Here is a 57,671-nt window from a genome sequence, read left to right as displayed (position 1 = left end):
ATTATTATCTTCCGAAGGAGGCGAATCTGAAAACGATTGGCGTGCAATCGGGTAAATCGTCTGAAATCCAAATTACTGAGGAGGGATTTATAATGATGCGATTGTTCAAAAGCAAACAGACGTATTTCATTCTTCTGATCGCGGCGCTCGTGGCGGCATTGTTCCCCGCTCCCAACGCTAACGCGGCTTATTCGCTCGTATGGAGCGACGAATTCGACGGGCCTGCGATCAACGCCAACAATTGGACATTCGAAATCGGCACCGGTAGCGGAGGATGGGGCAACAACGAACTGCAATATTATACGAGCCGTTCGGATAACGCCCGGATCGAAAACGGCAATCTTCTGATCGAGGCGAAACGGGAATCCTACGGGGGGATGAATTATACTTCGGCCCGCTTGAAAACCCAAGGAAAAAAGAGCTTCAAATACGGAAGAATCGAAGCGAAAATCAAGCTGCCGAAGGGACAGGGGATCTGGCCGGCGTTCTGGATGCTCGGCGCGGACATCGGAACAGTAGGCTGGCCCAGAAGCGGCGAGATCGACATTATGGAGCATGTCAATAACGAGAACAACACGTACGGGTATATCCATTGGGATGCCAACGGTCACGCCTCGTATGGCGGACCCAGTCATTCGTTCGACGTGACCCAATACCACGTCTATTCCATCGAATGGACGCCAAGCGCGATCAAATGGTTCGTCGACGGCGTCCAGTTCTGGGAAGCCAATATCGAGAACAATATCAATTCGACGGAAGAGTTCCACAAGGAGCATTTTTTGCTGCTCAACATGGCGGTGGGTGGCAATTGGCCAGGCTCTCCGAACGCCTCGACCCCGTTCCCGGCCAAAATGTACATCGATTACGTTAGGGTTTACCAAGATGTCGCGAATCCGCCTGGAGACATCGTATCCGGCGGCACTTACAAATTGATCAATCTGAACAGCGGCAAATCCTTGGACGTCTCGGGCTCTGGAACGGCGCCCGGCACGAACGTGCAAATCTGGACCGACAACGGCACCGACGCGCAAAAATGGACAATCTACCGCAATGCGAACGGCACTTACAAATTGATTAACATGAATAGCGCCATCGCGCTAGACGTGGCGGGATCGGGCACGGCCAACGGGACGAACGTACAGGTATGGACCGACTTGGGCAATGCCGCGCAGACATGGAATATCACCCGGAACGCGGACGACACTTACAAGCTTATCAACCCGAACAGCGGCAAAGTGCTGGACGTCGCCTCTTCGGGCACGGCCAACGGGACAAATGTGCAAATCTGGATGGACAACGGCACCGGCGCCCAGAAGTGGAACCTGATCCGATTACAATAAGAAGCGACGGGAAGAGCTGAAGAAGACGCGGCAATCGCGGCTTCTTCAGCTTTTAAGATCCGATGATGACCGCCGTTCTTCCGATGCTTAACGTTACCCATCTGTCCACGTAACTTTGCAGTTCTTCAGACCACACCCCCGTCGTCGGCGCGGTAACAGGACATGAAAGTCCTGCTGTGTCTTCATGATCCTCATTCGTGCATTCCTCCTTAAAATGAAAAGGGCCCCTCAAAAAGGAGCCAAGGTACTGGATCACGATTATTTTTGCCTGCAATGAACAGCAAACAGAATTGGACGAATATTACGACCATAGCTTCCCAGAAAAAATTAAAGATTCATACAAGCCCCCCATCCCCGCTGGCATTGGTCATTTCACTTTCATGATAAGGGATTGGTCCACCTCTTGAATGGAGCCTCGTCCAGATATAGCTAGTTGCAGTTCGGTTTCGGCAACAAGGTGTTTAATCACCTCTTCTACCCCGGTTTCTCCTGCAACAGCCAAGGCGTAAGCATACGGGCGACCGAGTAGGACGGCAGTAGCGCCAAGAGCGATGGCCTTTATGACATCCGCTCCTCTACGAATACCGCTATCCATGATGATTGGGATTTTCCCCTGTATCGATTCACTAATGGAAGGCAAGACGTCCAAAGTAGCTACGGCTCCGTCAAGCTGCCTACCTCCATGGTTCGAAACAATGATACCGTCAACGCCATGTTCCAAAGCCAAAATGGCATCGTCCGGGTGTGTAATTCCTTTAATAAGTAGGGGCAACCGGGTATGTTCACGAATAAAGTCAAGTTCCTTCCAAGTAAAACAGGTATTGTTCCCTTCATCTAAGGCTTTCAAGGCCGCTGCTTTGACGTTTTTATCAGGTGCTTCCCTGAGCTTTGAACAAAAGATTGGATCAGAGAAATAATTACCCATCCCGTGTCCTGTAAGGAACGGTAGGTATGCGTTACGTAAGTCAGTCTCGCGCCAGCCAAGGAGTGTCGAATCCACTGTGACAACGATGGCCTTGAATCCGGAATCCTCCGCACGTTTTAGGAAACTCTTTGTAAGTTCGTGATCTTTAGGGGGATAAAGTTGGAACCATCTAACACCATCTCCCACCTCTTTTGCCAGTTGTTCCATAGATACACTGGAAACGTTGCTGAGTATATAAGGTACTCCACATTTCGCCGCGGCTTTAGCGGGGGCAAGCTCACCATCGGGATGGAGAATTGTATTGACTCCGATCGGTGCTAGTAGGAAAGGAACGGGGAATTGGGTTCCAAAAATCGATACCGAGAGGTCACGTTTTGTAATGTCACAACACACCCGTGGTCTTATTCGATATTTCTGAAAAGCATCTACATTGCCACGATGTGTATCGCCTGCCCCTGCCGCGCCATAAACGTAGCCAAATGGCGCGGCAGCGAGGATTTCCTTTGCCCGGGTTTCCCATTCGTCGAACGATACTGGCAATAGCTTTGCGGCCTCATCACCGCAATGATAAAAGTCCATTTGTATTGTTTCGCTATCTATAGCCATCCGAATATCCCCCTCAATTTTTTTGGGGACATTTCCCCTACACTAAGTTTGATTATAGGAACGTCTCCAAAATCTCCTTGACTGAATGCCCAGCCATTTTGAAAAAGGGTCAACCCTTTCTAGCCTAAATAAGAATGCTCACCGCAGTTCTAGCTTGGACAAATGGTTGGAAAATTAGTCACTAATAAATCGATACAGATATCAATACCACAACCTCATTACGGCTCCTCGCGGATCGGAGATGCCGCAACCTCCTGCCTTCATGGCGGAGCAAGCCAAAAGATGCACGCTGCGTGGTCATTCAACCCACTCATCTCGACCCGAGGACGCTGAACCTTCCTCCTGACGATCCCCGTACGCCACGGATATGGCGTTTCCGAGTCGAGGATTTGAAGCGCATTCTCGATCAGCGATGGCAAGACCATCATTACAAACCTACATAAAATTTTAAGGCTTTGAAGCAGGTGTCGTTTACGATGCGACGGCTGCTTCAGGTATGGATGCTTACAATGCGGGGAAACTAAACTTTGGTCTTGTAGCAAGTGCTTCATGGTCTGCACAAGAAGCTGTGAGTGCCATGAAATCATATATTTTGGCTCCTCAATCTCGAAATTAAACGTAGGGGGAATTTTAGATGACAACATTTGATGCCATCATTATTGGATTTGGAAAAGGTGGAAAAACACTAGCTGTGGAGCTCGCTAACCACAATTGGAGGGTGGCGGTTATCGAGCGATCCCATAAGATGTATGGAGGAACTTGTATCAATATCGCTTGCATACCAACGAAATTCTTAGCTCACCAAGCAAAACAAGAACAAGTTAAAGAGGTTCAAGATCCGAAGGTGCAGCTCGCTCATTATGATCAAGCCATTCAGCAAAAGGATGAACTCACTGCCTTCCTGCGTCAGAAGAACTATAACAATCTAGCTCAGCATGAAAATATTCAAGTATTTGATGGAACAGCATCGTTTGTGTCCGACCATGAAGTGCAGGTCACTTCAAATAAAGTGATAACGATTTTATCTGCACCTCGAATCTTTATTAATACAGGTGCCGAGACGGTCATCCCTAATATTGCGGGAATTCGGGAGAGTCAGCATGTTTACACGAGCACATCCCTCTTAAATCTGAGAAAGCTGCCGAAGAAGCTGGCGATTATCGGTGGCGGCTATATAGGTTTAGAATTTGCCTCCATCTATCGTCAATTTGGCTCGGAAGTAACCGTTTTAGAAGGAGGACCAAAGTTCATTGCGCGTGAAGATCGAGATGTTGCGGATGCTGTTTATGATGTCCTTTCTAAGAAGGGTATTGATATTAAACTGAATGCTAAAGTCATTGGACTCAAAGATACGCAAGAGGGAACGGTTCTATCCTATGAGGTAGCGGGCAATGCTGAAGAACTGCATGCGAATGCTATTTTACTGGCAACGGGTAGAAAACCAAATGTAGATGGACTTAATCTGGAAGCAGCAGGTGTCAAGCTAGATGAACGTGGTGCTATCCAAGTTAATGCGCATCTAAGAACATCCGTCCCCCATATCTGGGCATTAGGCGATGTAAAGGGTGGGCTACAGTTTACTTATATATCGCTCGATGATTATCGAATCGTGAAAGACGATCTCTTTGGGAATGGTACCCGTCATACCGCAGATCGAATCAATGTTCCTTACAGCATGTTCATTGATCCTCCGCTGTCCCGCGTCGGCCTCAGTGAGGAAGAAGCACGTCAGATAGGGTACAGCATTAAGGTGGCAAAGCTTTCTGCAGCCGCGATACCTCGTGCGCGTTTAATCCAGGAAACAGACGGATTCATGAAGGCGATTGTAGATGCCGATACGAATAAGATTCTTGGAGCAACCTTGTTCTGTGCGGAATCTAGCGAGGTCATCAATATGGTGAGCATGGCGATTCAGATGGAACAACCGTTTACCTTCCTAAGGGATCATATCTTTACGCACCCAACCATGGGTGAGGCTTTGAATGATTTGTTTTCTTCAGTCAAAGCGTAATTTTCCCTTAGGCGTGAAGCTTCTGTTATAACTTAAACTGCCTTATTTTCTCTTGGAGTTCTTCCGCCATGCTAGACAGTACATTTGCAGAAGATGTAACCTCCTCCATAGTTTCATTAAACGATGATCCCGCTTGGATCACCAAATGGAGTCCCTCTATAACCTCTCTTGTACCTTGCTCCATGGACTGGACAGCGTTTTGAATTCCTTCTTAGGTACTCTCCACATAGGACGTAATCTGTTGGGCCGATTTGGATGACTGTTCAGCCAACTTTTTCACTTCACCTGCAACCACTGCAAAACCACGTCCATGTTTTCCAGCGCGATAAGCTTCTATGGAAGCATTCAGGGCTAACATATTCGTTTGATTAGCGATTGTATTGATGACTTCTACAATTTTTCCTATGTGAAGGGCATTATCTACTAAGTATTTCATGTACTCAGCGGATTGGTTCACTGAAAAACTGATAGAATTGATAGCATAGATAAAATCTTTAATTGACCTATGCATGGTTGATATCTATTCTATGGTCAAAATATATACTGATGTGGTTTAGAGAAGACATGCTACTATACATTTTTAATAGAAACTGACAAAGAAGTATCCTAACATTATAATTGTTATATATATCCTATAGAGGTACCGACTAGGAGGGCAGCATGCAGTTTCAATCAATATATTATGATGGGGAATTATTTCTACCGAAGATCGAATTAAATATGATATCTAACCAAGCGATTGGCATTATAACGGACTTGAAGCGAAAGCAGCTTTTAATGAATCAATTAGAGGATCATTCCCAATATTATTTATTTCGAGCTGGGCAAAACGAATATATGCATTTAACGGTAGAAGAGCTACTCACTTTTCTAGTCAAAGTAACGGAAAGGAATGAGAGTGTCGCTTCGTTAATGGATTATTTTGCTTTAAAAGAAGAACGGAAGGTAAAAATCAAGAACCTCAGCTCATCGAAAAGGATGTATGTGACATTGCTGCGTGCCTTTTTTGCGCATCAGCCTACTCTTGTACTGGAGGAACCCTATTTTTACTTGGAAGAGCTAGACCGTCGTCAATTTAAACGGATTTTAGATGACCTATCGAAGGAAAAGCAGATTTTAATTTTAACTTCAAATTTAGAGGATGCCATGATTTCCTGCGATGCGATTTATCGATTGAACGAATTGGGATTTCATCCATTGGATATTCGAGACTCAGAAGGGGATAAGCAGGAAATACAGAAACAAGGTGAGGCCAATATCACCTTGCAGAAGATTTCTACGAAAAGAAATGACAAAGTAATTTTATTTGATCCCCCTGAAGTCGATTACATAGAAAGTATAGATGGTTCGATCCTTGTTCATGTGAGTGGAGAGCATTATGTGTGTGCTTTGACGCTAACAGAGCTTGAGCAGAGATTATTAAATTTCGGATTCTTTAGATGTCATCGATCCTATATCGTTAATCTGCAAAAAGCACTTTACGATCATTAATGATGACTCCGGCCACGACCATGGATGTTTTGATCGGTAAAAGTACTTTAGTCTTTGTAGTGTCTGCTGTTGCTCTGGCGATTGCCACGTATATATTGGGCTATGAGCCAGCTAGTATATGGGCGTTTGTGGTAGCCATCATTTTTTCGATTATTCTATATACAGCCGCCGGGACGATATGTGGTTTATTCTCCAAGACGTTACTTGAAGCATCATTATCTATAATGCCTGTGGCGCTCGTATTCACTGGGGCACCGTGGGGGGTGTTACTGGCGGATGATTTTCCGATCTTCAAAGTGCTGGAGTATGCACCAAGCGTTCAACTTGTGCATTTGCTAGATATACAAAATATAGGCTTTACGACGGGAGATTTATTAAAACCCCTCCTTATTATTTTGACATGGACGGTTGTATTAACGATTGTATCTGTTGTTTTGTATCAACGACGGTTAAAGGACAAGTAGGTGGAAAATTTACACAAGTTCAACTGACTTTATGCCGGATAACCACTATGGAATCGCGTATTTCTACCGAGGAGGGATCAAATTCCGATGAATGTAGTCGTCAAGTTGATGCGAGAATTCAAAGAGCGCGACACCCGGCTTAAGCTGAAGGGCTATCGGGACAAAGTGGAGCTTATCAGGAAACGAGATTTGGAAGCGTGGGGCGATCAGAAGCTGCAAGCGGAATCTCTCCGGCTGAAAAAGGAAGCAAAATCGGGTACGCCTTTGGACAAGCTGCTTGTCGATGCCTATGCGCTAGTCTGCGAGGCAGCGAAGAGAACGCTCGGATTACAGCCCTACGATGTCCAGATCATGGCTGCGATTGCTCTGCACGAGAGATTTTTGATCGAGCAGCATACCGGCGAAGGAAAAACGCTCTCCGCTGTTATGCCTGCTTATCTAAATGCGCTAACCGGCGAAGGCGTTCACGTGTTGACTTTTAACGATTATTTGGCACATCGAGATGCGGAGTGGATGGGTCCGATCTATCGTTTCCTCGGGTTAACGGTAAAATCGGTTCAAGCGGGCATGAGCCTGTCCGAGAAACGAGAAGCGTACGCCGCAGATATAACCTATGTTACGGCCAAAGAGGCGGGATTCGATTATTTGCGCGACACGATCGCACTAGACGAAGCCGATACCGTGCATCGTCCTTTCCACTACGTCATCGTCGACGAAGCAGATTCACTGCTTCTTGACGAAGCGCGAGTGCCGCTGGTCATCGCCGGCGAGCCGGGCTCTTCCAAGAGCGATGGCATTCGTTTCGCAGAAGTGGCTAGGCAGCTTGTGCAAGATGAGCATTACGACTTTGACGAGTTCAAGCGGAATGTTTATCTGAATGAAGCGGGCGCTGCTAAAGCGGAATCGCTGCTGGGATGCGGCAATTTGTACGAAAGCCATAATAGTCATTTGTTATCGTCGTTAAATTGCGCGCTGCATGCGGAATCGTTATTAATAAAAGACGTCGATTACATCGTCAGGGACGGTAAAATCGAGCTGATCGACGAATATACCGGCCGCGTGGCGGAGAACAGGCATTTGCCGGACGGGCTGCAAACGGCCCTTGCTGCCAAAGAAGGGCTGCAGTCCTTAGCTGGCGGGAAAATTCTCGGTACGATCACCCTTCAACACTTCCTTAGCCTATATCCGAAAATTTGCGGAATGACGGCTACCGCGCACGCTTCCGCAATGGAATTCGAACATATTTATGCGCTGCAGGTCATGCAAATTCCACCGAACCGGCCAAACATACGGATTGACCATCCGCACCGGATTTATACTCATAAGGAAGCCAAACTTAAGGCACTTATACAAGAAATATCGTCCGTTCATAGGGCGGGGCGTCCGATTCTCATTGGTACGTCAAGCGTTGAGGAGTCTGACATGCTGGCGGAGGCGCTAGCTGCTGTGGGCGTACCTTGCCATGTTCTGAATGCGAAAAACGACGCAAAAGAAGCCGAGATCATCGCCAAGGCGGGAGAAATCGGCGCCGTGACGGTGTCTACGAATATGGCGGGACGCGGCGTCGACATTCGGCTCGGCGGCGGTAACCCCACGCAGGCAGAAGTTGTCGCCAAGTTAGGCGGCTTGTACGTGATTGGTACGCATATGCACGAAAGCGTGCGGATCGACAACCAACTGCGCGGGCGTTCCGGCCGCCAAGGCGACCCGGGTGCTTCCGTATTTTTTGTAAGCTTGGAGGACGAGTTGATCCTTCAGTTCGGCATCGATAAAGCAATTCCGCCGATGTATCGCGATCTTAGGCAGGATGAAGCTCTCGGAGAGTCGGTGCTCTACAGCAAAATTACGCATATTCAGCGTGTTATTATGGGCCAAAACTTCCATATCCGCCAGGAACTGAATTATTATTCGGATATGGTGGAGGAACAGAGGCGTATTTTATACGAGGAGCGGCTCGGAATTTTGAAAGGCGAGACAAAGGTGAGCCCTTCAGAGCAGCGGGTACGACTTTATTATATCGACAAGTTCTGGGCTGAGCATCTGGCATACGTTTCATACATTCGCGAGAGCATCCATTTAACGAAACTTGCTAACCGCAATCCGATCGATGAATTTCATGTGCAAATCATCCAAGCCTACGAGCAAATTCAGGCTAAAATAAATAGAGAGTCGGCAAATATGCTTGTAAAGCTCGGAGGTTCGAACGATCCGGCGAAGTGGGAAGAGTTCGGGCTGAAGAGCCCCACTTCCACTTGGACTTATATTATGAACGATCAATATATGGAGTACTTGCAGAATCCCGGTTCATGGAACCCAGGGACGATCATCGCTTATTGGATTCGCAAGATGCTGAGGCCGGTATTCGGGTGGTCAGAATTTTGATCGGGACGAAACTAGGATGAACATGCCATGGCGATGTATCAAAGTTTTAAATCTGTTTCCTTAGAGATGAACCGTTCCGGTATGGTTTAATCCGTCGTATTAAAGAGATAAAGTATCCAGCGGTATTTCAAATGCACGTTTAATAACTAACCCGGCAGCAAGCTTTGTTTCATCCGGTTTGTTATGAAGGTGGATCAATTGTACGTTATTAACTGTCACAGGTAACTGGTGCATCACTCTAGCTTTAATCTCGTTGAACATTTCGGGACTGATGGTAGGAATGACTCGTCCAGTCATAAGCAAACTGTCTGGATTTATAAATGTAATGATATTGGTAACGGCGGTCGCGATGCCATCAACAATTTTTTCGTATAAACTAAGGAACTTAGGATCTCCAGTTCTTATGCCTTCTGCGAACTCCTCTAGTGTGCATTTGATGGATACACTCAGTCCGCTGCTGGAAGCCAGCGTTGTTAAGCATCCGGATCTGCCGCAATGGCATGGATAGGCATCTTCTCCATAGAAGCCTTTATAATGCCCGAATTCACCTGCAACAAAGCTTGATCCTGCCATTATTTGTTTATTATGGACGATTGCGCCGCCTGTACCATAATCAAACTTAATGGTGATATTGTTATTGGATTCCTTCAAGGAGCCGTTCATATTCTCGTTGACAGAGAGAAGATTGACATCGTTCTCGATATACACGGGGATGTTATATTTGTCTTCAAGCAGCTGCTTGAGTGGCAAGCGATGAACGCCTATGCCGGGGGTCCGCAGAACGATGCCATGCTGAGAATCTACCAGGCCCTGCATACTGATTCCGATCCCTTTTACTTTGGAGGTGTTGGGTACCTGGGTGAGCAGCTCATCAATAACTTCATGCAACAGCTGCATCAGCACATCTATAGAACCATATTTATTGCTCGTGCGTTCTGCTGATGCGACAGCCTCTTGACGCAGGCTGTATACTTTTCCGCGAATGTATTTGCCGGCGAGCTCAAGCCCGATGGCATAAAAGTGGCCGCTGTTGATATGAAGGCCGACTCTTTTCCTTCCGCTGCCTACCTCCAAGTCGATAAGCTCCCCTGTCACGATTATTTTTTCCTTCAACAGGCGATTAACGATATTGGTTACTGTTTGTCTGCTTAGTCCAGTCTTTTCCGCAAGCTCTACGCGAGAGATCGGCCCTTCTGAGTAAATGAGAAAAAGAACCTTCTGCTGATTAATTGATTTTAATAACATATGACTAGTTGGTTTGACCGAATCGCTCACGATATGCATCCTCTTTCCAACAACGTTTTATATAATATAGATTCAAAACATTTGACAAATTAGGAACATACTTTGCTTCAAGTGTAGCATTAATACGAGATGAATAAAAGTTGCAAGTTAGTTAAATTCAACTAACATTCCTTATAAATTTCCAAAAAACGACGATAGATAGCGGTTCTATGCAGTATGATGCAGCCCATACGAAAGCTCTTAATCCAAAAATACTAAAAAAACGAAACGGATTGTATTGACATTGTGATAAAAAAAGATATTATATTTGTAAACTGATTTGATTAAACACAACAAATTAACGCCTAGAGGAGCAAATAATGGCATGGATTGGATGGATAATTGCAATAGCGGCGATGGCGGTGCTGACTTACATATGCTGGCTGCATGCAGTTAAGTTGAAACCTGGTAAGGCAGATGCACTTATTGTACTTGGCTATGTATCTAAAGACGGCCGAATACACCCTTTGCTTAAGGAAAGACTGGATGAGGCTTACAAACTATTTCGGCAGTATGGGCACAAATATATCATTGTATCGGGGGGAGCGGTTGGTTCACGTCACTCGGAAGCGGAGCTGATGAAGAAGTACCTGGTTGAGAAGGGCGTTCCGGCAAAAAGACTATTAAAAGAAGACGAGTCATACAACACCGTTCAAAATTTAATCTTTAGCAAGCAATTGATGGAGCAATACCAGCTAAAATCGTTTATTATCATAACAAATTTATTTCATATCCGCCGCACGAAGTATATTATGCATCGTCTTGGCATAAAAGGCGGTTTCTGTGCTAATCGAAGTCTAAGAAGCATTGTGGGATTTCAGATGAAATTATCATTTTTGGAAATTCGGGCATTCCGATTAACTCTCCCAATTATAAATAGGGTAATTAATGATCAAAACAATTGATAAAAGGGTTGACAACGGGCCAATTAGTAATTAATATGTAAGCGTTTACAGTACATATAGGAGGTGAGGCTCCAGAGGTTATATCCAGTATCTATTTACAAATTATTTACCCTGATTTGATTGCTGATTAACAAAACATAGTTATGCTTAAATAGTTAATCCAATTTATTTATTAATTAATGGGGGAGCGAAATAATGTTTAATGGAAAAATGAAACGATTCATGAGCACGGGTGTTGCAGCGCTATTATCTTTAACAATGCTGGCTGGTTGCGGTGGTAACAGCGGAAAGAACGAGGCTAGCCCAAGTACAACTCCTGCTGGTTCGGATAAGGCGGGTGTATCTGCTGAAGTAGGTGTTTATGAGAATGGATTGCCGAAGAATGAGGAAGTAACGCTAAAGGTAGGCTTCTTTGTAGGAGGATATGGCCGGGAGTGGTTCGATTATGCAGTTGAATCGTTCACAGCCAAGTATCCCAATGTCAAAGTAGACATCACAGCTTCAGCTGATATGAAGACGATTCTTTCTACAAAAATCTCGGCAGGCAATGATAATGACATGTTTGATCTATTCAATACAGACCCGTCTGGAGGTATCATAGGGCTCGCTGAAGCCGGAAAGCTTGAACCCATGGATGACATTTGGGAATTCCCTCTTCCAGACGTACCGGACAAAAAGGTCAAGGATCTTATGATGCCTGGCATGTACGAGTCAACACCGCTGATCAATGGGAAAAGATATGAATTCACTACGGCGAGCAGCTTTGGCGGGTTGTTTTTTAACAAAAAGCTATTCGAAGAGCATGGCTGGAACCAAAACCCGAACACATGGGACGAATTTACAGCACTTCTAGCAGACATTAAAGCGGACGGCATTGCTCCAATTACGTTCCCGGGCATTCATCCAAGCTACCATAACTGGGCTTTCGGAACGGCCAAAAATTTTGAGCTGGCTGATATCAATGGCCATGTCGATGAATTTATCGAAGATTATAGAACTTATAGTCTGCCGCAATACACAAATCCAGAGACGGTTGAAACTTGGACGCGCTTCTATGAGCTTGGCAAGCTGGGATATTTTGCAGAAGGACTTCCGGCATTGAACCATACGCAATCGCAAATGCAGGTTATTCAGGGGCAAGCTGCGATGGTATCGACAGGGACACATGTCGAGAATGAAATGAAGGAAGCAACGCCTGAGGACTTCGATTGGGGCTTCATGGCTGTTCCTTTCAGAGATAACACGAATCAAACGCTTTGGATTCGAAGCGGAACGTCAAACTTCAATTATATCTGGGCAGCTAAGCCGGAACTAAACAAAAAGTGGGCCAAAGAATTGATCGCATGGCTGGTTACACTGGAAAATCAACAATTTGCTGCCGAAAAAGCAGGTGCTTTGCCAATGCGCAAGGATTTGATGGAAGATCCCGCCAGAGCAGCTAATCTTTCCAGCTCTGCTCAATCTGTTCTGAAGTACATTGCAGATAATAATGCTCAGACTTTTAAAGCAAGCCGGTCTATCAACATTTCCGATCCAAATCTTGCTCAAGCCGAAAAATTAATGAATGAGAATATTGTGAAATTTGCTATGGGTATGCAGGATCCGAAACCGATACTGGAGCAAGCTGAAGAGCTGCTGAAGAAAGCTGTAGAGGCTGAAAAGAAATAATAAGACGTGATGGAGCGGGGAGGATGTATCTCCGCTCTTCCGTTTTAACCTGAGATATGGGCTTCACACTGAAAATGACTTATAAACGTCCAGTAAGATAGGAGTTGACCTCTTGTGTCTGATTCAACCGTTGTGACGACACTAAAGACCCCTATGCGCAAGCGCTTGGGTCTAGATAAAGCGAATACGCAGAAGTGGATATTTCTGTTCATAGCCATCGTGCCTCCCTTTGGCGGCTATTTGCTCTTTACGTTGTTTCCGAACATTTTATCCGTTTATTATGCGATGCTCAATTGGGACGGGTTTACGGATGCAACGTTTGTCGGGCTGTCCAATTTCGTCACCGCATTCCAAGATAAATATGTGTGGCGCGCACTGACCCACAACTTGATTTTTATGATAACGGTGCCTTTCTTTGTTATTGTCATCTCCCTGCTCCTTGCCTATTTAATTACCAATAAAACGTATAAAGAAAATAAATTTTTGAAGGTATTGTTTTTCTTCCCGAACGTTTTATCTACGGTCGTAGTCGCTCTCCTCTGGGCTTTCATTTATGATGGATCGTACGGTTTGCTGAATGGGATTCTAAAATTCGTTGGAATTGATACCGGTAATTTCTATTGGTTGGGCAATGAAGGCACTGCGCTTGCATCCATTATCCCGGCATGGGTTTGGGGCGGCGTCGGCTTGTACGTTATTATCTTTGCCAATGCGATGCTGGGGATTCCAAAGTCATTGTACGAGGCGGCGATTCTTGAAGGCGCCGGACATATGACACGTTTGTTTAAAATTACAATGCCGCTTGTTACGCCAATTATCCGCGTCAGCGCTTTGTTCCTTGTCGTCGGCACAATGAAGGGCTTCGAAATCATCCTCATTATGACGAATGGGGGGCCATTCGGGTCGACGGACGTCATCGGCCTCTACATGTTTAACTTAGCTTTTGGCGTAGAGTATCGGAATTACGGCTACGCTTCCGCAGTCGGTATGATTCTATTCGTCATATTAGTAACGGCAAAGCTGTTAATCGATAAATTTGTGCCAAACAAAGGCTACGAGTATTAGTTTCCAAATGAAGGTTCGGAGGGATATGTTTGAAGGAAAAACGAACGTTAATGGACATTGTGTGGCGTCTGGTGCTGTATGCCTGGTCGCTGACTATAATATTTCCTTTAATCTGGGTTATTTATGAATCGTTAAAAAGCAATCCTGAGTTTTTTAAAGATATATGGGCGCTGCCTTCGGAACTAAGATTGCAGAATTATTCGAAGGCTTGGAATCAATACGGTTTTGGGCAATCACTCTTAAATACCCTTTATTATGTTGGCGGAAGTCTGGTGCTTGGACTTTTCTTTACGACCCTTAACGCCTATGCGCTTACTCGAATGAGCTTCAAAGGAAGAAAATTGATTTGGGGTTTGATTATGTTGTCCCTGTTCCTGCCTGGCATCAATGCACTTGTACCCCAGTATGTCATTATGAGGGAACTGAGTTTGACCAATAGCTTGACCGGATTAATTCTCCTGTCTAGTTTGGGTGAAAGTGTGTTCTACCTTATGCTGCTCGGAGGGTTTATGAGCTCTCTGCCGATGGAGCTTGAGGAGAGCGCAACGATGGATGGCGCTACATTATTCCAAAAGTTTTGGCGTGTTATTGTTCCTTTGTCTACACCGGGAATTGTAACCGTTGGCGTATTCAAGTTCCTAGGGTTCTATAACAATTTCTTAGCGCCGTTCATCTATTTGAGCGATCCAAAGAAATATCCCATTGCGGTGCAAATGTATTCTGCGAACAAGCAAATGGAGTTTACTGCGGATTGGGTAACTTTGTTTGCCGGTGTAACCATTGCGATGGTACCGTCCATTATTATTTATATTTTATTCCAAAAACTTCTGATGGAAGGCGCCACAATGGGGGCTGTGAAGGGATGAATGTCATGCATCAGGTAAAAGCGAAGTATAAGCTGATTGCATTGGATCTGGACGGAACTCTTCTGACGGATGAAAAGCAAATTACGGAAGAGACCAAAAAGTGGCTTCAATATGCAGTAGATCACGGTGTTAAAGTAATATTCTCCACCGGAAGAGGCTTGCAAACTACAAAGGGCTTCTTGAACGAGCTTGGGCTCGATTCCCCGATGGTGCTGCTTAATGGCGCAGAAGTTTGGGAAGGACCGGGCAGGCTTAAAAAGCGAGTCTTCCTCCCTCGGGACACGGTCCGCGATATGCACGCCATTGCTGCCGAGCGGGGCGAGTGGTATTGGGGCTACAGCGTGGAAAGCCTGACGGGCGACAAGGATTGGACGTCTGAGATGTTTGAACGGGATTGGATGAAATTCGGCATCGGCAGCAATGATCAACAGAAGCTCGCGGAAATTAAGGAAGAGCTGCTCAGTTGGGGGACGCTAGAAGTTACCCGTTCGGCCCTTAGTAATATGGAGATTTCAGTTAAAGGCATTACAAAGGAAAGCGGAGTACGCGAGGTTTGTCAGATGCTTGGCTTCTCTATGTCCGATGTAATTGCTATGGGAGACAGTGATAATGACGCGAAGCTATTGAAGGCGGCAGGTCTCGGTGTGGCGATGGCTAACGGTGAAGATTATATCAAGTCAATAGCGGACGTAATCACGGCTACCAACAATGAGGACGGCGTTGCTCAGGCGATTCGGAAATATGTGTTCTAAATGGAGTAAACACAGCAAACAGATTCTAATAGTGCGAGTTCAAAAAGTCGGATTTTCAGCACCGAGAAGGTTGGATGAAGGTAGGGAGTGAGGAGCGGAGCGTACGTTTTGGGTACGTGAGCACCGGAAGGACCGGCTGAATTCAAGATTCGATGCCGAGTTACTTCTTGGCTCACTTCGTGATCAAAAGGCGACTTTTTGAACAACCTCTAGTAAATATAGTGAGGGAGTAGACGTAGATGACCGTTCAATCGAAAGAGATAAACTTAGATCAACTGGGCGGAACGATATACCCGGAGACAACAAATGGGGAACAGTTGAAATGGCATTCTCCGCTTGAAGCGCCCTTTCACATCGCGGGCTTCCCTTGGCTTGCGCAGGATGGGATTTACAGACGCCTGCCTTTGGCTTCCGGGGCTGTCTTGCCGCCCGCGGTTGATACGCTTGCTTATTGTACGGCAGGCGGGCAAATTCGCTTTCGCACCAATTCCTCAAGGCTGGTCATAAGGATGCGTCTTGCCGGACCGGCCAATATGTATCATATGCCGCCTACCGGGCAGTGCGGGGTTGACTGCTATCTTGGAGAGCCGGGAGAGCAGAGCTTTATCACCACGGCTAAATTCAAGCCAACGGAAAGTGAATATGAATCACAGCTTTATCAGTGGGATACAAAAAAAGATGTGGCCGTCACCTTAAACATGCCGCTCTACCAAGGGGTAGAGGAGGTGTGGATCGGTGTAGATAAGGATGCTGTCATAAGCGATGCACCTGCCTATGCAAGCAGTAGACCCGTCATTATATATGGAACTTCGATTACGCAAGGGGGATGCGCCTCCCGGCCGGGTATGGCTTATTCTAATATTCTCAGCCGTATGATTCCAGTGGAGTTCGTAAATCTTGGCTTCTCGGGGAATGGAAAGGGCGAGCCGGAGCTCGCGCATATCATGTCGGAAATCGATGATCCGGGGCTATTCATTCTTGATTATGAAGGGAATACGGGCGAAGCCGGAAACATCGCACGAACGCTGCCTGCCTTCATCCAAATTTTGAGAGAGCGGCATCCCGAAGTTCCTATATTAGTAGTCTCAAGGATTAGCACTGCAGAAGATCAGTTCTATACGGAGAGAAGGGAGCTTCATGATCGCCGCAGGCTGATTCAGATAGAGAACGTTGAACAGAGGCGGACAGAAGGAGACTGTAATCTCCATTTCGTTGACGGCTTTAAGCTGCTAGGCGATGATTTCGTCAATGATTGTACGGTTGACGGAACACATCCAACGGACCTCGGATTTTTGCGCATGGCACAGTCGCTTGCACCTATCATTAAGCGATTGTTGCGACTGTGATTAACAAGATAGATGATATGAACAGCCTTCAGACGCATTTTTTAGTTTAGGGGCTGTTTGTTTATCAGTCAGACACTTTAAGCCGAAAAAGGAGAGGATTTTAATTGAAGTCCCAAAGAAGAAGTCTGCCTTTTATTGTGATGGCTTGTTTCATTGCGGGGGTTGTTAGTCTTTGTTACGGCATTAATGTATTCGCGGCGTCTTCAGAAGGTGGTGTTTCTAAAAAAGATAGAGCTAAGTACTTAGGAGCTTCACTGTTCAAAGGTCACATGCATACCCACACATCTCTCAGTGATGGGATATTGTTGCCTGATGATGCTTACAATTTTGTGAAAGCTAATACAGACTTTGATTTTTATGCAGTGACTGAACACGACGTGACTTATGACATCAGTACGGGCAGTGATTTTATTACGGATGTTCAAGACTCTTATTCAGAAGAATACAAGTTGCTGCATGAGCAATCAGATGCTCACAATCGTGATCACGAATTTATTACGCTGCCTGGTACGGAAGTGACTTGGTATGATGAAGCGGGCCATATCAACTTATTTAATGCCCCATGGTTTGCAAGAACACATGGAGTAGGTGCGGATGGTACTTGGGGCTGGAGCGACATAAAATATGATTTGCCAACCTTCTACGCAAGACTTGCCCAAGATCCTAATGCGATTGCTCAATTTAATCATCCACGCTCGTCAGGAAATTGGAGTTTTAATGAATTTAAACATTATAACCGGGATGTTGACAGAAACCTTAATCTGATGGAATACAAATCCTCCAATGATTTTGCAATCTATACCAAGGCGTTAGATCAAGGCTGGCATGTTTCACCTGTGTTTGGCGGAGACGAGCACAAAGGAAATTGGGGAATGGTCCAGCCCCATGTGACCGGTATGTGGGGGGATAATCTAACAAGAGAAGGTCTTTACGAGGCGATGCGAAACCACCGCACCTATGTATCATTTGATCGTAACTTAGAAATGGCGGTTTCAGCAAAAGGTCAGATGATGGGGGCGATCCTTCCAGCCAAAACAAAAGAAATTGAACTTAAAGTACGGATAAATGATCCTGACGCTAACGATGATTTGGATAAAGTCGTTGTTTACAAAAACAGCGGTGAAATCGTCAAGGAGTACCGCAATATTGCCAGCAATCAATTTAAAAAGGAAGTAACTTTAGAAAGTAAAGATGGGGATTATTTCCTCGTTAGAGCTTTCCAAGCAGACGGTGAAGAAGCTATAAGTGCTCCAATTTGGATTGGTGATGAAACGAGGGGCACGGTTCACGCGCCTGAAATTACGGTACATGGACAATATCCGGATACTATTAAGCTTGGGGATCAAGTGGAGGTGCTGGGCGCTTCGGCGACGGATAATCGCGGTCAATCTTTATCGGTGGAAGCCATCGTTTTAAATGATAAAGGAGAAGTAGCCGTAGCAAATCAGCATTTCAAGGTCGACATGTATGGAGAATATTTCATTAAGTATGTAGCAACCGATGCTCAAGGAAATACGCGTGTTGAACTTATTCGATTACTTGTTGATCAACAAAAGCTAGATGCCGAAAAAATTTTAAATGAATTTCAACCCGTTGTTAATGTAGGTGGGAATGAACGTGAAGTAGGAATAAATTTGGTGACGGATAAGGCGTTAGAAACGTCGTATGTTCAATATAAACCGGAGTCAGAGGCGTTGTGGGACAATGCTGAAGTAGTACAAGCGGGAGTCTCTTATTTTCAAGTCGCGTATGGCGATACGTTTGCGAAGAGTAATTATCGGGTGCTTGCAGCTCATGAAGCGAATTTAACAGATCTCGACTTAGGGGCTAAGTATGACTATCGGTATGGAATGTCACCGACTGGACCTTGGAGCGGCAGTTATAGCTTTAGGACCGCGCCAGCTTCAGAGGAAGCCGTATTGTATGTGATGGGGGATCTTGAAGTTCCAGATCGAAATCCGGAAAACTTCCGACTGTTTAAAAATATGCTGGACGTTCTGCAGGAGAAAAATTCAAACGGACAGACTGTGATTCAAGTCGGAGACTTGGTCGAGAACGGCGGCAATATGTATGCATGGGATGATGTGTTTAGCAACATTTACAACAATGATATGGGTCTCGTTTCTGCTCACATTGTCGGGGACCGTGAACGTGCGACGGAGCGGAAAATCGGGCCGTTCTCCGGGTTTTTCAACCTGCCGAAGAGCGGTGAAGGCAGTTACCGGGAAACGAATTATTCGTTTGATTATGGCGATATGCACATTGCTGTTCTGAATTCTGTGCTGGATTTCGACAAGCAGCTGTCATGGCTGGAAAAAGATTTGCGGGCAACCGACAAGAAGTGGAAAATCGTGATGGGGCATTATCCTTATTATGGCGGTCAATCTGGCGATGAGACCGGTATGGACATGATGAGAGTGAAATTGTCTCAAGCATTTGAACGGCTTGGCGTTAGTATGTATATTGGCGGTCATGATCATGTTTATAAACGGACAACCATACGAAATGGTGTAAAAGATATATCGGAAGAAGCGATGAATTTAGGAACAACTTTTGTGACAGTTGGGTCATCAGGTCCAACGTTCTTTGATAACAAATCATTTGACTGGGATCATATCGTGTATGATGAAAATAAGCAGACGGGTGTTATTTTAGAATCAAACGATCAATCTCTCACGTTGAAAGCTTACAACAGCGACGGAGTTGAAATGGATTCATTTACGATTAACCAACCTGAACATTATATGAGCTTAACGAGCGCAATTGTAGAAAATAACGTCTTGAAGGGCGTTGGGGTTTTGAATTACCCGAGCTCGCTTGAACGTGTCACCGTTATCGGGGAAAAGCGTGATCATACAGGTGAACAGTTGTTGGAAACGGTTATTCAAGAAGCACCCCTAGAACACCTCGGACGTGAACAAATCATCTTATTTGACAACCCTCTTGCATTTGGCGATGAACATACGATCATCGTAAGAGTGGTTAATAATCCAATCGATCAAGAGCCGTTAACGAAACCGTTAATAGCTAAAGAAGGAATGCTGGGCGATGGTTCGGAAGGCAACCCATATCAAATCAAAAGTGCTAGTGGACTCTATAAAATGCATGAGTTCCCGGACAAACATTTTATTTTAGATCGGGACATTGACGGTAATGGCGTGTTTTTTGAAGCGATTGGCGCGAATGGCACTCCATTTACGGGTACATTTGATGGACAAGGACATACGATATCAGGCGTTATTGTCTCCTCAGGCGGCGCGGGTCTCTTTGCCGTTAATGAAGGGACGATTCGAAATGTAGGCATTATCAATGCTGACATTGATGTGCGCCGAAGTAATGTTGGGATCCTGGTTGATCAGAATGATGGGATCGTGGAATATGCCTACAGTACCGGATCTATTCGAGGCAATTCTACGGTTGGCGGTCTTGTGGGCTACTCGAACGGTATCGTTAGAAACAGTTATTCAACAGCTCGAGTCCATGCGCGAGGCAAGCAAGCCGGCGGCTTGATCGGGATTACGAACCGGGGGAGTACAACAGAACAGGTCTATGCAACCGGAGCCGTAATAGCAGAAGAATCAAATGCTGGCGGCATCAGCGGATACGGATATAACAATACGGTTATTCGAAATAGTATGGCGTTAAATCCATCTATTGTTACAGGTACTGCATCGAATCGAATTGTCGGCAGAGTACTAGCTGGGGAGACGGCAACTTTAGTCAATAATTACGCCGATGAAAATATGTTTGTTAGCAGTGAGAACGTTACGGTGAATGATCCGAACAATGAGAAAGGACAGGGGGTCGGTGCAGAAGCATTCTCGAAGCCATCCTTTTTCATTGAGACTCTCGGTTGGGATTTTGATACGATCTGGATCTGGAACGAAGATGCCAAACGTCCATTACTGCAAAGTAATTTGGAGCAAATTAACGAAGACAATATCCCAAAACCGAAGCTTGATCGGAATGAAGAGGGGTACTACATCATTCGCTCGATTCAAGAATTAAAAACGATATCCGAATTCCCAAATGAGAATTATATATTGGAGGATGATCTTGATTTTGAAGGGCGGCTATTTGAACCTCTATTTAAAGCGACGCCATTCCTTGGCACGTTTGATGGGAACAATAAATCCTTAACCAATTTTAATTCAGAAAATGGCGGCTTATTTCATCTCAATGGCGGAACCATTAAAAACATAGCTATGGTAGATGCAAGCGTCACTGGCGGAAGTAATATAGGCATACTCGTTAACACGAACAACGGAACGGTAGAGAATAGTTATGTAACGGGCTCAATCGAAGGCTCCAGCACAGTGGGCGGTCTAGCGGGCTATTCCAATGGCATCGTGAGAAACAGCTATTCTACTGCTGATGTAACGGCCCAGCTGAACCAAGCTGGCGGCCTAATCGGAATTACAAACGTAGGCAGTTTAACGGAAAACGTGTATGCATCCGGAGCCGTTCAGGCGCTTAGAAGCAATGCAGGCGGAGTGACTGGCTACGGCTATAATGAGACGGTTGTTAGAAACGTTATTGCTCTTAACCCTTCCGTCGTGACGCCGACGATGGCGAACCGTGTGGTGGGGCGAGTCCTTGCCGGGCATACCGCAACGCTTCAGAATAACTATGCGTTCGACGGCATGATTGTGGATAAAGAAGGCGAAAGTATTGCCGCTGCTGATAACAGAAAAGGTTTAGGGCTATCTCAGGAACAGGTTGAAGACCCTAATACGTATACCGATAGACTGAAATGGGATTTTGAGTCGATCTGGATGTGGAGTGATGCTTTAAAGCGTCCGGTATTGAGCAGTCATCCTGAAGAGGCAAGCGAACCTGTCGTGCCTTTGGAAAGAAATGAAGCAGGTTATTACCGAATCAAGTCCATTACTGATTTGAACGTTATGGAAAACTTCCCGGCAGAAAAGTATATTTTGGACAATGATTTGGATTATGTCGGACAACCGGCTGAGTCACTTTTTAAAGTGGTTTCGTTCACCGGTGTTTTGGATGGCGACGGGAAGAAAATAAGGAACTTTAATTCTTCGAGCGGCGGCTTAGTCCATCTCAATGGCGGAATGATTAAAAATATAGCCATGATCGATGCCGGCGTCACTGGCGGGAGCAGAATTGGCATACTCGTCAACACGAACAATGGCGAGATAGAGAATAGTCTTTCAACAGGCTCCATTACAGGTTCCAGCACAGTCGGCGGTCTAGTGGGCTATTCCAATGGCATCGTAAAAAACAGCTATTCTACCGCGGATGTAACCGCTCAGGTAAGTCAGGCCGGCGGCCTAATCGGAATTACCAACTCGGGCAGCCTAACAGAAAACGTGTATGCGTCTGGAACCGTTCGGGCAATGACGAGCAATGCGGGCGGAGTGACTGGATACGGATACAATGATACGGTCGTCAGAAATGTCATTGCCCTGGGTCCTTCGGTTACGGCGCCAACGATGGCGAACCGGGTGATGGGACGAGTTCTTGCGGGGCACACCGCCACGCTCGAAAATAATTATTCATTTGACGGCATGATTGTTGATAAAGAAGGTGTCGCTGAGGGAGCATTAACAACACTTAAAGGATTAGGCCTATCTGAAACTGAAATAGAGACTCCATCCACCTATACAGACAGGTTAGGGTGGGACTTTAACGCGATTTGGAGATGGGACGGTATGGGCAAACGACCTGTTTTACAATCGGTATCAGAAGGCAACGAAGAAGAGCCAGGTCGCCTGATTGGACTTGAGCTCGAAGGGCTGCTTACGCTGGCCGTTGGAGAGAGTGATCAAACGGTGACTACCGCTGTATACAGTGATGGAAGCCGTGAAAAGGTAGAGATAAACGTCACCTATACAAGCAGTGATCCAAGTATAGCGGAGATCAGCGCTAGCGGTGTAGTAACGGCGAAGTCGGAAGGAACAGTGCTCATCACGGCAGAGTATGATGGCTTGATTTCATCCTATGAGCTAAAAACCTTGACTCAGAAGCAAATCGATATGGAGGGGGTTAACCTAGGCATGGATGCGGAAGTTTCGCTTCAGTTCACTTCTTCGGCCTTTGTCGGAACGGGGGAGAGGTGGATCGCGAACCGGATGCCGCCCCCTCCTGCCTTCATGGCGGAGAAAGCTATGAGACGGCTTGAACGGCACGACATTTATTATGCCGGCAAAGGTAAATAAAAGATCCCGGTTAAAGGAATCCCAGGTATTGGGCAGTTTAATGAAATGAGTCTGGTAGTTATACCGGGCTCATTTTCATTTATGTCCGCAAGTGATTTATTTTGGTCAATAAAGCTTTTCGATTTCAAAAGTATTTATCTGGGTGACTACATATTTAATTCATTTCTATAGCAATGTGCATACTTCCGATCTATTGGAGAGCTTGTTCGTTTTATTATTAAGCTTAGCTGGTCTCCAGAAGAGGTATATAGTTTCAACAAGGATTTCCATTTTCATAGTATGATAATGTTGAGAAAAGATGGAATATGTGGAAAGGTGAGAGACAATGAACGAATTGCAGAAAGAAGCCTTGGAAGAGATGAAAACGGCCATTCATAAATGGTTTGACGAACAGGAGAATCGAACGAACGTAGAGGAAGTGGTCTTACGCACCACGCTGCAAGTAGGGATCTTTGACTTTGTCATGCTGGATTATCGGCCGGGGAGGACTGGGGTTGACAGTTCGAAATCTATGGGGAGCGCCGCTGGCAAAAAGTCGATGAAAGTTTCGCCCTTTACACGGGAGCAGATATTGCATGAGGTTCAGCCCCTGCTGGTGGAAATCGTACGGGAGAGGTTAGACAAGGTGGAAACGTCGCCGTTGATCAATTACCAGTTTACCTTTCAAGGAACCTTCGCGACGACAGACGGGCTTGTGGAATTAACGGTGCTGGAAAAGGTATATGAAGCGAAAAAGCGTCAGCTTCTGGAGCGAATTCAGTCCTATATCGAGAAAAAACTGGAGAAGGGCTCTTACCCGACAAAGCCGCTGGAAACCTTCTTTTTGGCGCGTCATTTGCTGGATCCGTATTTGTTCCCCGAACCGGAAGCTGCAAAGACGATCGCTTTATTTGACCGGATTCAGGAGTTGAATAAAGAACGGGTTGAGGCTCTCGCGGAGCATCGAAGAGATATTATTAGGGCTTTGACGGACTGGGCCGAGGATGTATTCCTGCCACGTTACTATGACGTCACCCGTTCCGAATACAGGACCAACGAATATGTGCTCAAGCCGGATGCGGTTCTTGAGAATAAGGATGAACCGAATCAACCTATTGACCTTCTGTTATACGGCGCCGTAATGATTATTCGTTATGAGCCGAACTACAGCAAATCTAGGGGGCAGACTTTCCTGGAGCTGGCGGAGCAGCTTGGCAGTGGCAAAGCCTCACGTATGTTGAAGGAGGGCAGCGACAGCTTCTCGCACGATGAAGTGAATATGCGCCATGAGTTGGTTGAATGCAAGGCTAACGATGTTTTTTCCCTCTTCACCATCACGATTCGCAAGGAAGAAGCCGGGGCGTATGAGCGGGCGATTTCGTTTATTCTCTCCCTGCTTCGAAAGGGCTTCCCAAAAAGCTACAAAATCAAGTTAAAATCCAGTGTAAGAGAGTATTTGCCCATCAAGGGGCTAGCCAAATCAGACACGCACCGTTTGTTTGCGAATGCGCTGGCTTATTCCGAGCTGCATCCGTTATTGGAGGAATATGCTCGTGAGGCGATGGTAGAATTTGAATGGTATGAAGATACGGAGGACGAAAAAAGCGTCATGCCGGGCAGTTATGCTGTGTTCGGGCTGGGGCTTTCGTCCGAGCGTTATTTTCCGCTTGTTGAAGCTTACATGGACCTTGTGGATGATGAGCATCAGCTGGTGCATGACAAGTTCACAGCCGTTTTTGCCGAAACCTATGGCATAACGGAACGCTCGATTCCTACCTTGATCGTCTGCCTGCTGCGATCCCACGATTCGCTAAAGCTGAAGATTCAGTCGGAGCTGGAAAGCGAAGACAAGCTGTTGCTATTAATGCAGCAAATAGAGACTCTGTCGGATGATGAGGCTGAGCGGGTACTGTACCCGATCTGGGGCAAGTTGGAGAAGCTGGCTGCATTGGCTCGCAAGGCGCAGGAACCGCGCAAGGAGCTATTGCTTCGCCTGCTAGAGGCAGCGGGCATAGACTGATGCTTAAAAGAAAGTGGGAGAAGAACATGTACATAAGTAAATGGTGGGGAGATTTAATTGGCGGTTCCGATGATTCGCTGGCATTAATAGACTATTTGGAACAATTGGACTCAACGGATGTGACGCTCAATCAGATTTTAGAGGACTTGGGTTTCGATGTTCTGCTTTCTGAGGGGGACTTGGTAAACGGCGGAAGTATTGGGTTTGATATGAAAAATGCTAATGGCACGTTTCGAGCAGAACTTGATATTGCCTGCTCAGCTCTAATGGATCTTTCAGCCATCGTGTTGGAATCTCATAAATCAGGCTATGTCGATTTGCATGATTTGGATGAGGCTAGGCAGCCGTGCAAGCTTTATATAGATGCCTCCGAAGAAAAGAGGAACCTGCTTCGGGACGAATTGTACAAATTTTCCCGTAATCCGCTGGCTTACGAATTAGCCGAGCTTGTTCCGGCCGATGATATGAGAGAGCTTGCGGAAAAGGCAAAAATGATCGCGGATGAGCTGGTATAAAGTGCATACGTTTGTGATAAAGATCCTTTGAACATGGTTATGGGTCATTACAAATAAAGATGGTTGGCGTTTAAGTGCCGTGGTGAATTTTTCGCCGATAGCCCCGTTAAGCTGAACCTTTCATAAGTAGTGCGAAATATAAGATTTGGTGCCATCTACCGTTGAACTGGACATCAGCGCGATGGAAATCGAAGATACGCGCTTCGTGGAAGACCTAATCCTACCGCCTGAAATGACGGTCATCTCTGGGGATAACGAGCTTCTCGTATCCGTGTCGAAGCCTTAATGATATAAATGCTATTCCATCAGCCAGACATCATATATATTAGGCAGTTTATACGAAATGAGTCTGGTAATTATACTGGGCTCATTTTTATTTATGTTCGTAAGTGATTTATATTGGTCGATTAAGCTCTTCGATTTCGCGTTATAGATGATACGGTGGAACCTTACCACAATTATTTCGGTGGCCTTCTGTGCATATTATGTAAACTTGATTATAGCCACTGGATCGGGTTTTAAAAGGTAAGTAGCTTTGTAGTAGTGTCCATGAGATTGGACTAATAGCTTGTGTTTATAATTAGGACGTAAAAAATATACTGGGAGAGCGTCACGATTTCGCTTGCACCTTACGTAACGTAATGTTTTACAATAGAGCTACCGGTACATAGCTAGCGCCAAAGAGTGGAGATGGTTCATGAAGAGATATTGGAAGGTCGGTGATCTTGCCAAGCTGACGGGGCTTACCGTACGAACCTTGCGGTTTTATGATCAAATCGGGTTGTTCTCTCCGTCAGGACAAACGGAATCCGGCCACAGGCTTTACAATGAATTGGACTTGTCACGATTACACCAGATATTATCGCTTAAGGAGCTGGGGTTATCTCTCGTGGAGATTAAGTCGGCCTTAACTGGCGGGCAGATCAGTCCGCTTGAGATCGTGGGCCTGCAGATAAATCAAATCCAAGAACAGATCAAGCAGCAACAGAAACTATTGGAGCAGCTCAGACATGTATCCAAGCTTATGCAGGGCAAATCTGAATTAACGGTTGAAGATTTCACGAGCCTTCTGCAAGCGATGAAGAACGGATTTGAGAAACCGGTCATTGAGCGGCAAACCAGTTGGGGGCGACATTTGGACCTTTTGGGAGACTTTCTTGCCGAGGAGAGCGGAAATCCGGAACATAAGGAGGAAAATCAATGAACGAACGATTCGTCAAGCATGGAACCTTTGTCGTGGAGCGGACTTATGCCGCTTCGCCGGAGAGGGTTTATCACGCATGGGCTGATCCGATTGCCAAAGCCAAGTGGTTTTCGAAGCCAGACATCTTTGATTTCCGGGTTGGAGGGCGCGAGTACAGCAGCGGCGGGCCGCCCGAAGGGCCGATCTTTACCTTCGACGCCAGCTACCAGGAGCTTGTTCCAGAGCAGCGCATTGTCTATACGTACACACTGGATTCGGGCGGCGTACGCTTCTCCGTGTCGATCACAACGGTCGAGCTTATCAAGGTGGAGGGCGGTACGAATTTGATTTTCACAGAGCAAGGTGCATTCTTTGACGGACATGATACGCCAGAAATACGAGAACACGGTACAAACATCATGTTGGACACACTGGGCAAGGTAGTAGAAGGGGAGGTAGGAACATGACTATAGGTGAGAATGAACTTATTGCTTCGCGCGAGTACGATGTCCCGCGGGAGCTTGTATTTCAGGCATGGACGACCCCTGGTTTATTGGCAAAGTGGTGGGGGCCGCAAGGCTTCACGAATACGTTTCACGAATGCGATATGAGGCCGGGAGGTACGTGGAAGTTCACCATGCACGGACCGGATGGCGTGGATTATCCTAACCATAACGTCTTTGTTGAGATTGTGCCGACGGAGCGGGTCGTGATTAATCATCTAAACGTTCATGAATTTCGGGTAACGGCTACCTTCGAGGGCTTCGATGGCCGCACCAGGGTCACCTTCCGTCAACTTTTCAAGAAAAAAGAAGAGTTTGAACAAGCTAAGCCCATCTGTATAGAAGCTAATGAACAGCAGCTTGACCGACTTGGCAAGGTGCTGGCGGAATTGGCCGATAGCCCTGTTAAACTGAAATAGACCAAAAAGCCTTAACCCTTATTGTAGGGCTAAGGCTTTGGTTATTCATTACGCTAGTCTCATCTTAAAATCCTGATAGCCGAACTCGCGAACGATGCGGCAGTTGCCGTCTTTCTCCTGCACGGCGATGGCCGGCAGCGGCATGCCGTTGAAGGTGTTGGTTTTGACCATGGAGTAGATCGCCATATCTTCAAACACTAATCTGTCACCGTTCTTAAGGGGCTGATCGAAGGAATAGTCTCCGATGACATCACCCGTCAGGCAGGTCGGACCACCAAGCCGATAGGTGTATGGTTTCTCCCCGGCTTCGCCCGAATCGACGAGTGGCGGACGATAAGGCATTTCCAGAACATCGGGCATATGGCAAGTAGCGGACGTGTCCACGATCGCGATTTCAATGCCGTTTCGATGGATATCCAGCACGGAGGTGACCATATAGCCCGCATTGAGTGCGATGGCTTCTCCGGGTTCGAGGTAGACTTCTAAACCGTATTTCTCCTGCATCCTCTTAATGCAAGCTTCGAGTCTCGGGATATCATAGTCGTCTCTCGTGATATGGTGACCGCCACCGAAATTGATCCATTCCATCTGCGGCAGCCATTGCCCGAACTTGTCTTCGACCGCATTCAGCGTGGTCTCCAAATCATCCGAGTTCTGTTGGCACAGGGTATGGAAGTGCAGTCCTGAAACGCCTTCGAGCAGTTCCGGCCGGAAATCCTCTCGTTTCACGCCAAATCTGGACCCCGGCGAACAGGGGTCATAGATTTCATGTCCCTCTTGCGTCGAACATTCCGGATTGATGCGAAGGCCTACTTTTCTACCCGCAGCAAGAGCTTTCGTTTTATACTTTTCCAACTGGGAGAAGGAATTGAAGACAATATGGTCGCAAATGGAAATAATTTCGTCGATTTCATCTTCACGATAGGCAGGCGAAAAGACGTGATTTTCTTTGCCCATTTCCTCGTGACCCAGCCGCGCTTCGAATAAACCGCTCGCAGTCGTGCCGCTTAAGTATTGTCCGATGAGGGGATACATGGCGGTCATGGAAAAAGCTTTTTGCGCCAGCACAATCTTGGCTCCCGTACGCTGCATAACGCCGTTCAAAATGTTCAGGTTTTTTTCGATGAGCGCTTCATCGACGACAAAACAGGGTGTCGGTAATTCCTCGAATCGCATATTAGCGAACGAGCTCCGGCTGTTTCGCTTCTTCAGGCAATGCGTCAACAAGCACCGGGTTGAAGTCTTCTACCCATGGAAGTCCCCATTTGTTCAGCTCTTCCATGAATGGATCCGGATCGAACTCTTCGATATTGAATACGCCCGGTTTATTCCATTTGCCCGTCATGACCATCGCCGCGCCAATCATGGCAGGCACGCCAGTTGTATAGGAGATGGCTTGGGAGCCCACTTCTTTGTAGCACTCTTGATGGTCGCAAACATTGTAGACGTAGTACGTCTTGTCTTGGCCGTCTTTTTTTCCTTTAAAGATACAGCCGATGTTCGTCTTGCCCACTGTCCGAGGTCCCAGGGAAGCCGGGTCCGGGAGTACGGCTTTCAGGAATTGAAGCGGAATGATTTGTTTTCCTTCGTATTCGATCGGTTCGATGGAAGTCATTCCTACGTTCTCAAGCGCCTTTAAGTGCATGAGATAGCTTTGACCGAAAGTCATGAAGAAACGGATGCGTTTCAGTCCAGGCATGTTTTGCGCAAGGGATTCAAGCTCTTCATGGTAGAGCAGATACATATCCTTTTGGCCGACTTCAGCGAAGTTATATTCACGCTTAATTTCCATCGGCTTCGTTTCGATCCATTTTCCGTTTTCCCAGTAGCGTCCGTTAGCGGACACTTCACGGATGTTGATTTCAGGGTTGAAGTTCGTAGCGAAAGGATAGCCGTGATCCCCGCCGTTGCAATCCAGAATGTCGATATATTCGATTTCGTCAAAATAGTGTTTCAGCGCATAAGCGGAGAATACGCCGGTTACGCCTGGATCGAATCCGCTGCCCAAAAGAGCTGTGATTCCTGCTTTTTCAAAGCGTTCGCGGTAATCCCATTGCCATTTGTATTCGAATTTCGCCGTATCTTCCGGCTCATAGTTTGCCGTATCCATATAGTGGGTTTTGGTAGCCAGGCAAGCATCCATGATCGTCAAATCTTGGTAAGGCAAAGCCAGGTTCATGACGATATCCGGTTTGACTTCGTTAATCAGAGCGATCAGCTCATCTACGTTGTTTGCATCGACCTGTGCGGTCGTAATTTTGGTTTTGCCACCCTCCAATTTTGCTTTCAGCTCATCGCATTTGGATTTCGTACGGCTGGCGATACAGATTTCTTCGAAAACCTCGCTGTTTTGAACGCATTTATGAATGGCTACAGATGCTACGCCGCCGGCGCCAATGATTAGTGCTTTTCCCATTCTTCGATCTCCTATCTCAAATGAATTTTTTTAATGTAAAACGGCAACAAAAAAGCAAGCGAAACACGCACCATGCGCATCACACTTGCTTTGATATAGTCAAATAATAAGATAGTCCCAATAAGCATGACCTGACAAACCTCTTGCGTTGCTCGTCAGTCAGCCAGAAAACTCACCGTTTTATGGAAAGGCACTTAATATTCGAATATATCATGTTAGGATCAGAGTCTATATAGCAAATAATTACTTTTACCACTCTTATTGACCGTTTCACAAGTTGTGTGCATATGCACTGGTTGTAAAGTAACCAACTTATAAAATTTGAGCTTTTAACTCAATCAATAAGGCAACGAAAGTTGCCAATCGGCATTTGACCCGGCTGTCCGTATGGCCTTAACTTCTTAAATGGAAGTGGTCAAAGATTATCTGCATGGAAAGATCCTAAATAAATATTGAATATTCGCTTTCCAAAAATCACGCTATTTCATAATATCAGGATAAGGATTATTGAACAAGGAAAATTTTAAAACAAACGCATTTTTTGCGGCGTTGAAAACAAAATGAGGCATCGTATTCAAGGCATTCAACACGAATAGAGCCTGCCGGACGTGCTGGATTAGAGCTCACCATAGGTGGCAATTGATCTCCTGGTAGAAGGATAATGTATTAGTTGGATTGATGCATTTTATTGGAAAGATGGTTAGTGATTCGGCGGTGATCGGACTCTCACTTCCTTGCGAAGGTGAGAGGCTCGTCGCTTGCGTGGTTCTGCGGGACGGCGGTAGCTTGGACCTGGCACAGCTGCAGGCGTTTTGCGAACCGAGTCTTGCAAGATACAAATGGCCAACTCAACTGTTCATCCTAGATTCGTTGCCTCGAACGGTCGTGGATAAGGTGGACAAAAAGCAGCTACGCAAGCAATTATCCAATCTGATTCCGAAGGGCTAAGCTAAAGGAATAGTTAAATAAACGTGACTAAAAGAAAGGGCCATCCCGTAAAGGATGGCCTTAAAACATGTACATTTAATATAAATAAAATGAACATAAAAATAAGTGAAAAAGTAACTGTCGATAAGGGCGAAATGTATGAATAAAAATGAAAAAAAACCTCCGAACCTGGAGAGTTCTTTTCATTGAGTACCGATCCACTTATCCACTTCATGAATAACATCAAAAACGCAGTCATGTCGGCGGGGCTTCACAAGACGCTGAAGACCCTGTTTTTGTCCTTTCCGCCAGCTTAGTAATCGACTCAATGTCTTGATCCGTTAATTGATCAAGGAAATGTTTGCGTATTGCCATGGAGACTATGGGACGGGCATCATCCAATGCTGATTTTCCAGCGGAAGTGATGACGACTTGAACACCCCGATCAGTGTCTAATGGTTTCCGCATCACAAGTCTGCGTTTTTCCATCCGCGTCAGATGATGTGATAATCGACTCTTATCCCAGCCCATCGAGTCGGCCAATTCCTGTTGGCGAAGGCTACCGTTCCCCAAAAGGTCTAACCGATCCAATACCCCATAATCACCCTCTGATAGTCCTGTGTGCTCCGACATCTCTTTTATTACGCGACCGAAGATGCTCTGAAAGGAGCCTTTCCACATATGCCATATTTGCATTTCCTCTTTGTTTAGTTCGTTCTTATCCATAGGAACATAATAGCATGGTTGACGCGTCAACCACAATGTGTTATCGTTGATTTAGGTTGATACATCAACCTAAGGCTATATGCAAAGGTCGCACATCGAAGTAAAAAGGGAGAGTGTTACTAGCCGCCCGTGCGCCTCGTGCTCCTCGAAGCGAACGGTCCGATGGGCAAGTTGTCGAACGAGGGCGGCCCGCTCCCTGGTGATTTATCTCGAACGTGTTATCGAAGAGTACCCGTATTTCAGGAACCTGCTTGACCGCTTCCTCCCAGAAACGGTTGGGCTCATCTTTTTCCAAGAAAGGAACATTTATTATGAAAATCAACGTTAGTGCGCCTACTCCAGTTATCTCGGTGAAGCCGGTAGTGCTACCAGCCCCGGGCCGTGGTGAGGATCTGCAAGTACGAGTGTCTGCGCCCGCGATTGGGAGTGAATTGCCTATTATTGTTTTCTCGCACGGCTATGGCTGGTCGTTGGACGGCTACGGTCCGTTGGCCGACTTCTGGGCTGCTCACGGCTTCGTCGTCATTCAACCCACCCATCTCGACTCGAGGACACTGAACCTTCCTCCTGATGATCCCCGTACACCACGGATCTGGCGTTTCCGAGTTGAGGACATGAAGCGCATCCTCGACCAGCTTGATCTTATTGAGGCTTCCGTTTCCGGCCTCAGCGGGCGCCTCGACCGAAGCCGCATCGCCGCAGCCGGGCACTCCTGGGGAGGCCAGACGGTGAGCATGCTGCTAGGGGCACGAGTCCTCGATGCGCATGGCAGACCGGGAGAGGACATGTCCGACTCGCGGATTAAGGCGGGCGTGTTGCTGGCCACGACTGGCCGGGGCGGAGCTGACTTGTCTCCGTTCGCAGCCGAGCACTTCCCCTTCATGAACCCGAGCTTCGCGGACATGAGCACGCCGACCCTCGTGGTAGCGGGGGACCATGACCAGTCTCAACTGTCCACTCGGGGGCCCGACTGGTTCACCGACCCGTACTTTCTGAGCCCGGGCAGCAAGAGCCTGCTCACCCTCTTCGGGGCAGAGCACTCGCTCGGCGGGATCCCCGGCTACAGCGTCGCGGAGACGACGGACGAGAGCCCTGAACGAGTAGCCCTGATCCAGCGGCTCACGCTGGCCTACCTTCGCAACGCGCTCGACCTCGACGATTCCAGTTGGCCGGCAGCTCGTGCGGCTCTGGAAGAGAGCGCCATCCCGTTGGGGCGTATTGAGTCCAAGTAAGGGTCTGACGGGCGGTAACGACCCGACAGCCACGACAGTGCATACTCGAGGCGGCAACACGTAATGCTCGTTGATGTAGGGGGAATGTCGGATACTTTGCGATAGATCGGGCTCTTGCTGCTGAAATCCATTAGAGCGATGGGGGTAGTAAATGGGCTGAAGCCAACGCATTAAGTTAAACTGCAAGCGAATTTAACATGTTGGCATAAGGAAGCTGTTACCAGATAGGTTAGCTCAATATTTCAATGAAAATAACGAAGGAGCTGCCGCGGCAGTTCCTCTCGCAATTTTAGCCGATAGTGCCGTTAAGATGAATCGTACCACAAGTAGCGGCAGGTTTTTTCAGAAGATCCCTCAGCAGGCTTGAAAAGTATAATTGTCAGACAATCGTACAAATAGCGATGATGATCTATATAAATAGTTGATGTAGGATTAAATATTGTAGGACGGATTCTATATATTCATGCGAAACTAAATAGCCAGTCGCTGATAGAATATCACCGACTGGCTATTTAAAACTAAACTGGAATCACTTCATAGGCTAACTTCATGATGACATCTTTATGCTGTGGGTATTTAGCAAAGAGCTCGTCCTGTGTAAATAACTCAAAGTCCCGAAACTCAAAGCCAGGTGAAACCATGCACCCTACTAATGAGAAGGTATCTTGATCCTTAACAGATGAACCAAAGATACAATTTTTTGGGACTAACACTTGCGGGACTTCTCCTTTATCCAAGTTTATTCCTAATTTAAACTCCTTATATTCTCCATTCTCATCAATAACATGTACTGTTAATGGACCTCCCGCGTGATAATACCATAGTTCATCGGATTTCAAACGATGGAAATGGGAGAGGTCATTTGAGCCTAATAAAAAGTAGATGCTTGTATAAAGCAGTCTTGTTCCCTCAAAGGAAACGGACAATTCTTGATCTGAAGTTTTTTCCTCGGATTCAAACGTTCTTTTGTAATATCCGCCCTCTGGATGGGGTTCAAGCCCAAGCTTGGATATATAATACTCTGCATCATGATTACTCATACATGTATACCTCCGGTTATGTGTGTACTATGCTGCAATGAAATTACTAAGCAGTAACCAGCCATGAAGTTGTACCGTAAGTGATGGTTAACTCCTTCATCATTGATTTAAGCATAATCTCATTATTACTTATGATTCATCAATATTTCAATTAATAAAAGCAACCCATCCTTGGGTGAGAATGAAGGCGACACGGGGAAAAAGGCGTTGGCGCAGCGAGGAGGGCTTATGTGCATGCTGCATTCGCACAAGCAGGCAGTCCGCCCCTAGCGTACAATGAACCATAACCAGTGAGCGAGGTGAACTTCCATGGAACAATCCAAAGAGGTGCTCGCACGGGTCAAGCGGCTGCAGGGTCGGCCGGTATGTATCACCCTGCACAGCGGACAGACCTACGTCGGCTACATTACCGACGCCAACAGCAGTGGCTTGACGCTGGCCAGCACCGGAGCTCAGCCGCGCACCTCATCCGGGAAGCAAGGCTCCCGGCCTAAGCAGCGCAGAGCGGGCTCCCATGCTTCGGGCAGCCGTTCCGGGAGCCGGCGAAGCGGCGCACGCAAGCCTTCCGTCCGTTCCCGCTCCCGCAAGCCCGACGCCCAGATATCGGCCTTTCTGCCGATGATAGGCTCGCTGTTCGGGGGATTAGGCGGCATCGGTGGGCTTGGCGGCGCTGCTGCGGGATCGCTCGGCGGTGCGTTAGGCGGCGGCATGCGCCTGTTCGGCATGATCCAAAGATTTGTCCCGGTCGTGAGGATGGGATACGGCATGATCAAGTCCATACGCCCGTTTCTCGGCGCCGTTCAAGGCTTGATGAAGCCACCCGGAGCTGCTGCGGCAGAAGGCGAATCACCGTAACCGAAGAAGAAAGGAACAGCCCTTTTGGAAGACCCAAGGGGGCTATTCGTGATCGGCGGCGAGCTGCTCTTAACGCCCTTATTTTTCAGCCGATCCTTTCCTTATCCAGCCGCTGAGCACGCCTCATTATTTCTTGCTCCACATCGTTACATTAAGGTGAAAGAAGGCCCCAACCAGTTTAGGTTGGGGTCTTCTTAATCTTATTATTATACGAGGTATTAGCGCTAACCTGTTCACGATATTTTGTCGGGGTTATACCAGTTGCCCGCTTGAACATACTGCAAAATTGTGCATCGTTGACAAACCCAGAGTCTAGGGCAATTTCAGAGATCAGTGCTTTCCGATTTTTTAGAAGACATGTTTTTGCATATTCTATTCTATTTGTATAAAGGTACTGCAAAGGGGCTATCCCATATTTCTCTTTGAATAAATGGCGGAAGCGGTCATAGCTATAACCAGCCATATTGGCTAATGACTCCACTGTGATTTTTTGGCGGAAATGCTCGTCCATATATCTGAGTATATAGTGCAGTCGATCTTCCATCGGTTTTTGACTCTTCTTACTTCCGATTAATCGTTCAAGATGAATGGCTAATTCCTCAACAAGTAAATCGAGCATCTTTGAGAAAAGATCTTGCTGCTGGAGAAATTCATGTTTCATGCGTAGAATATGCTGATAAATGATTTGGTTTTTATGATCCTCAAATATTCCGTTTAATCCTTCAATACTCTTATTATCACAAAAAAATCCTATATACAAAACGTCTGCTTCCGTATCTTGCCTTTCATCATGCTCAACATGTGGCGATATGAGTGCAAATGTATTCGGTTTGAAGGAATGAGTAGTTGAACCTATTGTTGTTTCCCCAGTACCAAAATAATAGACGAGTTCGTAGCATTGATGAATGTGAAGCGGTATATATTGGTCTTGATTCCTTTTTGAAAAAAACAAGAAATCTAAATGGTTCATCCGTAACACCCCATTCCTACTTAGCCGAATCGTATAATAATACGACCGAATAAAGATAAACTATTGAACTAGTAATTGTTATAATCATAACATCTTAATACCCAAATCGTAAATTGAAATAGAAACATTCAGTTTGGTTTTGAAAGCGGATCCAATATGTGGTTTCTTATTTAAAACTTATCTAAAAACTGAAGGGGGCGGATCTATGATTGATCTACTAAAGACATGGATGTAGAAATTACTGCAAAGTATACAATGAGCTAACCATGAACAGATTATTAAAGAAAATTTAAAAGAAACGAGGAATTTTAATGAAACGAGGAGTTAAGTATGATTTTTCGTTGCTAGCGATTTTATTAATTCCAGTAGGAGTTGCAATTAATGTTGTAGGCTATCAATTATCTACCATTCTAAAATTACCTCTTTTTCTGGATCAGATTGGTACTACTTTAGTTGCAATCATAGCCGGTCCTTGGGTTGGGCTTGTTACTGGAGGATTAAGTAATTTGGTTAGTGGCATGTTAAATCCGGTTGCCATTCCATTTGCAACTGTGTCCATGGTAATAGGTTTAGTAACGGGATATTTATCCAGATGGGGATTTTTAACAAATATTTTCGGTGTCATTGTTGCTATTTTTATACATGTTATTTCATCTTCATTTGTTGGAACGCTTACTTCCATTTTTGTATTTGGTGGTGTTACTGGTTCAGGTCTCGATCTTCTCACGGGTGCCATAATCGCTTCGGGACAAACCGTTTTTTATTCTGTATTTTCATCTTCTATTATAAGTGGAATCCTTACATCAAGTGTTACCGTTGGAGTTAGTTTGTTGACTGTAAAGAAAATTCCACAAAGATATTTGTCGAAAATGAATTATGGATACCCATATTTCAAAAAGAGATTATCGTAAATGATTGGGGGAGTGTAATAGATGAATACTATGAATAGGTTTATTTTAGATCTGTACCCTACCACAAAAATGTTAGCTGTTTTCTTTGTTATTATTTCAGCATTAATGTTGCCAGGTTATATATACCAGTATTCTATATTACCAATAATTATAATCATCGCTTTACTTGCTGGGAGATTCAAGTTATTTATAAGTGTATTTTGCAAAACAATCATCGTTATCGTACTGTTTATTTTCATTTTCCAAGTGTTTTTAATACCTGGGGAAACGGTTTTATATGAGTGGCGTTTCTTGTCTATTAGTAAAGAAGGCATTATGAATAGCTTACTGCTTACCTCTAAACTTATAGCCATAAGTGCATCCCTCATTTTGTTTTTTCAAATTACACAGATCAAGGATTTCATGTACTCTCTTGAAAAAATGGGCGTATCGAAAAAAGTAAGTTTTGTAATACTATCGACTTTACAGATAATTCCACAAATGAAGGCTCTGTCTAATACGATTGCCGATGCACAGCGATCAAGAGGAATTGAGACTGAAGGAAAGTTCTTAGTTCGTGTAAAGGCGTTTGTTCCCTTAATTGGCCCCCTTATTCTTTCATCAATACAAGGAACCGAGGAAAGGGTACTAACATTAGAATCAAGAGCTTTTTCCTCTAAAGTAAAAAAGACACATGTGTATCATATTGAAAAAACACCAAAAGATATGATCGTCAGAATAGCTATTATGCTGTTGTTTATTATTTTAATCATGAGGAGATTTTTATTATGAACGTAGTAGAGATTAGGAATCTATCATATAAATATCCCATTGAAAACAAGGAAGTTTTACGTGATATAAGTTTGAATATTCAAAAGGGCAAGCTTTACGCACTAATTGGACATAATGGTGCTGGAAAAACAACCTTATGCAATACGATTCGTGGATTTATACCACATTTTTATCAAGGACATCTTCGTGGTGATGTCATTCTTGAGGGCAAAGATATTCGCGAATGGACACTTAGTGAATTATCACAAAAAGTGGGATATGTGTTTCAAAATCCATTTACTCAAATTAGTGGCACAAAAGATACAGTATACGAAGAAATTGCCTACGGTTTGGAAAACCTTGGGTTACCAACAAAGGAAATTCACACAAAAGTTGATGAGGTGTTATCTTTATTTCATATTGAGGGACTAGTAGATAAAAACCCATTTGAACTGTCAGGAGGACAAAAACAAAGGGTTGCCCTTGCGTCCATTATTGTCATGGAACCTGAAATTCTTGTAATTGATGAACCAACATCACAATTAGACCCGCAAGGTACAGAGGAAGTTTTTAAAATTATTGAGATCATGAAGAAAAAGGGAAAAACAATTATTTTAGTAGAACATAAGATAGATTTATTAGCAGAATATGCGGATGTGGTTGTTTTGTTAAAGGATGGGGAGATTGTTATGCAAGGAGAGACCCATGAAATTTTCACGGATGAACGTGTTCTCTCTCATAAAGGAGCTCTGCCACAATATGCTCTATTGGGAATTGAGATGGAAAAGCAAGGACTCTCTATAGATCAAATTCCATATACAAGAAAAAATGCAATTTCAACATTTCGCGAATGGAATCAGTTAAGGGAGGATAAAAAATGAATGGTGTTAGGTTAGAAAATATAACTTATAGATATCCTAATGGGCACACCGCTGTGGAAAATATCTCCATGTCTTTCAAACAAGGAGAGGCAGTAGCTATTGTCGGGCAGAACGGGGCGGGAAAAACGACAACGGTAAAGCTAATTAATGGTTTGTTGCGACCAACAGAGGGAGAGATATATGTAGGAGATTGGAATACAAAAGATTACACTACAGCACAACTTTCTAAAAGGGTAGGATATGTGTTTCAAAATCCAGACGATCAAATTTTTCATAGTGATGTATACAGTGAAATAGAGTTTGGACCCAAAAATTTAAAATTACCTGCAAAAGTTGTGAAAGAAAACACTCAAAAAGCAATAGAACTAACCGGCCTAGAGCCCTTTTTGAAGGAACACCCATATAATTTGGCTTACTCGATGAGAAAGTTTGTTACGATTGCATCGATTATTTCAATGAATCCTGATGTTGTTATTCTTGACGAACCAACAGCTGGACAAGATTTACCATCATTGAAGAGACTATCGTCGATTATTTCGACTTTGCAAAAAGAAAATAAGATTATTATAACCATTACTCATGATATGGAGTTTGTAGTGGATAATTTTCAACGGGTAATCGTTATGGCAAATAAGAAAAAAATTGAGGATTCTGACAAAAGGGATATATTCTGGGATTTTGATGTTCTAGAAAGAAGTAGTTTAAAGCAACCAGCTATAAGTTCTTTAAGCCATGATCTGGGCATGAATGGGAGAATACTAAATATTAAGGAAATGGTTCAGCAAATGCAAAGTATTTGAATTCCTTATATTGGATAAATGATTATAATGTAGAATGGCTTTTTGTAAATTGAAAGGGGAATTTCTTCATGACTTTAAATCGAGTTATTATTGATACAGATATAGGAAGCGATATCGATGATGCCATGGCTTTGGCATTGGCAATGAGATCACCGGAGATCATCTTGGAGGGTGTTACTACTGTGTACGGTGATGTTGATCTTCGGGCAAAGATGGTAAAGAAAATGCTTCAATTTGGAAATAGAGAAGAGGTACATGTCTACGCAGGTATTAACAATCCGTTGCTGAATAATCGTGAAATTTGGATGGCCGGACATGAGGGAGAAGGTCTATTTACGGAGGAAGATGCTCTAGAATATGATAGTCAACATGCGGTTGATTTTATCATTGAAACCGTTATGAATAATCCCGGTGAGATTACCTTAGTACCGATTGGTCCCTTAACGAATATAGCAGCTAGCATCATTCGTGAACCCAGAATAGCTGAAAATGTAAAGGAAATTGTGTTGATGGGTGGGGTCACACGTTTTGGAGAAAGTGGACCTGAAATGAGACTTGTAGAGCATAATATTGTTTGCGACCCTGAAGCGGCATCTGTTGTGTTTAGAAGCAATGCTCCTATTGTGATGGTTGGCTTGGATGTTACATTAAAAGTGATCATCACAGAAGAAGAAAGAAGAAAACTTCATGACACAGGTAATTTACTTAATATAGCTTTGTCTACTATGATGAAAAGGTGGTTCGAATATAATAACGAACAGCATACGTACATGCACGATCCACTGACAGTTGCCCTACTAATTGATAGAAGTCTAGTAAAAACAAGGAGAATGAAGGTTCATGTAGAGTATGACAATAGACCACAAACAGGACAAACATTGGCCATGCTTGCAGATGATGGAAATGTAGAGGTGTGCTTAGATGTTGATCAGGAAAGATTTATACAGTTATTAATGGAGCGATTAGTTGTAGAAAGGCTAGAGAACAATGGTAAATAAGAAAACAGGAATTTTTACGGTAATAAATTTAAAGTTTATTCCAATACATGGATTATAGGAGAATTTGTAACGTCTATTCTGAATGGGAATCTAAAAGGGCGTTGTTAGGAATGGAGTGGGGTATATTGAAGCCAATTATATTTGACGTTGATACCGGTATTGATGATGCATTGGCCATGGCTTACGCATTAAATTCTCCAGAGTTAGAGATACTTGGTTTCACAACGTGTTTTGGGAATGTGCCAGTTGAAGAGGCAGCTCGCAATACTTTAGCAGTTGTAGAGAAATTGGGTAAACATGTACCTGTATTTCTGGGAGCAGAAAAACCATTAACACGTGGTATGAAAGAACGCTATCCGAAGCATATCCATGGTGAAGATGGATTGGGTAACACATTAGACGAGGACCCGATGAGAACGGTTGAAGCTGAATCTGCAACCGATTTTATCATCGATCAGGTGAAAAAGCTTCCAAATGAGATTACGATTATTGCGGTTGGGCCACTCACGAATTTGGCTCTCGCTGTAAATAAGTTCCCTGAAATTGTTTCTCTTGTAAAAGAGGTTGTGATAATGGGGGGTGCTGTTTATGTACCCGGTAATGTGACTCCATATGGTGAAGCGAATATAGTAAGCGATCCGGAGGCAGCAGATTGTGTGTTCCAATCAGGATTACCTGTAACTCTTGTCGGACTTGATGTAACGCTTGAAACGTTACTGCCAAAAGAAAAACTTGCTGACTGGCGTGCGTCAGGCAAGGAAGTTGCCCCATTTTTTGCTGATATGACTGAATTTTACATGAGTGCATATGCATCATCATATCCTGATATTGGTGGTTGTGCGCTTCATGATCCGCTTGCTGTAGGAGTTGCCATTGATTCTAGTTTTGTAAAGACAGAAAAATTGAATGTTAGGGTTGCTACAGAAGGAAAAGAAACGGGTAGAACCATAGGTAAGCATAGTGGCGAGCCAAAAATTCAAGTCTGTACGCAAGTACAATCAGATCGATTTTTAATGCATTTTCTAGAACGTATTTTATAAATTATGGTATCAGTAGGGAATTCCCACTATATTGAAGTGTTGCTTACAAAGCTAACGGGATACAATTCGCGGCTATGATAACGGCAACTTCTATGGCGACCAGCAAATTACAAGAGAACAAGGAGCAAAAATCGATGAGGCCTATGCGCATGCGCATAGGCCTCTTACATAGATTCTTCAAACCACTTGTTCGGCATAGCTTATTGGGCGTAGATTGAATGTGAATTTCTCCATTTCGTCACGCGAAGTCCAGGCATTTCTTTATTATCCCATCCTCGTCTTCGCATCTCTTGGTGGAGCAACCCCCGCTATTTCGGAATAGTCCATATCATTTATTTGCTCTTTTATTTTTCTCTAACTCAGCACTTAATTTAGCATTCTCTCTCAACAAACTTGCATTCTCTTCCAGTAACTTTTGTACGTCCGGGACATCCTTGCCGGAAACCCAGCCATACAAATCGTCTCTGCCTTCATACTCTGGCAATTTATCATGAATAACCATCTGAATGTGCCGGACATCATCAACATGAAATGTAGGTACTTCTTCAAACACGGATTGTTTAAACTCTTGGAGCTTCTGATAGTATTCCCCTACGACAAAGTCATATGGCTTTTGTCTTAATGCTTCATCTGTGACAACAAACGCAAATCTGGGTTTACCAACTTCTCCGGCATAATCATATTCCCAATGAGTATAACTCTTTGATTCATCATCAGGAAGCGTTAAACCATAGAATCCTCCGAGAATTAGGATATATACATCAGATTCATCGATCCATCTCTTTTTAATTCTCATTTGAGTTTCCTTGAAGAATTGCTCTATTCCAGCAGGAATGTGGCCAGCTTTAAGTACAGCTTCTACAGCGGCATGTCTTTCCTCAGCTAAATCAGAAAAAGTAGATGATATGTAGACTTGTAGTTTTTTTCTCATAGGTCACCTTTATTAAATGAAATTAATATAAACCGTACCATCGGCTCACATTATTTGTCAATATTTGCTGAGTAGCTCAGTTGTAACGGCTCTAGACCTAACGATTTGGCTTGACCTTAACATGGTGTGATGATATGAAACATTGGAGTCTATAGGGGGGGACATCCGCTATGGATGTCCCTAACATGACGTAGATATGACGTCGACTTAAAAACGACTGATCGCAACAAATACAGTTAACGCAAAGAAGACAATGTTCACGCTGATTTCTCTATATTCTTTACGTGAAACATGGTATAGGGCGCCGAAAAGAACGACTGCGGCAAGTCCGGTTGCAGCAATTGGCGTCAATACAGGTGCAATATTCAATGCTTGGGGCAGAATGATTCCAAGTGCCCCGAACAATTCTGCTAGCCCGATAAAGACGACCAACTCTTTTGAAACATCTTTTACCCAAACCCAAGACTCTTTGGCTTTTTCATATTGAAATGCCTTCAACCACCCTGAGTAGACAAAACCTAGTGCTGCAAGCCCTTGAATGATCCATATTGCGATATTCATGAATGGCGCCAACCTCCTGACTACTTTATCAACATCCTCTAAAGGTATAATAGACTTTGGTATTCGATTTAAGGAAGTAGGCACTTTATCTAAACATAGTAAACAAAAAGTTACCTAACCAGGCAAAGGGAAATGGGGAATTTCAATGAAAGAGTATTGTAAATTTGAATCAGCCTTGGATATCTTAGTGGGAAAATGGAAATCAGTCATTCTGCTTCAGCTTATTTCGAACGGCACCATGAGATTCAGCGAGCTTCAAAAAGCAATACCAGATATAAACAAAAAGATGCTTACTCAACAATTAAGAGAACTTGAGTATAACGATATCGTACATCGTGAGGTTTATAACCAAATCCCTCCGAAAGTAGAATACTCGATTTCGGATTACGGCAAAGGTTTAAGTACGGTGTTACAGGCATTGAATGATTGGGGTGCGGCCCATATTGGGCACATGAATGCGCTATACGGAGTAGATCGTTCAGGGAATGAATCTGGGACCTTATCATAAGTGACGGCGAAAAATAATGTTGTGGAAAGTTGGAGAGTGTTGCAGAGGGATGTGGAGTCGTTCAAGGTCATTTCCAAAATTCAGGTGAAAAGTAGGTAGACTCTGGACAAACGATCTCTATAATGGAAATAAGAGACGTACATCGAGATGTCCGAGCATCTTTCCAAGATGAACGTAGATGATGGAATTTTTGAAGCTATGGGAGAAGCAGGGAATAAGCCTTATTTTGTGAACCTTGGACGAGAAGTGAATACGGACTCCAAGAAGAGCGGCTTCATGATCTCAGAAATCGATTTGAGAAATTTGAATTTCATTTTGAAAACACAAGAACTGTATAGGTATGGCTTTCCACTTTAGATGGAAATTATACAGAGTGGTAGCGAACCAGGAATGGCAGAAGACGTCTGGGATAATATGAAGCGAGGGGAAAAGGTGCTTTGAAAGCGAATCGGATGGAAGCATTCAGCGATGGCGTGCTGGCCATTATTATTACGATCATGGTGCTGGAATTCAAAGTACCGGAAGGCCATGACTGGTATGCGCTAATCGAACTTGGGCCGAAAATTGTTAGTTATATTTTCAGTTTCGTATATGTCGGCATCTATTGGAACAATCATCATCATCTGCTGCATATGGTTCGAACGATGAACGGGCGGTTGATGTGGCTCAACTTGCTGCTCTTATTTTGGCTATCCCTTGTGCCGTTCACGACAGCTTGGATGGGGGAAAGCCATTTTGCACCCACTCCAACGGCGCTGTACGGGATAATTTTATTACTAGCGGCGTTCTCGTACTGGCTGCTTCAGCGCATGATTATGAACCAGCATTCCGGCGATTCCTCATTCGTCGGAGAGATAGGTAAAGATTGGAAGGGGAAACTGTCTCCTTTACTCTACTTGACTGCGGCCTTGACCGCTTATGTGAGTGTTTGGATATCCGGCTTCTTTTTCGTACTTGTTGCCGTAATCTGGTTCATGCCGGATAAGCGAATCGAGCACGCCTTGAGAAGCCACTAACGACTATGGTTTGCTTAGGGTGATCGTTGTGAGTGATTTGATGAAGATGGTAGGGGAAGGCATTCGGCACTTCCGAAAACTACGTGGATTAAGCCAGGAGGAACTTGCAAGTAAGGCTGAGGTGCACGAAACGTATATTGGTAAGCTGGAGCGTTCCGAAAAAGTATGTTCCGTTGTGGTATTGGATAAAATTACGAATCAACCTTTCGATGGTGGAGTTTTTTAATTATATCCAGCCTGTGAGCGGAGAGGCCAGCGAGTCTACACTCGCAGAAATTGTGAACAGGCTCCGAAGCAGAAGTGAAAGTGAGCAAAAGAGGATATTGAAAGTCATCGACGCTATACTGGACGATCAGTTGAATTGATAGGGAGAAACATTAGACCACCGAAATTTGGGTTACAGCTTTGAGGCATAAGCCTCTATTTTTTCAAGTTGAAAATAAACTGTCATGATTGAGAAAGGAGCTGCCGCGGTAGCTCCTTTCGTAATTTTCGCCGATAGACCTGTTAAGCTGAACCGTACCACAAGTGACTGTGAATTTTTTTTGTATTTATTGCTATGGAAAGTATCTTCCACCACCGGTTCCGCAAAAAAATATCAAAAATTAAGGATCGTATATATTATAGTTGATATACCTCCATGGAGGCGATGAAATGAACTACATGCAATCGGTAACCAAAGCAATTGCCTGCTTAGAGGCCCGACTGTCCGATGAGATTACAGCAGATGAAGTTGCGACAGAGGTAGGATACTCCTCATATCACTTCCATCGAATATTCCAATCTGTCACACGAAGCACCATTTCGGAGTACATAAGGGGGGAAATTAACCTATGCGGCCTACGATTTGTTTAATACAAACCTTAGAATCGTAGAGATTGCGATCAAATATCATTTTTCATCTCAGGAAGCCGTTATGCGTTCGTTTCAACGGATGTTCTCCATCTCTCCAGGACAATTCCAAGCAGAAGGACATGAAGACACACCGTTCCGGGCAATGGAAAAGAAAGCATTGGATGAAGTCAGGCTACGGCATTTGCAGGAAGGCGTAACCCTTGATCCCGTAATTATATCCATGGGCGAACTTTATCTGACGGGAATGGAAACGAAGAATGAACGGCCAATCGGAAAAGTCGAACGATTATTCTGCCGGCAGCACATGAATGTAAGTAAGTCATTTTACGGAAGGAGGGTTCTTTATGTGGTTGTTCCCCGTCTTGTCCGGTGTACTGATCGTGTTGTCGATTTTCATGTCCAATAAAAAGAGAGGAAAGGCCCTGTCCCACGGATATTTCTCGCATTCAATGGGATTTTCTCTCTAACGGGTGCCTGATCGCGCTTGTATTGTAGAAAGGCAAGCGTGAATCGATGAAACGGAGTGATTACAAATGGCTTGGAGCGAATTGCAAAAAATTCCGGACGAATACAATGATGAGTTCAGAACGATTGACGAAACAATTCTTAAGTTGATTTAGAAAAGGAAAGACCTTTTTTAATGGCAGAAGAATTTTTCCGCCTCAGGATATCATTCATGAGTTTGTAGCTCAGTATTACCTGGATATTGAGTATTGGTTAGAGCTAGTGAAATAGCAGTAAATCGAAAGAAGGGATGTTAGATGAGAGTTTTATTGGTCGACGACGAACCGCTAGCGTCTATTGAACTTCAAGGAGCCCTTGAACGCGAAGTCAGCGGAATACAGATCGTCGCCGCGTATTCAAATCCGACAAAAGTGATTGCTGGCGTATTAGAGCATCGCCCCGATGTGGTGTTCTTGGATATTGGAATGCCCGAGATTGACGGGCTGGAGCTTGGTAGGCAGATCCAGGCTGTCGTTCCCGGCATCTATATCGTATTCGTAACCGGTTACGACCAGTATGCCGTTCGTGCTTTCGAGCTTTATGCCTTGGATTATTTAGTAAAGCCGGTGAACGACAGTCGTCTTCGCAACACCGTCATGCGGATTCAGGAGAAGCTGAACTTGAAAGGTTTGAGGAAAGTTCCGGTTCGGAATGCGCCACTGATAGGGTGCTTCGAACAGATCCTTTTCCACCCTCCGGGCATGGAAGCACAGACCGTGAAGTGGAGGACGAGCAAATCGCAGGAATTGTTCGCTTTTTTGCTTTACCATCGAGAGCGGGTCGTCGGCCGAGGCGTACTCCTCGAGCTGCTATGGCCGAATATAGAGGAGGCGAGAGCGGCTCAACACCTCTATACGGCTATCTATCATATCCGTCAAACTCTGAAATCCTACAAGATGGATTCGATATCCATACGCATCGGCGAACTGCAAGCAGGATATCAACTGGATATCGGGGGAGTGCAGGTTGACACGGAGCTATGGGAAAGCGAATTAAAGCAATTGGGTTCTCTCGATGTGGGCACCGCCGACGCCTATGAACGCGTGCTGAGGATGTACACGGGCCACTATCTCGGGGACTACGATTACTTGTGGGTGGAGCACGAACGGGAACGCTTGCAGTTGCTATGGCTATACCAGATGAAGAGATTGAGCGAATATTACGAGGGGCAATGCGTCCTAGACAAAGCCATTCAGATTAACCTTGACATTCAACGGATATGTCCGGATGAGGAAGAATGCTATTTTTCGCTGATGAAGCTCTATCATGCGGTAGACAATCATATGGGCATAGAGGAACAATACTATCTCCTCAAAACGAGAATGGAAAGTGAGCTGGAGCTTCCGATTAGCGAGAACATCGTCCGTTGGTATGAACAATGGAGATTGGGCCAACACAAGCTCATCGGAGAATTAAAGGGAAATTCGACGCTTTTATCAAAGTAGGCTATATCTGAAGCGAATGCTCATTATTTCATGTTTAAAGGCTGCTCCGATGGGGGAATTCGATTCCTCTCCACGAGCGTCCTTTTTGTCGTTTCGGGAGTTGTCTAGGTGTTGTCTAGGTGTTGTCTAGGTGTTGTCTAGGAGCGTGTGCTAAAGTTATAAGCGTTTATTGTGGAAAATTGACGTATTATGTCATCCCGTAAATGCCTTGCACTTGACCAAATTTTCTGCATTTTTCTTTGATTATTTCACGATTTCTCTTGTTTATTGCATTGTTCAGCAAGCCCTAAGTAGCAAGAGTGAAGGGGGGGATAAATAAGCGCGGTATAACAGTACTGTTCTATGGATGCATCATTATGTTGAAAGAAGATGAAATAAGCACAGCGTATGAAAGGCAAAAGCCAACGGACTAGCACGCCGTTGGCAAGACCAAGTCACCCGTAGGGTGATTTTGTCCATTGTGATCAATCGGATGGCGGTTTCAGAAATTGTTTAGTTTCATACGTTAATATTTAGCGGAGAGAGACTTGCCAGAAGATGTCGCTAAAACACTAGTATTCTATAATAGAGAGGATGAAGAGATGTGTTGTTACAAGGGAATTACTTCAAATGGAGAAAGCAGCTTATGGTGATGCTCATCTTTGTGCTGGTATTCGGGAGCTTCTCAACTACATTCGTACCTAAGGTATCAGCGGCTAGCGGTCCTACTCCAGGTGGTTTGAGTGGATCTCAACCTGTACTATGGCTTAAAGCAGATTCTGATGTAAATGAAAATAACGGGCTATTGACGGGGTGGGCAGATCAATCTACTGACCCTGTGCAGTTTACTCTTGATGTTCCGTCGGCGCAAGAAGCGAAGACACCAAAGTATAATTCAAGTGGGGTGAATTTTAACCCAAGCATTAAATTCGATAATACGATGGCCTCTAATCACTATGCAAGTTCGGTGAAGCTGATTGGAGATAAACAGATTACATTTCAGTCTGGATATGCTGTCTATAAATGGCCAGCTGCTGGCAATGCAGGATCACTTGTCGGATCGACTGAAACAATAAATTACGGAAGTCAGATTTTGGGTGGAAATGCGAGCGGTTTTGCAGTTGGAACTGGCGCGAACTCTAAATGGCGTGGTTTTAAAGAGCCTGACAGAGAGAGATTCCAATTGGCCAATTATGAAATCAAGGATGCAACGAACCATAGTGCAAGAGTTAACGGAAAAGCAGCAACTATTGGTACGGCTACTTTTGATCCCTTTACATTCACTCCTGTAATTGGTGCTACTGCAGGCAGTAGTAGCAGCAACTGGTATGGTCTGCGCGCTGAGGTTGCTGAGATTATCTTGTATGATAGCGTAACAAGCGATGATGCCGCTAAAATTGAAACATACTTGGCAGTGAAGTATGGGATTACGCTTAACAATGGTGAGAGCAATTATATTTCCACAAATGATGATACCGTGTGGACTGCAGACAGTACATACAAACACAACATTGCGGGTATAGGTCGAGATGATGCAGAAGCATTGGTGCAAAAGCAAAGCCGCAGCGTTAATGATGGAACGCAAATTGCAATTGGTGTAAGTACCCTCGTGTATTCAAACGAGCTTAATACGGGGACACTGTCCGACCAACAATACTTAATCTGGGGCGACAATGGACAAGACTTGACGTTCGACCAACAGATTGGCAGCACGAACGAGTATCATTCACAGCGAGTTTGGAAGGTACAGAACACGAATGGCGTTGGTGAGGTTCAAATTGCGATTCCGACATCCGCTATTCCTGCAGGGAAAAAACTGCTAGTTAGCAGCAACGTTACGGATTTTACTAGTGCAACTCAGAAGGAATTAGAAATTATTGATCTTAACGGTGTACCGCATTACGCGGCTAAAACAACACTAAACAATGGACAATTTTTCACATTTGGTGTATTGGCTCCAGAAATACAAAGCGCAAAGGTTGAAGAAATAACAGCTGCTGGGGACGAGATTATTCTTACCTTTGATCAAGAAATTGATCTAGCTGATCAAACTGGCTTCAAGCTTGAAATCAACGGTGTAGAGGTTACGATTGATAGCTTTGAAATAGGGGTAGATGGTAAGACATTGAAGCTGAAGACGAGTGAGGAGATTACACAAGTTGATGCTGTTAAAGTGTCTTATGAGAAATCAGTTGGAAACTTAAAAGGAAAAAATGGTGCTCCTGTTCACAGCTTTGATTATCTCATTGCACCACCAGCTTTAGTCATCACCGAGCCAAGTGGTGATACAGTATTCGTGAAAAAGCCTGAAATCAAGGGCACGACCACTCCAGGTGCCACGGTATCCGTAGAAATCAAGGATGGAAGTGGTGCTGTAATTGCTACGCCAGCTGTCACTGTAAATCAAGATGGTACGTGGAGTTTCATCCCTTCGGCTGATTTGGTAGATGGCTCTTATACAATTGAAGTGATGTCTACGAAAGATGGTAAGACAGCTCAAGAAAACAAAATCATTACGGTAGATACCACACATCCAGCTTTAACTATCACTGAGCCAAGTGGCAGCACAGTATTCGTAGCAAAACCTGAATTCGAAGGTGCGACTACCCCGGGTGCAACGGTAACTGTATCAATCAAGGATGGAGCAGGCCAAGTGGTTGGATCAGGACAAGCAGCGGTAGATGGAAGCGGAAACTGGAGCTTCATTCCATCCGCTGACTTGACAGATGGCGACTACATAATTGAAGTGACAGCTACGAAAGATGGCAAAACATCTCCAATAGTAACAAAGAACATCATGGTTGATGCTACAAATCCAGCTTTAGTCATCACTGAGCCAAGTGGTGGTAAAGTATTCGTAGCGAAGCCAGAAATCAAAGGTACAGCTACTCCAGGTACCACGATAACAGTAGAAATCAAGGACAAAGACGGTCATGTAATAGATACACCAACCGTCACTGTAAGCCCAGATGGTACGTGGAGCTTCACTCCAACCACTGACTTGGTAGATGGCGACTACACAATTGAAGTGACAGCTACGAAAGATGGTAAGACATCTAAACAAAATAAAACAATTACTGTAGACACCACAAATCCAGCTCTAGTCATCACCGAGCCAAGTGGTAGCACAGTATCCATAGCAAAACCTGAGTTCAAAGGAACAGCTACTCCAGGTGCGACAGTAACAGTAGCACTCAAAGACAAAGATGGTCATGTAATAGACACACCAACCGTCACTGTAAACCCAGATGGTACATGGAGTTTCATCCCATCGGCTGATTTAGCAGATGGTGACTACACGATTGAAGTGACATCTACGATAGACGGCAAGAATTCTACTGCAACAAAGAACATCTCTGTTGATACAGTAGACCGATCTGGGCTTAATAATTTGAAACTGCTGGACTTGAAGGGGAATCCGATCGGGCTAACGCCAAATTTTGATCGGAATTCACTGATCTATGGGGCTTCCGTAACGAATAGCGTCTACAGCGTAGCTATTAATCCAATGACGCTTGACCCGAACGCGAGAATTGAAATTTCTGTAAATAAGGGTGCGTGGCAGGATGTGGCCAGCGGCGCAACAAGTGATGAACTTCTGCTGAATGTCGGCACGAACACTATCATTGTTAAAATCACAGATCAAGCTGGCAATGTTAAAGAATATACATTAACGGTGACAAGAGCATCCAGTGGTGGTAATGACAGCAACAGTGGTGGTAATGACAGCAACAGTGGTGGTAATGACAGCAACAGCGGGGGTGTCACTCCGACTCCAACAACCCCAGATAAGACCCGTATTAATACGTCTGTTAACGGTACGGATGTTCCATTTGCGACAGGAAGCTTAACGACATCGGGAGACCAAAAGCTCACGTCGGTTCAAGTCGATGTTGATAAGTTGAAAGAGAATTTGGCGCAAGGCAACGGACAGAGCCTGGTCATCCACTCTCCAAATGAAGGCAATGTACAAGTGGATGGTTTAACGGCAGCAACGATCAAGCAATTGGCTGATAAGGGTGCGAGTCTGGAAATCGGAAACCTGCTGGCGATCTACCCTGTTCCTGGCGGAAAGATGGACTTAAGCGGTGTGTCCAAGCAATTGGGAAATGCAGCACTTGAGGATATTGCAGCACATATTGATATCCGACGGTCTTCGAAAGTACTGATTGACAGTGCGCGGAGCAAGGCAAAGGCAGAAGGGTACGAGTTATTGGTTGATCCGGTCGATCTTGACATGACCTTTACACATGACGGTCAGACGGTTAGATCGGGACAATTAAGCGGATATGCTCCGAAATACATCGCTCTGCCTGAAGGCATCGATCCGAACCGTATTACAACAGGCGTTATCGTGAACCCTGACGGTACTGTGTTCCATGTACCAACGGTCGTTACGAAGATCAACAGTCGCTACTATGCCCTGATCAACGATTTGCGTAGCCACGGTTCCTATTCTGTCATCTGGAATCCGCAGGATTTCGATGATGTGAAGAAACACTGGGGCAAAGTGGACGTCAACAATATCGCAGCGCGACTCGATCTTGCAGGGACAGGCAGCAACACTTTCTCGCCTGATCGCAATGTGACTCGTTCCGAGTTTGCAGAGATCGTCGTCTCCGGGCTGGGCTTGATGCGTCAGAACGTGCCAAACAGTATTTTCCCGGACGTTCCAGAATCTGCTTGGTACCAGGATGCAGTCACTATCGCGAATGAATTCGGTATCGTTCGCGGCTATGACAACGGCAACTTCTATGCCGATCAGCAAATTACAAGAGAACAAGGAATGGCGATGATCGCCCGGGCGTACAGCCTCATCGACACGAAGACCGAGCTAAACGAGGAGCAGATCACTTCCCTGCTGGCGGGTTACAAAGACGCAGCGAGCGTATCCGGCTGGGCGAGAGAGGATGTCGCTCTGCTGGTTGAAGCGGGAATCGTGAAGGGCAGCGGAACGGACTTGCTGAGCCCGAAATCCAATATGACACGTGCCGAAGTAACGGCATTGATCGCAAGATTGCTCAAAACGACTAATCTGATCGACAAGTAACATCAATACCCGACAACCATTGCCGACTTTCAAAGTCGTTGATGGTTGTTTTTTCTTGTACGAATAGCTCTGACTGGATATCGGTTAAGGGGCAAGACAAAAGACACCCGAGCGGATGCCTTTAGATTTCGTTCTATGAATGATACGGTGGCTGTGGTCAGATACATTCTTAACTATGGAGTACCTGCAGGCAAGAACCCTGGATTCCCGGGTTCACATAACGAGGCGTAAGCACAATGCAGTAATACCAAGGGATTTGGTCATTGGAAACCACAAAATTCATCGTCACAGATTGGTACTCATAACGAGAATCCATTCCAGTATTTGTGCGCTTTTTAAGGATATATCAAGCCTCATAATAGAAATTAGACCGACTTTATACTTCATATAACAGGACTAATTTTCCTGAATTTGTGATTTTGATTTTGAAAATGGTTTCGAATCTGACTTGTATCAATATCAGACATTGCTTATGAGGCGATTTTTGTGTGATTCCTCGTTACGTATCTTCGGGAATCCAGGAAGAACGTGGCTGCCCCAAGGAGTTTGCTGAACAAACAAGCGGTTGTCCAATAGCTACTTCAATATCTGGAACGAAACGATTGTTCCTTCGTTAAGTCTGCTCTCAATACGCAGCCCTTGTCCGTAAAGCTGCTTCAGCCGCTGGTCGGTATTGATCAGCCCGATCCCCTGCTGCAGCTTCGCGGAACTGCGAATCAGAGTGTGCCGGATGGTCGTTTCGTCCATTCCCACGCCATCATCCTCGATGCAAACCTCCGCTCTATCCTCATATTCGGCAATCCGGATTAGGATGGTGCCTCCGCGCGCTCGTTTCAAAATCCCGTGCCTTACCGCGTTCTCAACCAGTGGCTGAATGGATAGAGGTGGTACAAGCATCTCCAAGGATGCCTTTACGTCCCACTGCACCTCGAGGCGTTCATCAAACCGTTCCTTCTCAATCGACAAATAGGCTTGGACTAGCTCCAACTCGCTACTCAAGGTCACGAGCTTGTCCGAGTTCTTGAAGTCGAAGCTGGCGTGCAAATATAAGCTGAATGCATCTGCAAGCTTGCGCATACGGAGCGTATCGATTTCGCTGAGCGCGACGATGGAGTTGAGTGTGTTGAAGAAAAAATGCGGCTTGATTTGCGCTTGCAGCCACGCTGCCTCCATGTATATTCGATCGCGGACAGCCAGCGTCAGATCGGTAAGTGCCCGAATTCTCGATTTTAGCTCCAGCGTGTTCATTGGCTTAATAATGTAGTCGTTGGCCCCCGCGAGGAAGCCGGAATGAATATCCTCCGGCTGACTGCGCGCTGTAAGCAGCAGCACGGGGAGCTCAGCTAGCGAATAGCGCTGCCGGACTCGCTTGGTCAGCTCGTAGCCGGACATGCCGGGCATCATGACGTCGATGATCATAATGTCCCACTTGACCGTATCCAACAGAGCAATAGCTTCGTTTCCGTTTATCGCTGTGCCGACGATATATGGCTCGGAAGCCAGTGCATGAGTCAGCACCCGCAAGTTGACCGGATCGTCGTCCACTGCCAGTATGCGAACTTTGTCGATGGCCGGAGACGGCGATTCGCTGACTTCCGGCAATTCGGTCATATCGTCCTCCTTGGAGGCCGCGACAGGTGTGTCCACTGCGTGCGCGAGCAATGGTGCTGCATCCGGCGAAGGGTCATCCCTCTTCGTCGTGTCTGCCGTCATCGCAAGAGGTAGCGTAAAGATGAAGGTCGATCCGTGATTGGGAACGGATTCGGCAGAAATGGTACCTCCCTGCAGCTCGACGAGCTGCTTGCAGACGCTCAGTCCAAGCCCGATGCCGCCTCCTAACGAAGTTACGCTCGAATCGGCTTGCTCGTAGGGGAGAAAGATTCTTTGCAGCGTCGCTTTATCAATCCCGACACCCGTATCAGAGACGGTTATGTGCGCATAGCCATTCTGTATAGTGGCGCGGAGTTCGATACGGCCGCGCATTGTAAATTTGACCGAGTTATGCAAAAGGTTGAATAAAATTTGTGTCAGCCGATTTTCGTCCGCCTGCACCGGCGGAAACGATTCCGGGATTTCGTTGACGATTCGGATCGGCTTGCCCTCCGACATGAAGCCCAGCATGTCGATGACGCCGGAGGCCACCGCCTGTACGCGGATGGGAGCAGGCTGAATGTGAATGGCATTCTCCTTGAGCCGGTTGATGTCGAGCAGATCGTTAAGCAGAAATGACATACTGCGGCCGACGGAAATAAGCAAACGCAAGCTTTCCTTATGTCTGCTCTCTTTCCGGTCGGCTTCATCGTCGAGCACCGCTTGGGCAATGTTAAGCATGCCGTGAAGCGGGTTGCGAAGCTCGTGGGACGTATGGGCAAGAAAATCGTCCTTACGCTTGTCGGCCTTCTGCAGCTTCTCGGTGAGGAGCCTCAATGCTGTCATGGAGTTGAAATGGCGTTTGAACCAATAGGCGGTTACAGCCAGTATGGCGAATATGAGGTCAAACGGATAATAGCCGAATTCGGGAAAGTAAAATGTGATAACGATGCCCCATATCGCGTTGATGGCAATCGTTATTCCTCCAATCAGCAGGAACATCGCATCCCGGTTGCCTTTTTTGGCTGCGCGAAACGCCAGGGTTGGAACGGCCACAATCGTGAACAGGTATAAATAGATGTTAAAATAACCCAATTTCAACAGCGGTTGCAAAGGCAGAAACAAGACAATGCCGACATAAAGCGAGCAGATGTAATTGAACCAGCGGTAACGGCTGGATGATGTGCGTTCCACCGTAAGCAGCATGGCATTTTTGAACAAAAAATAGAAGACGCCAAGATAGGATAGATGGAACAGCCGGCTCATCCAATCATAGTTTATCGGCAGCCAGATTTGCAGGAGCCGCTCATCATCGATAAGAATCGAAATAATGGTGCTGACGATCAGCAGAAAGAAGCTTAATAGTCCAGGAATCCGGCCGCCAATGAACAGGAGCAGGCAAGCATAGAAGGCGTGTATCAATAGGACGGCGCAAACGAGCATCTGCATGCTGCGGGAGTACCATACGTTCTTCTCAATCGCTTGTTGAGTGCCGATCAGGACGGGAGAAGTGAGGCCCCCATTGAAATAGTCATAATAATTAGCAACTTGGATGACAACTTCTATGGTTTCCCCCTCAGGATAGAAATTGGCGTAATAAGGCACTTTGCGCGCTGTGGAAGAATCGATGTCCTTCCCCGGAGTTCCGGAATAAGCCAGCAATTGTCCATTGATATACAGCTCGGAAGAGGTGGGAATGGGTGGCACCCGAATGCCGAGCAGTTGCTTCTCGTTTGCGTGAATGTGAATGAGAAGCCGGTAAGAGCCATAGCCCATCGGCGAATGCCCTGTCGGATTTAACGTCTGTCCCCAATTGCTTGGCACGTGAATATAATCTGGCTTTGGCGGATTTTCATCATCATTCATATAGAATGCATGCGTGTAAAACTCCCACTCCCCGTTCAAAGGAATCGCCTGGTTCGACGAAAAGTCCCAGGCGGTGAGATCAATGGTACCTTGAGTGGCATTGGGATGGGGCGGTGGAAATTTCCATGTGACCCATATAAGACGGATACTAGTTATAATCAGCAGGTATATGCCGAGAATGAGTAAGATTTGCTTTGTTTTCATAGATTATCATATTCGACAATTAATGATCATTTCCTTCGCAAGGGATGGCACCGTTTAGAATTTAGTCAAAAAAAGCGGAGCAGAGCTTAGGCAATTCGGCAGAGAAGGTACCCCATAGGATGGACAGTTATTGTTCAACAGGGGAAATATTAGATTTCATTGACGGGCAAACACAGCGGGAGGAACAGCGGAAAGGAGCTGTGGCGGACACATTCGAGCATTCTCATGCGTCGCTTGAGAAGTGCCTGGAAGTCATCCGGCAGATGGACGGCTTCACACGCAGTCAGGTCAATATTCAGCATATGGGTAACATGATCATGATCGGCGGCGGCAGTCACTTCTTCATCGTTACAGTTGAGACAAGCACTGCGATTCACAACCTTCTCAGCTCGCCGGAGGAAGAAGACGAGTTTGTTGAGATTACAGTAGGCGGCCAAGCCTGTGAATTTCCTCAGCAGTACATCGTAAGCCTTGAGCTTGTTGAATCCGCGCTCCTGCAATTATTAGCTAATACATCCGCCGAACTGCACTGGGAAATTATCGAAAAATAATTGTATAAGATAAGCTAAGACATATCAGAAGTGACGCAACGGTTTTGACGGTTCTGGGATGGCGTACGTTATAACGTACAGGTGAACCGTATCATAAATAAGGTGGTTTTTTTGCTGTAATATTGGGATACGTACAATCAATATCGATTATTACCTCATATTACTATTGGTATCCTAGTATATGGGGAGGAAAAGCGATGCCATTTTTGAAACGCAATATGCCTGAGCGAGTTACGTTTCGACAATTTCTTATATCATCGATTGGCGACCAATTGTTTTTAAATGAAAGAAACCAAAAAGCATTTTTCTCGGTTATGTTAGCAGCGAGGAAGGCGAAATAAACTTCCCCTAGTCTCAATCTATAGGATATGAACAAGAATCAGCCTTAGTAAGAAAGCAATTTGAGGAGGCTAACCTGTAGGAAGAAATTTTGCGAATTTGCATATCAAGTCGAACAACCTTGAGAAGACGGTTGAAGCGTTAAGAGAGCTGAGCGAAGGTTCCGCCGAAGTATTAGGTAAGTCGTCCATTCCAAACCAATCAGACTCGGATGCTGTAAAGTCAGAACATGAAGCTCAAGAAGTTGTCATGTACATAAGCAAAAGCAACGAGAACTGGGATAAAATTACGAACGCGCTCAATCTTTCGATGGTGGAGTTTTTTTAATTATATCCAGTCTGTTAGCGGCGAGGCGAGCGAGTCTACACTCGCAGAAATTGTGAATAGGCTCCGCAGCAGAAGTGAAAACGAGAAAAGAGGATATTGAATGTCATCGATGTTGTACTTGACGATCAGTTGAATTGATAGGGAGAAACATTAAACCACCGAAATTTGGGTTACGGTTTTGAGGTAAGAGCTTTTATTTTTCTCCAATCAACCCGTTAAGATATGAACGTGGGCATTGTGCTTATCCATCCGTTTTGTTAGAATTCCTAGGCGTGACTACTTTTACGTTCCTCAAGTACCTGTTGCTCGGCTCATCTGCCCGTATCATGGTTTTAGCACCGATAACGGTGATTCATATAACTTAAGATAGTTGGAAAGACCGAGCCCAGAGGCTCGGTCAGATTGTCGAGAAACCCTGTACTTTTTCAAAGTACAGGGTTTCTCACATTTCAAATGGTCACTTCAAAAGGGGAAATGGGGGATTACCCCC

The 57,671-nt window shown here is 45.2% G+C and carries 48 protein-coding genes; 37 read left to right on the top strand and 11 right to left on the bottom strand.

Annotation, left to right across the window (positions count from 1 at the left end; translation table 11 throughout):
• Positions 1-92: 92 nt before the first annotated feature.
• Positions 93-1,340 (top strand): RICIN domain-containing protein, encoded by a 1,248-nt coding sequence (locus tag ACOZB4_RS29670; protein ID WP_379411762.1) that lies wholly within the window; start codon positions 93-95, stop codon positions 1,338-1,340.
• Between the two features lie 367 nt (positions 1,341-1,707).
• Here the strand turns inward: ACOZB4_RS29670 and ACOZB4_RS29665 are convergent, their stop codons facing one another.
• On the bottom strand, positions 1,708-2,871 hold the full coding sequence (locus ACOZB4_RS29665) for an alpha-hydroxy-acid oxidizing protein (RefSeq protein WP_379411760.1): 1,164 nt from the start codon (positions 2,869-2,871) through the stop codon (positions 1,708-1,710).
• Between the two features lie 634 nt (positions 2,872-3,505).
• Between ACOZB4_RS29665 and ACOZB4_RS29660 the strand changes: the two genes are divergently transcribed.
• Positions 3,506-4,882 (top strand): FAD-dependent oxidoreductase, encoded by a 1,377-nt coding sequence (locus tag ACOZB4_RS29660; protein WP_379411757.1) that lies wholly within the window; start codon positions 3,506-3,508, stop codon positions 4,880-4,882.
• A 211-nt stretch (positions 4,883-5,093) separates the two neighbouring features.
• Here ACOZB4_RS29660 and ACOZB4_RS29655 read toward each other — a convergent pair whose 3' ends face one another.
• Complete coding sequence (locus ACOZB4_RS29655) at positions 5,094-5,393, bottom strand: methyl-accepting chemotaxis protein (RefSeq protein ID WP_422759719.1); 300 nt, start codon at positions 5,391-5,393, stop codon at positions 5,094-5,096.
• 149 nt (positions 5,394-5,542) lie between these two features.
• On the opposite strand from ACOZB4_RS29655, the gene ACOZB4_RS29650 reads away from it, so the two are divergent.
• From ACOZB4_RS29650 to ACOZB4_RS29640, 3 genes are all read left to right on the top strand, one after another.
• Positions 5,543-6,373, top strand: coding sequence for a LytTR family transcriptional regulator DNA-binding domain-containing protein (locus tag ACOZB4_RS29650; protein ID WP_379411751.1), 831 nt, complete (start codon positions 5,543-5,545; stop codon positions 6,371-6,373).
• A 2-nt stretch (positions 6,374-6,375) separates the two neighbouring features.
• On the top strand, positions 6,376-6,837 hold the full coding sequence (locus ACOZB4_RS29645; protein WP_422759718.1) for a hypothetical protein: 462 nt from the start codon (positions 6,376-6,378) through the stop codon (positions 6,835-6,837).
• A gap of 87 nt (positions 6,838-6,924) precedes the next feature.
• Positions 6,925-9,219 carry a DEAD/DEAH box helicase gene (locus ACOZB4_RS29640; RefSeq protein WP_379411746.1) on the top strand — a complete coding sequence of 765 codons (2,295 nt, stop codon included), beginning with the start codon at positions 6,925-6,927 and terminating at the stop codon, positions 9,217-9,219.
• A 99-nt stretch (positions 9,220-9,318) separates the two neighbouring features.
• On the opposite strand, the gene ACOZB4_RS29635 is transcribed toward ACOZB4_RS29640, so the two are convergent.
• Entirely contained in the window at positions 9,319-10,503 is a 1,185-nt protein-coding gene (locus tag ACOZB4_RS29635; RefSeq protein WP_379411743.1) for an ROK family transcriptional regulator, read from the bottom strand.
• A gap of 320 nt (positions 10,504-10,823) precedes the next feature.
• On the opposite strand from ACOZB4_RS29635, the gene ACOZB4_RS29630 reads away from it, so the two are divergent.
• The 13 genes from ACOZB4_RS29630 (at position 10,824) to ACOZB4_RS29570 (ending at position 27,909) form a co-directional block, all read left to right on the top strand.
• Complete coding sequence (locus ACOZB4_RS29630) at positions 10,824-11,408, top strand: YdcF family protein (protein ID WP_379411741.1); 585 nt, start codon at positions 10,824-10,826, stop codon at positions 11,406-11,408.
• A gap of 195 nt (positions 11,409-11,603) precedes the next feature.
• The gene (locus ACOZB4_RS29625; protein WP_379411739.1) at positions 11,604-13,076 is read left to right on the top strand and encodes an ABC transporter substrate-binding protein; all 1,473 of its coding nucleotides are present in this window, start codon (positions 11,604-11,606) and stop codon (positions 13,074-13,076) included.
• A gap of 114 nt (positions 13,077-13,190) precedes the next feature.
• The gene (locus tag ACOZB4_RS29620) at positions 13,191-14,141 is read left to right on the top strand and encodes a carbohydrate ABC transporter permease (RefSeq protein ID WP_379411736.1); all 951 of its coding nucleotides are present in this window, start codon (positions 13,191-13,193) and stop codon (positions 14,139-14,141) included.
• A 29-nt stretch (positions 14,142-14,170) separates the two neighbouring features.
• On the top strand, positions 14,171-15,007 hold the full coding sequence (locus ACOZB4_RS29615; protein WP_098749545.1) for a carbohydrate ABC transporter permease: 837 nt from the start codon (positions 14,171-14,173) through the stop codon (positions 15,005-15,007).
• Entirely contained in the window at positions 15,004-15,759 is a 756-nt protein-coding gene (locus tag ACOZB4_RS29610; protein WP_379411730.1) for a Cof-type HAD-IIB family hydrolase, read from the top strand. Before ACOZB4_RS29615 ends, ACOZB4_RS29610 begins: the two co-directional genes overlap by 4 nt.
• Positions 15,760-15,998: 239 nt before the next feature.
• Positions 15,999-17,105: an SGNH/GDSL hydrolase family protein gene (locus tag ACOZB4_RS29605; protein WP_379411727.1), complete on the top strand. Its 1,107-nt coding sequence runs from the start codon at positions 15,999-16,001 to the stop codon at positions 17,103-17,105.
• Positions 17,106-17,209: 104 nt separating this feature from the next.
• Positions 17,210-23,290, top strand: a complete 6,081-nt coding sequence (locus tag ACOZB4_RS29600; protein WP_379411724.1) for a CehA/McbA family metallohydrolase — start codon at positions 17,210-17,212, stop codon at positions 23,288-23,290.
• A 325-nt stretch (positions 23,291-23,615) separates the two neighbouring features.
• Complete coding sequence (locus ACOZB4_RS29595) at positions 23,616-25,289, top strand: DUF6138 family protein (protein WP_379411721.1); 1,674 nt, start codon at positions 23,616-23,618, stop codon at positions 25,287-25,289.
• 26 nt (positions 25,290-25,315) lie between these two features.
• Positions 25,316-25,804 (top strand): imm68 putative immunity domain-containing protein, encoded by a 489-nt coding sequence (locus ACOZB4_RS29590; RefSeq protein ID WP_379411719.1) that lies wholly within the window; start codon positions 25,316-25,318, stop codon positions 25,802-25,804.
• 148 nt (positions 25,805-25,952) lie between these two features.
• Entirely contained in the window at positions 25,953-26,090 is a 138-nt protein-coding gene (locus ACOZB4_RS29585; protein WP_379411716.1) for a hypothetical protein, read from the top strand.
• Between the two features lie 411 nt (positions 26,091-26,501).
• Positions 26,502-27,008 (top strand): MerR family transcriptional regulator, encoded by a 507-nt coding sequence (locus tag ACOZB4_RS29580; RefSeq protein WP_379411713.1) that lies wholly within the window; start codon positions 26,502-26,504, stop codon positions 27,006-27,008.
• A complete protein-coding gene (locus tag ACOZB4_RS29575; protein WP_379411711.1) occupies positions 27,005-27,454 on the top strand; it encodes an SRPBCC family protein in 450 nt (149 codons plus the stop codon). Before ACOZB4_RS29580 ends, ACOZB4_RS29575 begins: the two co-directional genes overlap by 4 nt.
• Positions 27,451-27,909, top strand: a complete 459-nt coding sequence (locus ACOZB4_RS29570) for an SRPBCC family protein (protein ID WP_379411709.1) — start codon at positions 27,451-27,453, stop codon at positions 27,907-27,909. The genes ACOZB4_RS29575 and ACOZB4_RS29570 overlap by 4 nt, the downstream gene beginning before the upstream one ends.
• A gap of 48 nt (positions 27,910-27,957) precedes the next feature.
• Here ACOZB4_RS29570 and nspC read toward each other — a convergent pair whose 3' ends face one another.
• Both nspC and ACOZB4_RS29560 read right to left on the bottom strand, forming a co-directional pair.
• Entirely contained in the window at positions 27,958-29,085 is a 1,128-nt protein-coding gene (gene nspC, locus ACOZB4_RS29565) for a carboxynorspermidine decarboxylase (protein ID WP_379411706.1), read from the bottom strand.
• Position 29,086: 1 nt separating this feature from the next.
• Positions 29,087-30,325 (bottom strand): saccharopine dehydrogenase family protein, encoded by a 1,239-nt coding sequence (locus ACOZB4_RS29560; RefSeq protein ID WP_076323649.1) that lies wholly within the window; start codon positions 30,323-30,325, stop codon positions 29,087-29,089.
• Positions 30,326-31,021: 696 nt separating this feature from the next.
• Here ACOZB4_RS29560 and ACOZB4_RS29555 point away from each other — a divergent pair.
• Positions 31,022-31,273 carry an AMP-binding enzyme gene (locus ACOZB4_RS29555; RefSeq protein ID WP_379411702.1) on the top strand — a complete coding sequence of 84 codons (252 nt, stop codon included), beginning with the start codon at positions 31,022-31,024 and terminating at the stop codon, positions 31,271-31,273.
• A 234-nt stretch (positions 31,274-31,507) separates the two neighbouring features.
• On the opposite strand, the gene ACOZB4_RS29550 is transcribed toward ACOZB4_RS29555, so the two are convergent.
• On the bottom strand, positions 31,508-31,978 hold the full coding sequence (locus ACOZB4_RS29550) for a MarR family winged helix-turn-helix transcriptional regulator (protein WP_379411700.1): 471 nt from the start codon (positions 31,976-31,978) through the stop codon (positions 31,508-31,510).
• A gap of 311 nt (positions 31,979-32,289) precedes the next feature.
• Between ACOZB4_RS29550 and ACOZB4_RS29545 the strand changes: the two genes are divergently transcribed.
• On the top strand, positions 32,290-33,210 hold the full coding sequence (locus ACOZB4_RS29545; RefSeq protein ID WP_379411697.1) for an alpha/beta hydrolase family protein: 921 nt from the start codon (positions 32,290-32,292) through the stop codon (positions 33,208-33,210).
• 518 nt (positions 33,211-33,728) lie between these two features.
• On the opposite strand, the gene ACOZB4_RS29540 is transcribed toward ACOZB4_RS29545, so the two are convergent.
• Complete coding sequence (locus ACOZB4_RS29540) at positions 33,729-34,250, bottom strand: cupin domain-containing protein (protein WP_339269018.1); 522 nt, start codon at positions 34,248-34,250, stop codon at positions 33,729-33,731.
• Between the two features lie 309 nt (positions 34,251-34,559).
• Here ACOZB4_RS29540 and ACOZB4_RS29535 point away from each other — a divergent pair, with 309 nt between their 5' ends.
• Complete coding sequence (locus tag ACOZB4_RS29535) at positions 34,560-35,105, top strand: hypothetical protein (protein ID WP_379411691.1); 546 nt, start codon at positions 34,560-34,562, stop codon at positions 35,103-35,105.
• Positions 35,106-35,283: 178 nt separating this feature from the next.
• On the opposite strand, the gene ACOZB4_RS29530 is transcribed toward ACOZB4_RS29535, so the two are convergent.
• Positions 35,284-36,075: a helix-turn-helix domain-containing protein gene (locus tag ACOZB4_RS29530; RefSeq protein ID WP_379411688.1), complete on the bottom strand. Its 792-nt coding sequence runs from the start codon at positions 36,073-36,075 to the stop codon at positions 35,284-35,286.
• Positions 36,076-36,386: 311 nt separating this feature from the next.
• Here ACOZB4_RS29530 and ACOZB4_RS29525 point away from each other — a divergent pair, with 311 nt between their 5' ends.
• From ACOZB4_RS29525 to ACOZB4_RS29495, 7 genes are all read left to right on the top strand, one after another.
• Positions 36,387-36,986: an ECF transporter S component gene (locus ACOZB4_RS29525; protein ID WP_213647569.1), complete on the top strand. Its 600-nt coding sequence runs from the start codon at positions 36,387-36,389 to the stop codon at positions 36,984-36,986.
• Between the two features lie 21 nt (positions 36,987-37,007).
• On the top strand, positions 37,008-37,757 hold the full coding sequence (locus ACOZB4_RS29520) for an energy-coupling factor transporter transmembrane component T (RefSeq protein WP_379411683.1): 750 nt from the start codon (positions 37,008-37,010) through the stop codon (positions 37,755-37,757).
• Positions 37,754-38,617, top strand: a complete 864-nt coding sequence (locus ACOZB4_RS29515) for an energy-coupling factor ABC transporter ATP-binding protein (protein ID WP_379411681.1) — start codon at positions 37,754-37,756, stop codon at positions 38,615-38,617. The genes ACOZB4_RS29520 and ACOZB4_RS29515 overlap by 4 nt, the downstream gene beginning before the upstream one ends.
• Complete coding sequence (locus tag ACOZB4_RS29510) at positions 38,614-39,417, top strand: energy-coupling factor ABC transporter ATP-binding protein (protein ID WP_379411679.1); 804 nt, start codon at positions 38,614-38,616, stop codon at positions 39,415-39,417. The genes ACOZB4_RS29515 and ACOZB4_RS29510 overlap by 4 nt, the downstream gene beginning before the upstream one ends.
• Before the next feature lie 68 nt (positions 39,418-39,485).
• Complete coding sequence (locus ACOZB4_RS29505) at positions 39,486-40,415, top strand: nucleoside hydrolase (RefSeq protein WP_379411676.1); 930 nt, start codon at positions 39,486-39,488, stop codon at positions 40,413-40,415.
• Between the two features lie 125 nt (positions 40,416-40,540).
• Positions 40,541-41,455, top strand: a complete 915-nt coding sequence (locus tag ACOZB4_RS29500; RefSeq protein ID WP_379411672.1) for a nucleoside hydrolase — start codon at positions 40,541-40,543, stop codon at positions 41,453-41,455.
• A 64-nt stretch (positions 41,456-41,519) separates the two neighbouring features.
• Positions 41,520-41,627, top strand: coding sequence for an S-layer homology domain-containing protein (locus ACOZB4_RS29495; protein WP_379412123.1), 108 nt, complete (start codon positions 41,520-41,522; stop codon positions 41,625-41,627).
• A 156-nt stretch (positions 41,628-41,783) separates the two neighbouring features.
• Here the strand turns inward: ACOZB4_RS29495 and ACOZB4_RS29490 are convergent, their stop codons facing one another.
• Entirely contained in the window at positions 41,784-42,386 is a 603-nt protein-coding gene (locus ACOZB4_RS29490; RefSeq protein WP_379411669.1) for a DUF4062 domain-containing protein, read from the bottom strand.
• A gap of 207 nt (positions 42,387-42,593) precedes the next feature.
• Entirely contained in the window at positions 42,594-42,947 is a 354-nt protein-coding gene (locus ACOZB4_RS29485) for a DoxX family protein (protein WP_379411667.1), read from the bottom strand.
• 145 nt (positions 42,948-43,092) lie between these two features.
• On the opposite strand from ACOZB4_RS29485, the gene ACOZB4_RS29480 reads away from it, so the two are divergent.
• The 7 genes from ACOZB4_RS29480 (at position 43,093) to ACOZB4_RS29450 (ending at position 52,304) form a co-directional block, all read left to right on the top strand.
• On the top strand, positions 43,093-43,455 hold the full coding sequence (locus ACOZB4_RS29480; RefSeq protein ID WP_379411664.1) for a winged helix-turn-helix transcriptional regulator: 363 nt from the start codon (positions 43,093-43,095) through the stop codon (positions 43,453-43,455).
• 437 nt (positions 43,456-43,892) lie between these two features.
• Positions 43,893-44,471, top strand: a complete 579-nt coding sequence (locus ACOZB4_RS29475; protein ID WP_379411660.1) for a TMEM175 family protein — start codon at positions 43,893-43,895, stop codon at positions 44,469-44,471.
• 28 nt (positions 44,472-44,499) lie between these two features.
• A complete protein-coding gene (locus ACOZB4_RS29470) occupies positions 44,500-44,697 on the top strand; it encodes a helix-turn-helix domain-containing protein (RefSeq protein ID WP_379411656.1) in 198 nt (65 codons plus the stop codon).
• 428 nt (positions 44,698-45,125) lie between these two features.
• A complete protein-coding gene (locus tag ACOZB4_RS29465) occupies positions 45,126-45,326 on the top strand; it encodes an AraC family transcriptional regulator (RefSeq protein ID WP_379411653.1) in 201 nt (66 codons plus the stop codon).
• Positions 45,319-45,732 (top strand): hypothetical protein, encoded by a 414-nt coding sequence (locus ACOZB4_RS29460; protein ID WP_379411650.1) that lies wholly within the window; start codon positions 45,319-45,321, stop codon positions 45,730-45,732. The genes ACOZB4_RS29465 and ACOZB4_RS29460 overlap by 8 nt, the downstream gene beginning before the upstream one ends.
• A 355-nt stretch (positions 45,733-46,087) precedes the next feature.
• Positions 46,088-47,275 carry a response regulator gene (locus ACOZB4_RS29455; protein ID WP_379411648.1) on the top strand — a complete coding sequence of 396 codons (1,188 nt, stop codon included), beginning with the start codon at positions 46,088-46,090 and terminating at the stop codon, positions 47,273-47,275.
• Between the two features lie 583 nt (positions 47,276-47,858).
• Positions 47,859-52,304 carry an Ig-like domain-containing protein gene (locus tag ACOZB4_RS29450; RefSeq protein WP_422759717.1) on the top strand — a complete coding sequence of 1,482 codons (4,446 nt, stop codon included), beginning with the start codon at positions 47,859-47,861 and terminating at the stop codon, positions 52,302-52,304.
• 576 nt (positions 52,305-52,880) lie between these two features.
• On the opposite strand, the gene ACOZB4_RS29445 is transcribed toward ACOZB4_RS29450, so the two are convergent.
• Positions 52,881-55,964 (bottom strand): ATP-binding protein, encoded by a 3,084-nt coding sequence (locus tag ACOZB4_RS29445; RefSeq protein ID WP_379411645.1) that lies wholly within the window; start codon positions 55,962-55,964, stop codon positions 52,881-52,883.
• Positions 55,965-56,083: 119 nt separating this feature from the next.
• On the opposite strand from ACOZB4_RS29445, the gene ACOZB4_RS29440 reads away from it, so the two are divergent.
• Positions 56,084-56,515, top strand: a complete 432-nt coding sequence (locus tag ACOZB4_RS29440; RefSeq protein ID WP_379411643.1) for a hypothetical protein — start codon at positions 56,084-56,086, stop codon at positions 56,513-56,515.
• 438 nt (positions 56,516-56,953) lie between these two features.
• Positions 56,954-57,181: a hypothetical protein gene (locus tag ACOZB4_RS29435; RefSeq protein ID WP_379411640.1), complete on the top strand. Its 228-nt coding sequence runs from the start codon at positions 56,954-56,956 to the stop codon at positions 57,179-57,181.
• Positions 57,182-57,671: the final 490 nt, after the last annotated feature.

This window comes from Paenibacillus sp. NPDC058898 (assembly GCF_049316025.1).
Classification (GTDB): domain Bacteria; phylum Bacillota; class Bacilli; order Paenibacillales; family Paenibacillaceae; genus Paenibacillus_AQ.
This window is presented reverse-complemented; position numbering and strand designations above follow the sequence as displayed.

Bases quoted from the DNA above. Each gene is read 5' to 3' on its own strand.
- ACOZB4_RS29635 (WP_379411743.1), bottom strand. From the start codon at position 10,503: ATGCATATCGTGAGCGATTCGGTCAAACCAACTAGTCATATGTTATTA.
- ACOZB4_RS29660 (WP_379411757.1), top strand. From the start codon at position 3,506: ATGACAACATTTGATGCCATCATTATTGGATTTGGAAAAGGTGGAAAA.
- ACOZB4_RS29545 (WP_379411697.1), top strand. From the start codon at position 32,290: ATGAAAATCAACGTTAGTGCGCCTACTCCAGTTATCTCGGTGAAGCCG.
- ACOZB4_RS29580 (WP_379411713.1), top strand. From the start codon at position 26,502: ATGAAGAGATATTGGAAGGTCGGTGATCTTGCCAAGCTGACGGGGCTT.
- ACOZB4_RS29505 (WP_379411676.1), top strand. From the start codon at position 39,486: ATGACTTTAAATCGAGTTATTATTGATACAGATATAGGAAGCGATATC.
- ACOZB4_RS29540 (WP_339269018.1), bottom strand. From the start codon at position 34,250: ATGAGTAATCATGATGCAGAGTATTATATATCCAAGCTTGGGCTTGAA.
- ACOZB4_RS29650 (WP_379411751.1), top strand. From the start codon at position 5,543: ATGCAGTTTCAATCAATATATTATGATGGGGAATTATTTCTACCGAAG.
- ACOZB4_RS29630 (WP_379411741.1), top strand. From the start codon at position 10,824: ATGGCATGGATTGGATGGATAATTGCAATAGCGGCGATGGCGGTGCTG.
- ACOZB4_RS29610 (WP_379411730.1), top strand. From the start codon at position 15,004: ATGAATGTCATGCATCAGGTAAAAGCGAAGTATAAGCTGATTGCATTG.
- ACOZB4_RS29465 (WP_379411653.1), top strand. From the start codon at position 45,126: ATGAACTACATGCAATCGGTAACCAAAGCAATTGCCTGCTTAGAGGCC.
- ACOZB4_RS29590 (WP_379411719.1), top strand. From the start codon at position 25,316: ATGTACATAAGTAAATGGTGGGGAGATTTAATTGGCGGTTCCGATGAT.
- ACOZB4_RS29560 (WP_076323649.1), bottom strand. From the start codon at position 30,325: ATGGGAAAAGCACTAATCATTGGCGCCGGCGGCGTAGCATCTGTAGCC.
- ACOZB4_RS29480 (WP_379411664.1), top strand. From the start codon at position 43,093: ATGAAAGAGTATTGTAAATTTGAATCAGCCTTGGATATCTTAGTGGGA.
- ACOZB4_RS29525 (WP_213647569.1), top strand. From the start codon at position 36,387: ATGAAACGAGGAGTTAAGTATGATTTTTCGTTGCTAGCGATTTTATTA.
- ACOZB4_RS29665 (WP_379411760.1), bottom strand. From the start codon at position 2,871: ATGGCTATAGATAGCGAAACAATACAAATGGACTTTTATCATTGCGGT.
- ACOZB4_RS29440 (WP_379411643.1), top strand. From the start codon at position 56,084: ATGGACAGTTATTGTTCAACAGGGGAAATATTAGATTTCATTGACGGG.
- ACOZB4_RS29510 (WP_379411679.1), top strand. From the start codon at position 38,614: ATGAATGGTGTTAGGTTAGAAAATATAACTTATAGATATCCTAATGGG.
- ACOZB4_RS29530 (WP_379411688.1), bottom strand. From the start codon at position 36,075: ATGAACCATTTAGATTTCTTGTTTTTTTCAAAAAGGAATCAAGACCAA.
- ACOZB4_RS29535 (WP_379411691.1), top strand. From the start codon at position 34,560: ATGGAACAATCCAAAGAGGTGCTCGCACGGGTCAAGCGGCTGCAGGGT.
- ACOZB4_RS29520 (WP_379411683.1), top strand. From the start codon at position 37,008: ATGAATACTATGAATAGGTTTATTTTAGATCTGTACCCTACCACAAAA.
- ACOZB4_RS29670 (WP_379411762.1), top strand. From the start codon at position 93: ATGATGCGATTGTTCAAAAGCAAACAGACGTATTTCATTCTTCTGATC.
- ACOZB4_RS29550 (WP_379411700.1), bottom strand. From the start codon at position 31,978: ATGGATAAGAACGAACTAAACAAAGAGGAAATGCAAATATGGCATATG.
- ACOZB4_RS29485 (WP_379411667.1), bottom strand. From the start codon at position 42,947: ATGAATATCGCAATATGGATCATTCAAGGGCTTGCAGCACTAGGTTTT.
- ACOZB4_RS29575 (WP_379411711.1), top strand. From the start codon at position 27,005: ATGAACGAACGATTCGTCAAGCATGGAACCTTTGTCGTGGAGCGGACT.
- ACOZB4_RS29595 (WP_379411721.1), top strand. From the start codon at position 23,616: ATGAACGAATTGCAGAAAGAAGCCTTGGAAGAGATGAAAACGGCCATT.
- ACOZB4_RS29570 (WP_379411709.1), top strand. From the start codon at position 27,451: ATGACTATAGGTGAGAATGAACTTATTGCTTCGCGCGAGTACGATGTC.
- ACOZB4_RS29655 (WP_422759719.1), bottom strand. From the start codon at position 5,393: ATGCATAGGTCAATTAAAGATTTTATCTATGCTATCAATTCTATCAGT.
- ACOZB4_RS29605 (WP_379411727.1), top strand. From the start codon at position 15,999: ATGACCGTTCAATCGAAAGAGATAAACTTAGATCAACTGGGCGGAACG.
- ACOZB4_RS29515 (WP_379411681.1), top strand. From the start codon at position 37,754: ATGAACGTAGTAGAGATTAGGAATCTATCATATAAATATCCCATTGAA.
- nspC (WP_379411706.1), bottom strand. From the start codon at position 29,085: ATGCGATTCGAGGAATTACCGACACCCTGTTTTGTCGTCGATGAAGCG.
- ACOZB4_RS29645 (WP_422759718.1), top strand. From the start codon at position 6,376: ATGACTCCGGCCACGACCATGGATGTTTTGATCGGTAAAAGTACTTTA.
- ACOZB4_RS29490 (WP_379411669.1), bottom strand. From the start codon at position 42,386: ATGAGAAAAAAACTACAAGTCTACATATCATCTACTTTTTCTGATTTA.
- ACOZB4_RS29455 (WP_379411648.1), top strand. From the start codon at position 46,088: ATGAGAGTTTTATTGGTCGACGACGAACCGCTAGCGTCTATTGAACTT.
- ACOZB4_RS29625 (WP_379411739.1), top strand. From the start codon at position 11,604: ATGTTTAATGGAAAAATGAAACGATTCATGAGCACGGGTGTTGCAGCG.
- ACOZB4_RS29445 (WP_379411645.1), bottom strand. From the start codon at position 55,964: ATGAAAACAAAGCAAATCTTACTCATTCTCGGCATATACCTGCTGATT.
- ACOZB4_RS29555 (WP_379411702.1), top strand. From the start codon at position 31,022: ATGGTTAGTGATTCGGCGGTGATCGGACTCTCACTTCCTTGCGAAGGT.
- ACOZB4_RS29640 (WP_379411746.1), top strand. From the start codon at position 6,925: ATGAATGTAGTCGTCAAGTTGATGCGAGAATTCAAAGAGCGCGACACC.